The organism is Candidatus Clostridium helianthi, assembly GCF_045310795.1.
Lineage (GTDB): Bacteria > Bacillota > Clostridia > Clostridiales > Clostridiaceae > Clostridium > Clostridium helianthi.
This window is the reverse complement of record NZ_JBJIAB010000033.1, coordinates 1-57,671: the sequence shown is the minus strand read 5'-3', so window position 1 is coordinate 57,671 and position 57,671 is coordinate 1. Positions and strand designations below refer to the sequence as shown.

The following is a 57,671-nucleotide window of genomic DNA, read 5'->3' as shown; positions in this document are numbered from 1 at the left end:
TAATCGTTTTGTGGTTCCACCAATGGGAAACAATTTTGCAAATACAGATGGAACATTAAGCGACAGATCTTTAGCTTATTACCGTGAACGTGCTATTGGAGGCTTTGGGTTAATTACTTTTGAAGCTACTGTTGTAGATAAGACAGCTAAGGGTGGACCACGTAAGCCATGTTTATTTGAAGATAACACTGTAGAAAGTTTTAAACGTGTTATCGATGCTTGTCATGAAGCTGGTTCAAAAGTATCTATCCAACTTCAGCATGCTGGCCCAGAAGGAAATGCAAAAGTTGCTGGATATCCACTTAAAGCAGCTTCGGCTATACCATCAGCTTTAGGAAGAACTACACCTATTGCTATTTCTAGAGAAGAAATTTATGAACTTATTGAATCTTATGGTGATGCAGCAGTGCGTGCAAAGGAAGCAGGGGCAGATGCAGTAGAAGTTCACTGTGCGCATGGATATTTAGTTAATAGTTTCCTTTCTCCAAGAACTAATAAACGTGTAGATGAATTTGGCGGTTGCTTTGAAAACAGAATGCGTTTACCACGTTTAATAATTGAGAATATACGTAAAAAAGTTGGGCAATCTATGGCAATTCTTTGTCGTATTAATAGCTCTGATGAAGTAGATGGCGGATTAGATGTTCATGATAGTGCAACAATTGCTGCTTACTTAGAAGAATGTGGAGTAGATGGTCTTCATGTTTCACGTGCTGTACATATTAAAGATGAATACATGTGGGCTCCAACAGTTGTACATGGCGGATTTAATGCAGAGCTTGTTACAGAAATCAAACGTGCTGTAAATATTCCAGTTATAATAGTTGGTCGTTTTACTGAACCACATTATGCAGAATTACTAGTTCGTGAAGGACGCTGCGATTTAGTAGCATTTGGACGTCAAAGTTTAGCTGATCCTCATACACCAAATAAAGCTAAAGAAGGACGTTTAGATCAGTTGAATCCATGTATTGCCTGTTTACAAGGCTGCGTCTGCAATATGTATCAAGGAAATCCTGTTAAGTGTCTTGTTAATCCATTCCTTGGTTATGAAGGCGAATTGAAAGAAGCTGAAACTAAAAAGAAAGTATTTGTTGTAGGTGGCGGAGTTGGTGGTATGCTTGCAGGATGGGCAGCAGCTAAAAGAGGTCATGATGTAACATTATTTGAAGCAACAGATACACTTGGCGGACAAATGCGTTTAGCTGCTTATCCTCCTGGAAAGGGAGATCTTACAAATATGGTACGTAGTTATATTGCTAAATGTGAAGAATACGGAGTAAAAGTTCGTATGAATACAGAAGTAACTACTGAAGTTTTAGAAGCAGAAAAACCTGATGCAGTGGTTATTGCTACTGGTGCAAAACCATTAGTTCTTCCAATTCCGGGAATTAATGATTCTGGTATAATACATGCAGTTGATCTTCTTGATGGAAAAGAGTCTTGTGGTGAAAAAGTGCTTGTAGTAGGTGGAGGAATGGTTGGCTGCGAAACAGCTGATTTCTTAGGGGAACAAGGACATGATGTTACAGTAATTGAACTTCGTGATAAAGTAGGAGCAGACGTGATTTCTGAACACCGTAAATTCTTAATGAAAGACTTTGAAGAATATAAGATAAAGAGCGTTACTAATGCAAAGGTTGCAAAATTCTTTGAAGGTGGTGTTACTTACACATTACCAGATGGATCAGAACATGCTCTTGAAGGTTTTGATTCAGTAGTACTTGCCATGGGGGCACGTAATTATGACCCATTAAGTGAAAAAGTTAAAGAAATAGTAAAAGAAACTTACGTTGTAGGAGATGCAGTAAGAGCTCGTAGAGCATTAGATGCTACAGCTGAAGCAATGGAAGTAGCAATGAAATTATAATTAATATCTTAAAATAAGATATTAAAAATGTGGGGGATATTTATGGAAAAGAGAATTTCAGGAACAACAGCATTATATTGTTTAATTGGTACACCAATAGGTCATTCAGGATCTCCGGCCATGTACAATTATAGTTTTCAAAAGTTAGGAATAGATTCAGCATATGTAGCCTTTGATATTTCAATAGAAAAAGTGAAGGATACTATTGCAGCTTTTAGAACATTAAATATAAAAGGCGCTAACGTAACAATGCCATGCAAAAATGAAGTTGTTAAATATATGGATGAATTATCTCCAGCAGCGCGTCTAGTTGGGGCAGTTAATACTATCGTAAATGATGGGGGAAAATTAACTGGAAACATTACAGATGGTGTTGGATTCGTGCGTAACTTGAAAGAACATGGAGTAGATATAAAAAATAAGAAAATTACTATTTTAGGTGCTGGTGGTGCTGCAACAGCAATCCAGGTTCAATGTGCGTTAGATGGAGCTAAAGAAATAAATATCTTCAATATAAAAGATGATTTTTACAAGAAAGCTGAAAAAACTATTGAAAATGTTAGAAAAGAAGTCTCAGAATGTATTTTGAATTTATATGATTTAGAAGATACTCAAAAACTTAATGAGAAAATTGGAGAAAGTGATATTTTAGTTAATGCAACACATGTAGGAATGCATCCTGGTGAAGATCAATCTCCAATAAAAGATACAAGTGTTTTTAGAAAAGATTTAGTTGTAGCAGATGTAATCTACAATCCAAGAAAAACAAAACTCCTAGAAGATGCTGAAGCTGCTGGATGCAAAACTGTAGGCGGTATAGGTATGCTTTTATGGCAAGGTGTAGAAGCGTTTAAATTATATACTGGATTAGAGATGCCTGCAAAAGAAGTTAATGAATTATTTTTTAAATAATAATTGAATATAGTACCATTAATTAACATGTGTTAGTAATTGAATGCCTCTTCATAATGTATTTTTAATAATTAATAGGCTGGAGTTTTATATCCAGCCCATTAAAAAGATGGGTATTCGACTACCTTAACATATAGAAAAAAGTTAAAAAAATAACAAAAACTATAGTTTATTTCTATTTATAAAGTTATCATTTGAATTAATAATATATTATCAATTAAAAAACGAAGGGAGAAAAAATCAATGAATACAAAAAAATATTTTCCAACGGCCCTAGCACTATATTTTACATATTTCGTACATGGTATTGGGGTATCAATACTAGGACAATACAAACAAAACTTTGCAGGTGCATGGGGTGCAGACAAATTATCTAATGGTACTTTTGATGTTAGTATGGTACTTGCAGTTATTGCAGCATTAGGACTTGGACGTTTAATTACACTTCCATTTTCAGGACCTATTTCCGATAAGTTTGGAAGAAAAGTATCTGGATTAACTGGTGTAGTTTTATACGTAGCTTACTTTATAGGTATTGCAATATCTCCAAATATGTATGTTGCTTATGCATTTGCTTTACTAGGTGGTGCAGCTAACTCATTCTTAGATACATGTGTTACTCCATCATGCTTAGAGATTTTTGTAAATTCTGGTGATGTTGCTAATATGTTTACAAAATTCTCAATATCAATTGGACAATTTATACTTCCTTTTGTAATTGGTTTTATTGCAGCAAGTAATATGTCTTATACAACTATTTTCTTTGTAACAGGTATAGCATTAGCTATAGATGGTGTTTTAATTGCAATTGCGCCATTCCCACCAAGAAATGCTGATGTAGCAACAAAAAAAGAAGCACCAGCACAATCAGAAAAAATGAAGTTCACAGCAACAAGCATTGCAGTTATTCTTATTGGATTTACATGTACATCTACTTTCCAATTATGGTTAAACTGTAATCAGGAATTAGGTAAATTATATGGATTAGCTAATCCAAGCCAAATTCAAACTTATTATGCATTAGGATCAATGGTTGCTGTATTAGTAACAGCTGTACTTGTAAAAAGTTTTATTAAACCAGTTAGAGTACTTATCATATACCCATTAATTTCTGCAATTATGTTAATGATTATATACTTTGTACAAACACCAGGAATTTGCTTGATTGGTGGATTTGTAATTGGATATTCAGCAGCAGGTGGTGTACTTCAATTAGCTGTATCAACAGCAAATTCTATGTTCCCACTAAACAAAGGTAAGATTACATCTATAGTTATGATTGCATCTAGTGTAGCGAATTATGTAATATTAAATGCTGCTAGTTACATTTCAAAATCAGGTGGTGTAGATGGTCCTAAATATGTGGTATTATTCAATGCAGTAATTACTGTTATTGGTATTGTACTTGCAATATATGTTAATAAACAATATTCTAAAGAAGCTATAAATTAAATATATACTATACATAATTAATAAATATACTTTATATACAATGCCATCATATTTATGAAATACATTTTAAATGTAAGATAAGTATGATGGTTATTGTGAAGTATTTTTGTTAAATTTTAAACTATCTATTATAGAGGCTTATAGTAAGGGGTTTATGGAAAGTAAAAATATATTATAAAGGGGTTGTATTATATGGAAACTTTACAGAAAAAAGTACCTAGAGCAAGATGGTTTTATATTATGCCAATATGTTTTATTACAACATTTTTCTACTTTATAGATAGACAAATTATAAGTATAGCATTACCAGGTGGAGTTCAGTCAGCACTTGCTTTAAACTCTACTATGTCAGGTTTGGCAGCGGGAGTTTTCTCAATAGGTGTATTATTTCTTTCTATACCAGCTGGGCAGCTAGCACAAAAAGGAAAAGTTAAAAAATTTATTGGTTTATGTATTGCTGGATGGAGTATATTTACTATATTAACTGCTTTTGTACAAACCAGTTGGCAGTTAGTATTAGTTAGATTTTGCATTGGTTTTTGTGAAGGGGCTTTTTCTCCAGGACTTACTACATTATTTACATTTTGGTTTCCTGACAAAGACGGTGAGAGGAATAAAGCAAATTCAACTTATTTCACAGCTATTTCAGTGGCAGCAATCTCTATGGGACCTCTTGGAGGAACCCTCATACAATTTTTTGGGTGGAGAAATTTATTCATCATACTTGGTGCATTAAGTTTTGTTGGTTTTATTTTATGGCAATTGTTTATTTTTGATAGACCTAGTGAAGCAAAGTGGTTAAGCGAAGAAGAATTAGATTATATAGAAACAACTATACAAGAAGAAAGAGAAACAGCTAAAATTGTAGCAGGAGATGTTGAAGTAAAAAGTGAAAAATTACCTTTGAAACAGCTGCTTTCTAACAAATATGTATGGAGCTTATGTATTATAGGATTTACTGTAAACATAGGTCAGTTTGGGTATACTATTTGGATGCCTACAATGATTAAAGATATTACAAAAACTAATATTCTAAATGTAGGATTTATTTCTATAGTACCAAGTTTTTTCACATTAATGGGTCTTTGGATCTTTTCATATCTTGCAACAAAAATTAAAAATAGAAGACTGACTACAGGGTTACCACTTGTTCTGTTTGGAGTTTCACTGATAATAGCTAATATCTCAGGTGCAGCTATGGGACCGGTAGTAGATATTGGAATGTTGTGTATTGTTAGTCTATTTATACAAGGGCATATGCCAAGCTATTATTCAATACCATCTCTTGTACTTGTTAAAGAACTTGATGGACCAGCAAGGGGACTTATGGCTGTTGCTATGGGATTAGGATCATTTATAGGTCCATATGCAGTTGGTTACTTTAATACAGTAACTGGATCTTCAAAAGTTGGAATGTATTTTTTAACAGCTATGCTTATAATTGGAGGTTTGGCTACATTAATACTACCAAAGAACATGGTAAAAAGTTCTTTAGAAAATAAATAAGAAATGCATATTCATATAACGTTTACAAAAATTGTAATGTTCTGAAGAAGAGCGAAGTTTGTAGAATATTTGCTGCTTATTAATAAATTATAATTGTAAATGTTGATTATATATACCTGTGATATTTACTTATTATTATAGATATATATTAAAAATACTGCTATAGGAGGGAATTGTTATGATAGATAGAAATGATGCAATTGGTGTTGAAGTGTCAAATGAAGCATTATTAATGTTAGATGTAGAAAGGGTATTTAATAAAACTTACTTAGATGTTCCATATGCAAGTGAACATGAACATCAAAAAATGGATATAATTATTCCAAATGAAGGCGAGGGGCCATTTCCGGTAGTAATTAATATTCATGGAGGAGCATGGTTTTTTGGAGATAAAAGAAATATTCATACAAGATCAGGTATTCAATTGGTATTTGAAGGTTATGCAGTTGCAACTATAAATTATAGATTAAGTGGTGATGCAAAGTGGCCTGCTCAAATATACGATTGTAAGGCAGCAGTAAGATTTTTAAGAGCAAATGCTGAAAAATATAACATAAATACAGATAAAATTGGAGTTATAAGCAATTCATCAGGGGGCCATCTAGCTTCAATGTTAGCAGCTACAGAAGGACAATCTAAATTTGAAGATTTATCAATGGGTAATTCAGAGTACTCTAGTAGTGTACAAGCTGTAGCAACCTGGTATGGAGTTTTTGATTTGGTTAAAACAGAAGAACATAAAAGACAGCTTGTTAGAGTAGGAGAAACTTTTAAATATGAAGATGATGGAGTTACAGAACGTCTAATGGGATGTAAACTAAAAGGAAACGAAGACAAATATGCAGATGCATCCCCAGTTTCGCACATTAATAAAAATATGCCTCCAATGCTAATCCAACAAGGTACATCTGATACAGTAGTGCCATATCTTCAAGCAATAGATTTTTTTAATAAGTATGTAAGATTCTGTGGAGATAAAGATGTACATATTGATTTACTTGAAGCAGCAATTCATGGAGATGAAGCTTTTAGAACTGATGAAAATATGTGGAAAGTTCTTAAGTTTTTTGATAAACATATCATGGAAGTTAAGGATAGAAAATATAGATCTATTCCTGAAATTCCATTGGTTAAATAATTATTAAAATTTTCTTATAAAAGAGGCGTTGTTAAATGAAAGTAAAAAAGCTTCAACCTGGATATGAAATTCTAGGAAATCTTCCAACAGACATGAATGAAGTAAACAAAATAATTGAACCATTTAAACATTGTGACGTGCCAGATGATATTGAAATATATGATAAAAAAGTTCCAGCATTAGCAAGAGATTTATCAGACTTACCACCAACATTTGTTGTTACACTTGAGTATGATCCACTTCGTACTGAAGGTATGGAATATGCTAGAAGACTTATGGAATTTTCAGTACCTACAGAATTATATAGTTTACCACGTGTTTGCCATGGGTTTGATATGGTGCCAGCTCCTTTGACATTATGGATAAGAGAAGGGATGTACAATTCTCTTAGACGTGAATTTAACATTATTTAGTTTTACAAAATATCAAATATTATAATAAAATAAATCATATAACAAAAACTATAATAAATAAGGTTAGTATTGGAGGGAAAATAATGGGTCAAGAGAACATAGGTAAAATTAAAGAAAAACCAACTAAGAGAAGATGGTTTGTATTATTTTTAATTTGTATTATAACTTTCATCAATTACTTAGACAGGGCTAATATTTCTGTTGCTGCTCCATTTATTTCAAGTGATATGGGGTTTGATGCTGCCAAAATGGGATTAATATTTTCTGCTATGAGCTGGTCATATACATGCGTACAAATTCCATGTGGCTGGGTTCTTGAACGTCTAGGACCTAGAATAGTATATGGAATTGCACTTCTTGGATGGTCTACATTTACGGGAGCTATGTCTCTTACTTATAGTTTTGCTAGTATGATAGGCTGCCGTTTAGGACTTGGCTTCTTTGAAGCACCAGCTTTTCCAGCGAATGGACGTATTGTTACTACATGGTTTCCGTCTAAGGAACGTGGATTAGCAATTGGTGCATACACTGGAGCTGAATATGTAGGACTTGCATTATGTACTCCTATTTTAACATGGCTTTTAGTAACTTTTGGATGGAAAGCTATATTTATAGCTACCGGTGCAATAGGACTTATATTTGCAATTTTTTGGTTCACTCATTATAATGATCCATCAAAATCAAAAGGCGTTAATCAAGCTGAGATTGATCTTATTAAAGATGGGGGCGGCCTTTCAGATACTGTTGCAGAAAAGAATAAAGTTACATGGAAACAAATGAAATATCTTTTCACAAGCCGTCAGTTATGGGGAATGTATATAGGTGGTTTTTCTATTACAGCAATACTATTCTTTTTTATGACATGGTTTCCTTCTTATCTTGTAACTGAAAGACATATGGCTATATTAAAAATGGGTATTTATGGAGCATTGCCATACTTTGCAGCAATTGCTGGTGTTTTAATAGCTGGAAGATGGTCAGATTGGATGGTTTCTAAAGAATATGGAATAGGAATAGCACGTAAAATTCCTGTAATAGTTGGACTATTAATGTCAGCTGTTATTATGTGTGCTAATTATACTGATAATATTGCACTTGTTATTGTATTTATGTGTATAGCTTTCTTCGGACAAGGAATGGCATCAGCTATTTCCTGGGCATTGCTTTCTGAAATAATGCCTAGACAATTAGTAGGTTTGTGTGGTTCAGTTTATAATTTTGTAGCTAATATGGGAGGAGCTTTATCTCCAGCTATTGTTGGTTATTTGATTGCCAGAACGGGATCATATGCTTCTGCATTAGTTTTTGTTTCTTGTATGGGTGTTCTAGGAGCTTTTTCTTACATATTTATTATTGGAAAACCTAAACGAATTGAAATTTCTGAGTAATTGAATTTATTATTTTCAGATATTTTGATTCATAGAAAGTTTCTATTGATTATAATAGAAGAATTAATTGGTATATTCTTAAAAATAGACATATTATATAATTATAGTAACATTAATAAATTTTTAACAAATAAATAAAAATTATAAGATTTAGGAGAGATGAAATATGGAAAGACGTATTACAGGTTATACTACATTAATAGGGTTGATAGCAACTCCAATAAAACATACTAATTCACCTAAAATGCACAATGAAGCATTTCAATATTTAGGACTTGATTATGCATACCTTGCATTTGAAGTAGGAAATGATGAATTAGAAGCAGCAGTAAATGGGTTAAAAGCTTTAAAAGCTCGTGGATCTAATGTTTCAATGCCTAACAAGACAGTTATTCACAAATATTTAGATAAACTTTCTCCAGCAGCAGAACTTGCAGGAGCAGTTAACACTGTTGTAAACGATGATGGTGTGTTAACTGGACATATTACAGATGGAATTGGATTTATGACTGCATTAAAAGATAACGGATTTGACGTTATTGGAAAGAAGATGACCATAGCAGGAGCAGGCGGAGCTGCAACAGCAATTCAAGTACAAGCTGCTTTAGATGGTGTAGCAGAAATATCTATATTCAATATAAAAGATAAATTCTGGGCAAGAGCTGAAGAAACAGTTAAAAAACTTAATGAGAAAACAAATTGTAAAGTTAAATTATTTGATTTAGCTGATACTGATGCATTAAGACGTGAAATTGAATCAAGCTACATATTCACTAATGCTACAGGGGTTGGTATGAAACCATTAGAAGGTCAAATGGTAATTCCAGATGAAACTTATTTACGTCCTGATTTAATTGTAGCAGATACAGTTTATATGCCACATGTAACTAAATTACTAGAAACAGCAGAAAAAGTAGGATGCAAATACATGAACGGTGATGGCATGATGCTATACCAAGGAGCAGAAGCATTTAAACTTTTCACTGGAAAAGAAATGCCTATTGAACATATGAAAGAATATTTAAATATTAAATAATATTTAACACATACTTAAAAAATTAATATGGCTTCTAGTATAGCAAGTCTTAAGTTTGTTATATTAGAAGCTATTTCTAAAATTAATAAATTAATTCAGTTAAAAGTTTAAATCAGTTAAGAGTTAAGAGTTCAAAGTTAAGAGTTAAGGATGAAATAGCAAAGCTATTTCTAAAAATAAATAATTATTGAAAAGCCAGCGGCTTTTCTTCCTTAACTCTGAACTCATAATTCTTAACTCTTAACTGACTTAGGTATATTTATAAGTAACAGGAGGATTATCATGAAAAAAACAGTAAAAGTTAGAGACGTTATATTGGGTGAAGGAATTCCTAAAATCTGTGTTCCTATTGTTGGTAAAACAAAGGAAGAACTTGCTGATGAAATTGCAGCACTAAAAGATATTAGTTTAGATCTTGTTGAGTGGCGCGTTGATTATTATGAAAATGTAGAAGATATCGAAAAGGTTAAAGAATTGCTTGTAAGTTTAAGAAAACTTCTTTCAAATACACCTCTTTTATTTACATTCCGTAGTAAAAAAGAAGGTGGAGAAAAAGAAGTATCTACAGATTATTATGCAAAATTAAATAAAGAAATTGCAGAAACTAGATTAGTAGATTTAATTGATGTGGAACTTTTCACAGGTGATGAAATTGTTAAAGATATAGTTGCTTCAGCACATACTTGTGGTGTTAAAGTTGTAATGTCAAATCATGATTTCTTTAAGACACCTTCCCAAGAAGAAATAGTATCACGTTTAAGAAAAATGCAGGAATTAGACGCAGATTTACCTAAAATTGCAGTAATGCCACAAAATACAACTGATGTATTAGTTTTACTATCAGCTACAAATGAAATGGTTCAAAATTATGCTGAAGGTCCAATCATCACAATGTCTATGGCAGGTACTGGAGTTATAAGCCGTTTAGCAGGTGAAGTGTTTGGCTCAGCATTGACTTTTGGAGCAGCAAAGAAAGCTTCAGCACCAGGACAGATAGCAGTTGCTGATTTACGTACAGTACTTAATATTTTACATAACAGCGTTAAGTAATCAAAAGTTTTTTTAAAATTTATGAATATAATAATAAAAAGATAATGTTAATAGCACACTTATTGAAAGATAAGGCCGCAAAACTATGAGTCTACGGGAATTTAATTTTCTATGATTGTCAGGTTGCCAGAATGCATTTAATAATAAATTTTATTTTTTATTTTGGTGATCATTGTAATATGGTCACCATTTTAATATCTAGGAAAATATAAAATCAACCTGAGTGAAATCATGGATTTATTGGTTATGAGAGGTTTTAAATAGTCATGGAGGAAATATTATGAAGAGTATAAAAACAAAATTAATAGTGTTTTTGGGTTTACTTTTAGGAATTATATGTATTGGTTTAGGAGCAATTTCATTTGTTAATTCATCTAAAGCTTTAAGGTCAAATTTGGGTAAAACTTTGCCTAAAATTGCAGAACAGACGGCAAGCAGCGTGTCGGGAAGACTTGAAGGGCAATTAAAATCATTAGATGCTATTGCAGCAAGAACGGAAATAAGTGATCCTAATATTGCAACAGAAACAAAGATGCCAATTCTTGCAAATGAAGGCAAAAGAATGGGAAGTATCAGATTAGAATTTGTAGAAACTAATGGAGATATTTTAAAACCAGATGGAACAATTACTAATGTTAAAGATAGAGCATATTTACAAAATGCATTAGCAGGTAAAGATAATGTATCAGATCCAATAGTAACTAAAGATGCTAATAAACAGGTAGTAGTTGTATATGCAGTTCCTGTTAAATATAATGATAAAATTGTAGGCGTACTAATAGAAACAAGAGACGGTAATTATTTAAGCGAATTAACTAATCAGGTTAAGATTGGACAAACAGGTTATGCTTTTATGATTAGAAAAGATGGAACTGATATAGCTGTTCCCGATAAAGATAAGGTTACAAGCATGTATAATCCAGTTGAAGAAGCAAAAAAAGATCCTTCACTAAAAGCTATAGCAGACATTGAAACTAAGATGGGGGCAGGGGAAACAGGAATAGGTGAATATGCCTTTGGTGGAACGGAAAAGTATGTGGGTTATGCTCCAGTTAGTGGAACTGAATGGTCTGTAGGAGTTATAGTAACAGAAAATGAAATATTATCAGAATTAAATACTTTAAAGATTTCTGTTATTTTATCTTCTATAGTATTCATATTGATTGGTATTGCTATTATATATATAATTTCGAATAAAATAGCAAAAGGAATTAAATTAACGTCAAACCACCTAAAAGCATTGGCAAGTGGTAATTTAAGTGAAGAAATTCCTTTAAAATATTTAAATCAAAAAGATGAAATTGGAGAAATGACAAATTCAATGAAAACAATGCAGGAATCTTTAGGAAAGATGATAAAGCAGGTAAAAGATAATTCTTCAAATATTAATGCACAATCAGAAAACTTATCATCTGTTTCTGAAGAAATAGCAAATGTCTCACAAAGTGTTACAGAGGCAATATCTGAAATAGCTAAAGGAACAAGTAATCAATCAGAGGAATTAATACATATAACAGAAATTCTTAATGAATTTAGTAATAAGCTATCTGGAATGGTTAAAGAGATACAAAATGTAGATTCAAATTCCAGAGAAATAAGTGTAATGGCAAATAACAGCAGTAAGGAAATGAATGGATTAAATCAATCCGTATCTAATGTAAGTAAATCATTTAAAGTGTTTTCTAATAAAATTGCCATTCTTGGAAATAGTGTGAATAAAATAAACGAAATCACTAATTTAATAAATGATGTTGCAGATCAAACAAATTTATTAGCATTAAATGCTGCTATAGAGGCAGCAAGGGCAGGAGAATCTGGAAAAGGTTTTGCAGTAGTAGCAGACGAAATTAGGCTGCTTGCAGAACAATCAAAAGAGTCATCAGAAAGCATCAGTAAACTAATAAGCGGAATATTTAAAGAAACTGACGTTATAGTTGAAGATTCTGTTAACATGGATCAAGAGCTAATAAATCAGGTTAATGTAATAGAAAATTCAATAATATCCTTTAAAAAAATTATAGAAGCTGTTGATGAAGTGATTCCCAAAATTGAAATTGTTAAAAATTCAGCAGAGAAAATAGAAACTGATAAAAATTGTATTATTACCAAAGTAGAAGGCTTATCTTCTATTTCAGTTGAAGTTTCAGCATCCTCAGAGGAAATTTCAGCATCTTCAGAGGAAATGAATGCTTCAACTGAAGAAGTGGCTTCAGCAGCACAAATACTGAATAGTATGATGAATGAAATGATTGAAGAAGTTGATAAATTTAAAGTTTAATTTTTGGGGCAGTCAATTATCTAGATTTCCTGCAAAGGTAAAAGCTATATTTGCATATAATTACCAAGGGTAAAATTATTCATTAAGGCTGGGCACTATCCTTTATTTATTTTTGAGAAACTATAACTTGGAAAATGCTATGGTTTTGTTTGTACAAAACTTAGGTAATTAAGATAAACTAATATATGAAATTAATGGAAGAATAAAAACTACTACGAGCAAGAGTATTAATTTATAAAATTGATACTCTTTTCTTTTAAATATTAGTATTTAAAAGAAAATAAGAGGATTAAGTAGAATTTATGGAATAGCTATAGTATAAGATTGAAGTATTCAATACAGTGAATTTAGTAATAGATATATTATCTATCTTTTTCCTTTTAATAAAAACAGATAAATTAGATTCGATTTATAAAGCAAGAGTGAAAAATAATATTTTTATGTATTAAATGACATAACATATTATTGATAAGTGATATATAGTGTTATATAATTGAATACAGGAGAGTAATTTATATTAATAAAGTAAATACCAAAATGATTATTAATATAGTTAGGGGGAGATTACAATATCGTTTTTTATAGGAATAGATATAGGTGGTACAAATTTAAGGGCAGCAGTTATATCCAAGGAGGGAGATATAGTACAAATATTTAAAGTTGAAAACGAAGTGCAAAAGGGGGCAGCTTATAACTTAAATAAATTAGTTAATCAAATAAAGGGACAATGGAGCAGTTATGAAATAGAAAAAGTGGGAGTAGGTGCACCAGGACCATTAGATTTAAAATTAGGTAAATTATTAAATCCTGTTAACTTGAAAGGATGGGAAAACTTTAATATAAAAGAATATCTAAGTGAGAAATTGGGAGTGCCTGTTCAAGTTAATAATGACGCTAATGTAGCAGGGCTTGCAGAAAGTTTAGTTGGAAGTGCTAAAGAATGCGAATCAGTATTTTATATAACGGTTTCTACTGGAGTTGGGGGCGCATTAATTATTGATAAGAAGATTATAAATGGAGCACATAGTCAAACAGCAGAAATCTACAACATGATAATAAATGAGGACAAGTATAGTCACGCAGGTACAAATAAAGGCGGACTTGAAGGACAATGTAGTGGTGTAAATATAGCTAGAATAGCATCAGAAGCATATGGAAAAACATTAAGCACAAAGGAAGTGTTTGATCTGTATAAAAGCAATGATGAAAAGGCTGTCCAGGTAATAGAAAAATGGATTAACAATATTTCAATTGGTATAGCTAATGTGATAGCTGTAGTAGATCCAGAAACTGTAGTTATTGGTGGAGCAGTATTAATATATAATACTTACTTGCTACCTAAAATTATTGAGTGTACTAAGACTAAGGTTTCAGATCCATCTGTTGTTGATATAAGAATAGCGCAAATTGGTGATAATGCAGGCCTTATTGGTGCCGCAATGTTATAGAAGAAAATACTATTTTATAAATATTTAACGTATGGAGAAAATAACATAATTTAAATAAAGAAATCTAGGAGGCATAAGATGAGTATACAATTCAAGTTCCCAGAAAACTTTTGGTGGGGATCAGCAACATCAGGTCCACAAAGTGAAGGACGATTTAATAAAAAGCATGATAGTGTATTTGATCATTGGTTTGATATAGAACCAGAAGCATTTTTTAATGGAGTAGGCCCTAATGTAGCATCAAACTTTTATAACAGCTATAAAGAAGATTTAAAATTGATTAAAGAAATAGGTTTAAATAGTATTAGAACATCAATTCAATGGACAAGATTAATAAAAGATTTTGAAACTGGAGAAGTAGATGAAGATGGTTTAAGATTCTATAATGCTGTAATAGACGAATGTATTGCAAATGATATCCTTCCAGTTATGAATCTACACCATTTTGATTTACCAGTTGAATTATATGATAAATATGGCGGATGGGAATCAAAACATGTAGTAGATTTATTTGCATTGTTTGCAAAGAAGTGCTTTGAGTTATTTGGAGATAGAGTTAAACATTGGGCAACATTTAATGAACCTATGGTTGTAGTTGAAGGTGAATATTTATATCAATTCCATTATCCAAAGATAGTTGATGGGAAAAAAGCAGTGCAAGTTTTATATAATCTAAATTTGGCATCAGCAAAGGCTATAAAAGAGTTTAAAGAATCAGATTGTAGTAAGAATGGTGGGAAGATTGGTATTATTCTTAATTTAACGCCTTCATATCCAAGATCACAAAATGAAGAAGATGTAAAAGCTGCTAAATTTGCAGAAGATTTCTTTAACAATTCATTTTTGGATCCAGCTATAAAAGGTGAGTTTACAACGGATTTAGTTGAAATTTTAACCAAAGATAATGTAATATGGGAATCAACAGAAGAAGAATTAGAAATAATAAAGAACAACACAATTGACTTCTTAGGTGTTAACTATTACCAACCAAGAAGAGCAAAAGCTAAGGAAGAAAAATTCGACGAGTCAAAAGGTTGGATGCCTAATAAGTATTTTGACGATTATGAAATGCCTGGAAGAAGAATGAATCCATATAGAGGATGGGAGATATACCCACAATGTATGTATGATATAGCGATTAATATAAGAGATAATTATAACAACATTCCATGGTATATATCTGAAAATGGTATGGGAGTTGAAGGGGAAGAAAAATATATAAATGCAGATGGAGTTATAGAAGATGATTATAGAATAGAGTTCTATGAGGAACATTTATCATATCTTCATAAAGGGATAAGTGAAGGATCTAATTGTTTTGGTTATCATACATGGACTCCGATAGACTGTTGGTCATGGGCTAATGCATATAAAAATAGATATGGATTTATTTCTGTAGATTTAGCTACTCAAAAGAAGACAATTAAAAAATCAGGAAGATGGATTAAAGAAGTTGCAAAAAATAACGGATTTTAGATAGAAAATTATATTTAACAATCAAATGGCTGTCTCAAAACAATAATATTGAGACGGCTATTTGAATTATACTATAATTAGATTTTAAATATAGAGGTGATTTTTCAATGAGAAAATTTATGGTTTTTGATATAGGTGGAAGCTCAGTAAAATGGTCTGTAATTAACGAAAATGGAGAATTTATTGAAAATGGGAAGTTTAATGTTCCAAGTGATAAAGAAGAATTTTTTTCTAAGTTATCAAGAACAACCAATGAAATGAAGGAAAAATTTGATGTTAAAGGAATTGCAATAAGTGCTCCAGGAGCAGTTGATAGTGAAAGTGGATTAATAGGAGGAACAAGTGCTATTCCATATATACATGGGCCTAACTTTAAAGAGATTTTAAATGAAAAGACAAATTTAAACGTTGAACTTGAAAACGATGCTAATTGCGCAGCCCTTGGGGAATGTTGGCTTGGAGCTGGGAAGGACAATAAAGATTTAGCATTTGTTGTATGTGGATCAGGTATAGGTGGAGCAATAGTTAAGGATAAGAAGATTCACGGTGGAGTTCATAAGCATGGAGGAGAATTTGGTTACTGTTCAATAATCTGTGAATTAGAGGGAGAACTTAAATTTGCTAGTTGGAGCAAGGTTGGATCTACCACAGCATTAGTAAGAAAAGTTGAGAAATTAAAGGGATTGGATGAAGGAAGCCTTGATGGTGTTAAAGTTTTTGACTTGTGTAATAATGGAGATGAGATAGCAATTAATGAAGTTAATAAATATTATTTTATAATGGCAGCAGGAATATATAACATTCAATATACTTATGATCCAGAAGTTATTATTTTAGGTGGGGCGATAAGTGAAAGAACAGAATATGTTGAGGAAATAAATAAGAGAATCGACATACTTATGAGCAGTGATTTGGAAGGAAAAATAAAACCAGTTTTAAAAACATGCGTATTTGGAAATGATGCTAATAAACTAGGTGCATTATGTAATTATCTCCAAAGAGAAAAAATTCTATAAATTACAGTATTAAATTATTTATAATGACTGAGCTATTTCAAAGGAAAGTGATTCTTAGGTGCACCATTTAAAAATTGGTAATTAATCACTTTATTATTGATTTTGAAATAACTCAGTCTGCTCTTTTTTATGATAATTAGATTATCCTAAATATTCAGTAGATTGATCATACACCTGCTTATATAATTTTATTTCATGAGTTTTTAAAAATGGAAATACAGCTAAAAACTATAATAGTTATTCTGAATATACTTCCTTACCTAAAACTAATACCTTTTTTATATTTATATCATCATCAAAGAATATCAAATCTGCATCATAGCCTTCCTTGATTTGGCCTTTTCGATCCTCAACTTTACAATGTTTAGCACCATTATAAGATGCCATTTTTATTACTTCATAAAGTGGTAAATTAGAGTTTTTGTATACATTTTTTACCGCTTTATCAAGAGTGAGAACAGAACCAGCTAAAGCACCATTTTTTAAGCGTGCCTCACCATCATTAACAATAACATCTTGCCCTCCTAAGGAGTAGTTACCATTAGGCATGCAGCAAGCCATCATAGCATCAGAGATTAATAAAACATTATCAGTACCTTTTTGTTTGTAAGCAATTCTTAAAGCTGGGTATGAAATATGAATTCCATCTGAAATAGTTTCAGTTGTTATATCACTGTCAAATACAGCTCCTACTACTCCTGGATTTCTGTGAGTTAAAGGAGTCATAGCATTAAAAAGATGAGTTGCATGGCAAGCACCACATTCAATAGCTTCCATAGCCTCTTCATAAGTAGCACTACTATGTCCTAAGGAGCAGACTATTCCAATTGAGGATAAATACTTAATAAGTTCTTTAGCACCTTCAACCTCTGGAGCTAATGTTATAGATATAATAATATCCTCGTAATCCTTAACTATATCATTGTAAGCTGAAATAGAGGGCATCAAAATATAGTTGGGATTTTGAGCACCAATTGCTTTCGGACTTACAAACGGACCTTCTAAGTGCACTCCAAGGATATGAGCACCGTCTGAACCTTTTTCTTTTACCTTTTTAATTGCATCTAAAGATTTTCTTATATCGTCCACAGCAACAGTCATAGTTGTAGGAGTGAAAGAAGTTGTTCCGTGTTTAATTATAGTTTTAGAAATGGTATTGACTGATTCACTGGTACCATCCATTGTATCTGAGCCTCCTGCGCCGTGTATATGAACATCAATAAAACCAGGTGAAACATATAGACCATTCGCATCTAAAATGCTATCTGTATCTATATTAGACGGATTTATCTCTTTAATTTTCCCATCTTCAACTAGAATTGAGCCTTGTTCTATCTTGTCTAGGTAAATTATATTACAATTTCTTATTAACATATTTCTTCTCCTTTTAAGTCAAATTTCATATATTATAGTAAGTGGACATTATCAGTTTATATATTCAGTATATAGCATGTATAAAGAATTTTTCAAGTGTATGTTGACAGAATTAAAAGAATAAATTATAATTCTTGTAGTGGTAATTACCACTTGAAAAGTATTAATTATTTAAGGGATTATAGAATTGAAAGTACTTAAAAGAAGCATTTATAGGAAATTTTAAATTATTTGATTTATATTTTCTTTTGTGTACAAGAATAGTATAATTGTTGGGAAAACTACTAGAACTAAAAGAGGTGCACTTATGAGTACGATAAATAAAAATTCTAATATTCCTTTGTATGTTCAACTAATGAATATTCTCATTGAAAAAATAGAAAGCAGCATGGAAGAAAATGAAAAATTGGACTCCGAAAGAGAAATATGCAAAAAATATGCTGTTAGCAGAACTACAGTAAGAGAAGCATTAGATGAGTTGGAAAAAAATAATTATATTTATAAAGTTCAAGGAAAAGGAAATTTCATTTCGCCAAGAGTTGTAGAACAAGATTTAATAAAGGTATCATCTTTTACTGAGGAAATGAAAAAACGTGGAAAAAATCCGACTTCTAAATTATTAAATTTTGAAATAATGGAAGCCAACAGCAAAGTGTCTAAAAAATTAAATATAGAAAAGAACGAGCTTGTATATAAAATCTCGAGAATAAGGATTGCGGATAACATTCCCATGATATATGAAATGACTTATTTGCCGTATGAAAGATTTAAGCAGCTTACTAAGGATATGATAGAAAAAAATCCATTATATGAGATATTAAGAAATACTTTTAATATTAACATTACATCTGCTGAAGAAGTAATAGAAAGTGTTTTGATAAATAAATTAGAAAGTGTTTATTTAGAAATACCTCAAGGGCAGGCAGGATTAAAGTTTGAAAGAATAGCATATGAGCAAAATGAGATTGTTGAATATACCATAACAATAGCTAGAGGAGATAAATATAGATACAGGGTTTGTTTAAAAAATTAACATCAAAGGAGCGTAATAATAATGAAGTTACTAGTAGTTAAAGATTATGAAGAAATGAGTGAAGTTGCAGCTAAAATATTTAAGGAGGTAATTTCTGAGAAAACAAATGCTGTCCTAGGACTAGCTACAGGAAGTACTCCTGAAGGTTTATATAAAAAGCTTATAGAAATGAACAGAAATAAAGAAATAGATTTTTCTAATATAAAAACAGTAAACTTAGATGAATATGTTGGACTTGGAGGAGAAGATCCTCAAAGCTACAGATATTTTATGAATGAAAAGTTATTTAATCATGTTAATATAAATAAAGCAAATACATTTGTTCCAAATGGCTTAGCAGAAAATCTTGATGAAGAAGCTAAGAATTATGATAAAAAAGTGGATGAATTAGGTGGCATTGATATACAAATCCTTGGAATAGGTGCTAATGGCCATATTGCATTCAATGAACCAGATGATTTTTTAATAGCAGAAACTCATGTAACAGGTTTAACTAAAACTACAATAGAGGCAAATTCTAGATTTTTCAAATCTATAGATGAAGTACCTACAAAGGCGTTATCTATGGGTCTTGGTCAAATAATGAAAGCTAGAAAAATAGTATTGTTAGTAAGAGGTCAAGATAAAGCAGAAGCAATAAAAGGATTATTTAAAGGAAATATTACAACTCATAATCCAGCAACTGTATTACACATGCATAAAGATGTAACAGTAATAATAGATGAAGAAATGGCAAATGCAATTAAGTAATTGTAAAATAGGTGAAATTAAGATTTTAAACTATATTAAAATAACGGTGAGTTTTTTAATATAGTTTTTATTATTTTGAAGGAAATCAAGAATGATTTCTTTTTTTGTACAATTTATATCATATTTTAATATGAATTGTGTGTTAGAGTTATGATGTTCAGGGATTTTTTTACTAGATGTGCTTAACACAACTAGTAAAGTCATTATAAACAGTAGATTTTAATTGAATAAAGATACTAATAATTTATATATGTAAATATTATTTTATTGAACATATATAATTGCCTTATAATTTGTATAATTAAACTTAATTTAAGTGTTTAATAATGTATAGAAATGATATAATTAATATATAAATGATATGATAAACATGTATATAAGTTATACTGTAAGGAGAAAGGTGAATATAATGGCAAAATATGAGGAAATTGCTGAAGACATAAGAAATAGAATATTGAATGGTGAATATAATCCTAATGAACAGTTGCCTTTAGAAAAAGAAATGTGTGAATATTATGGGGTTAGTAGAATAACAATAAAAAAAGCTGTTGATGAGCTAGTAATTCAAGGGTTAGTAATAAAGCGGAGAGGTTCTGGAACATTTGTAAAAGCTCTTGATGAAGAGGGGGTTCAGGAATTAAGTCTAGCAAAACAATTTGAAGGATTTTCAGAAGCTCATAAGGATAGAAAAGTAACATCTAAAATTGTAAAATTCGAAGTAATTCACCCAACGGAAGAAATTGCAACTAAGCTAAAGATTACTACTGATGATTTTGTTTATTATGTAATAAGAACTAGATACGCGGATGATAGTCCATATGTAATTGAGTATACATATATGCCAATAGGCCTTATACCTGGCATAAAAAACGATATTTTAACGAGTTCAGTTTATGGTTACATTGAAAAAAATCTTAAACTTAAAATAAAAAGTGCTCATAGGATTATTCGAGCTATTTTACCAAATGAGTTGGAACAGGAATATCTAGAAATAGAAAATAACTTTCCAATATTGGAAGTGGAGCAGGTGGGTTTTTTAGACAATGGCCAGCCTTTTGAATTTTCAACAGCACATCATAGAAGTGATAGGATTGAATTCAGGACCGTAAGTATTAAATAAGATATAATTACTTTTATTACAATTATAATTGATGGAGTTAAAATAGAATTTCAAAAATTAAATAGAAAAAAATAAGCTTAATGAAAAGTGAATTACACTTTTCATTAAGCTTATTTTTTTCAACACTTTGCCCAAACACTTCAATTAATCTTTTTTTAACTGTTGATTTTATTTACTAATGTATATAGAAATGACTAATTTGGTATGTTTTTGAATACAAACTGTTTTTTGGCATGATTATTGCTGATAATAATTACATAGAATGGAGGTGAATCTTAATGATACAAATTATTTTAGCTAGTCATGGTGATCTGGCAAAGGGAATGAAGGATACTTTGGGTATGATAATTGGAGATGTATCTACGGTTGAAGCTTTTTCATCTTATAGAAACGAAGAAGTAAACGTTAGGGAAACAGTAGAAAAAATAGTAAGAGAAAAATACATTGAAGCAGATATATTTATTTTCACAGATATTCTTGGCGGAAGCGTTAATACAGAAATGATGTCTTTAATAAAAGAATATCCTAAAATACATGTTATTTCAGGAATGAATTTACCTATAATTATTTCAGTTGCTACTCAAGCAAATGAAATTTCTGAAAGTCTATTGCAGCAGATTATTGAAGAAAGCCAGCAGGGAATAGTTGACTGCAATAAATTGCTTAATGAATGTAAAAATATAAAGGAGGAAGATTTATGATTAAATTGGTAAGAATCGATCACCGTTTATTACATGGACAAGTAGTTTTTTCATGGACAAAAAGTTTAGGGATTTCAAGAATTATTGTTGTAGATGATGAAACTGCAAATGATGAAATGAAAAAAGTTTCGCTAAACTTATCAAAACCAGTTGGAGTAACTTTAAATATATTTTCGGTAAACGACATATTAGCGAGAATGTCTAAAGTTGAACAATTAAAAGATAATATTATGATTGTTTTTAGAGGTACTAAGGAAGCATTAGAGTTCTGCAAAAGCTGCTCTAGTATTAAAGAAATTAATTATGGGGGAATTGCAAATAAAGAAAATTCAAAGCAATATAGTAATGCTATTTTCCTAAATCCAGAAGAATTAGAAGATACCAAAAAGCTGAAAGCAATGGGGATTAACCTATATATGCAACAAGTTCCTACTTCAAAGAGAGAAGATTTAACTTCTAAAATATAAAAAGGAGGATCAAGAATGTTAATTAAATCAATATTATTAGGTTTCATTGGTGTTATTTGTATTTTAGACTCTAGACTTTTAGGCAGAATGAATTTAGAAAGACCGTTAATAGTTAGTACGCTTGTAGGGCTTGTTTTAGGAGATATTCAAAAAGGATTAATGGTTGGAGCTGCTCTTGAATTAATTTCTTTAGGATTAGTAAACATAGGAGCGGCAGCACCACCAGATATGAATATGGCATCCATTATTGCTACATCGTTTGCTATTTTATCAAATGCGGATTCAGAGGCAGCACTAACTATTGCGATTCCAATTGCGGTGCTTGGACAAATGCTTGGAGTTTTAATGAGAACTATTCTTGCAAACTTAACTCATAAAGCCGACTCGTTAATTGAAAATGGGGAATATAAAAAAGCCTGTAATATTCATATTGTTTGGGGAACATTTTTGTATTCACTAATGTATTTTGTACCAATATTTTTAGCAATTTATTTTGGAACAGATTTAGTAAAAAATATTGTAGAAGTCATTCCGTCATGGATTACAAATGGTCTAAATTTATCAAGTAAAATTCTAACAGCTTATGGATTTGCTTTATTGCTTAGCACTATGCTGTCAACAAAAATGCTTCCATTTTTATTAGGAGGATTTTTCATTACAGCATATTCTAATTTAAGTGTGACTGGTGTTGCTATTTCGGCTTGTATTGTAGCATTTGTTTTGGCTGAATTTAAATTTAAAAATGAGAAGATAGTTGATGAATTAGATATTTTAGATTGATGGGAGGTATAAAAATGCAAAATATACAAAAACAAAATGATCCAAATAAATGGAAGTATATGAAATTTCTATGGCGTTCTTGGGCGATTCAAGCTTCATGGAACTATGAAAGACAAATGAATATGGGCTTTTTATATGGAATTGCTCCTATTTTAGACAACATATATAAAGATCCTAAGGATGATGAATTAAAAAAAGAAGCTTATAAACGCCATATGAATTTTTATAATTGTACACCTCAAACAAATGCTTTTGTTTTAGGATTAAGTGCTTCAATGGAAGAACAATACTATGAAGACAAAGAAAATTTTAATCCTGAATCGATTAATGCTATGAAAACTTCATTAATGGGACCATTATCTGGAGTAGGAGACTCTTTCTTTCAAGGAACTGTACGTATATTGGCTTTTGGATTAGGTATTAATTTAGCGCAACAAGGTAGTATTTTAGGACCAATATTAGCAATAATTATTTCATTTATTCCATCATTTCTTGTTACGTATTATGGTGGGAAAATTGGTTATTCAATGGGAAATAAATATTTAACAAAGCTCTATAATGAAGGGCTCATGGATAAAGTAATGTACATTTGTTCTATTGTTGGACTTATGGTTATTGGATCTATGATGGCCAGTATGATTGGAATTACAACTCCAGTGCAGTTTGGTGAAAAATTTGTTTTACAAGATGTATTAAATGGGATAATACCACAGAGTATACCACTTGGAGTAACATTCTTTATGTATTGGTTATTAAGAAAGAAAGTATCAACAGGATGGATGCTTGCGATTTGTATTCTAGGTGGAATATTATTGAGTATTTTAGGTATTTTTAAATAAATTGAAAACATTCCGTAAAAGGATGTAAATATATATAAAATAAAAATATAGGAGGGATTTATTATGAATCCAAAACAAATTATAAAAGAAATAAAAGAAAAACAAGAAGAAATTAGAAGTGTTATATTTGTAGGATGTGGAGCTTCAAAAGCAGAATTATATCCAGCAAAATATTTTTTAGAAAATAATTCGAAAAATCTACGTGTTAGTCACTATACTGCTAACGAATTCAATTATGGTACAATAGCTTCATTAGATAAAACTGCAATTGTTATATCCGCTTCACTTGGCGGTAGTACTCCTGAAACAGTACAAGCTAATGCTAAGGCTAAAGAATATGGTGCACATGTAATCTCATTAACTCGTGCAGAGAATTCGGCTCTTACAAAAGATGCTGATTATGTTATCTGTCATAGATTTGCTGAAAGCTATGGTGCAAAATTAGAAAAGATGGGTTATGCGCTTGAACTTGCAGTGGAAATATTAGAGCAATATGAAGGATATAAAGATTATGAAGATGCACAGGTTGCTTTCAGCAAGATATATGATTTAGCAGATTCAGCGGCAAAATCAGCGATAGCAGATGCAAAGAGATTTGCTGAAGCTTATAAAAATGATTCAATGATTTACTTAATGAGTAGTGGTGCAACAGCTGAAGTTGCTTATTCAACATCAATTTGTTTAATGATGGAAATGCAATGGATTAATTCAGGAAGTTTCCATTCGGGAGAGTTTTTCCATGGACCATTTGAAATAGTAGATAAAGATGTACCATTTATTTTGTTAATGAATGAGGGAAGCACTCGTCCAATCGATGCCCGTGCATTAACATTCTTAAAGCGTTTTGAAGCGAAAACAACAGTTGTTGATGCTTTGGATTATGGATTATCTTCAGTTATCCCAAAAACAGTTATTGATTATTTTAATCCAATGTTAATTACAGCAGTATTCCGTGTATATGCTGAAGAACTTTCTTATGCACGTCAGCATCCACTAACTAAAAGAAGATATATGTGGAAATTAGAATATTAAAATAAAGTTTACGTTAAACGTATGTTATCAGGTTCTACTTATAATCCTAAATACAAAAAAATGACTCGGGTAAGGAAATCGAATATTTTTCGATTTCTTTGCTTTAGGCAAATTTAAAAATAATAAATATATTTTATTCCATTTTTAGCTATCCTGTGTAGGGAATCATCTTAAGAGGCCTACTACTATAGGGAGTAGTACATTTTTATCAAAAGTATGCATAATATTTTGGAATTATTATTTTTTCATATGCCTTATTCTAAATGTATGTTATAAAATAATAAGGTTAACTTTTATTAACTAAGGGGGCATTCAGAATGGCAATAGATATATCTAATTATTTAAAAGAGGCTACCAAGGAATTTTCTAAAGATAATATAAAAGAATTTTCAGCCAATTCAATTGCTGAAAAAGTAGAGCTTAGTAGAAGTACAGTAAGTAGTTATCTTAACAAAGAAGTAAAACAAGGCAGGATTATAAAAATTAAAGAATATCCAGTAATCTTTTTATATAAAGAAACTTTCTCGAAATTATATTTTACCCCAGCACAGGATGAATATAATACTTTAGATGAATTATGGAAAGAAAATTCAAACGTTAAAAAAACAGATATATGGAGTAGTGTAATTGGGGCAAAAGGAAGCTTAAAAGAACAGATTGAACAAATAAAGACAGCAGTGCTTTATCCTGAAAATGGTCTTCCTATAATGCTTTTAGGTTCAAGTGGTTCGGGAAAAACATATCTGGCAAAATGTATTTATGATTATTGCTTGGAAGAAAAATTAATAAATCCCAAGTCTTCATTTATTTCTTTAAATTGTGCTCAATATTATCATAATCCAGAATTGTTATCAAGTTTATTATTTGGTTATACAAAAGGGGCATTTACAGGAGCAGATAAAGATAAAAAGGGACTTCTTGAAAGTGCTGATGGTGGGGTTTTATTTCTTGATGAAGTGCATAGACTAACAGAAGAAGGTCAAGAAAAGCTTTTTACATTTATGGATTCAAATGAGTATTCTCCTATTGGTGATAATAGCATAAAAAAGGAAGCAAAGGTACGGTTAATTTTTGCAACTACAGAATCTATCCAATCTACTTTCTTACCTACTTTCATTAGAAGACTTCCCGTTATTGTTAATATTCCAAGTTTTGCAGAAAGACCTCAACAAGAAAAAATTCACCTAATAGATAGTTTCTTTTTAAAAGAAAGTGAAATCTTGAAACGCACTATTAAGGTTACAAAGCAGGTAATTTCCTTTTTGCTTTTTAGTAATTATGAAGGAAATGTAGGGAAAATTAAAAATATTGTAAAATACAGTTGTGGAAGCAGCTATGCTAAGAGGAAAGATCAAGAGATTATTAAAGTTCGCATTGGAGATTTACCGATTGGAAATGAAAATCAACTAAAGGAGAGTTTATATCATCAAATATCAAGTAGATATCAGGATAGGGTTTATGATTACCTGCACCCAGAACTATTGAATAATAATAGTGATGAACAAAAAAACATTAAAAAAACATATTTTGAATTTGTTGAAGGATTTAAACAGGTTGAGTCCGGAGAAATTATGTTTGATCATTATACTAAAGAGATGGTCAAAAATGTGAATTTATTACTTGATGAATTAACATTTAATACAGAAGTTACTAACAATCAATCTTTTTTTTCTGTATTAACGTTTAATATAAAATCTACTTTTAAATATATGGAAGAAAATTATGGCTTTGAACAGGATGGAAATAAAATTCTTTCAATAGCATATTTGCTTTATTTTAAGGAAGAACAAGAAATTTTAATTAATCACCCTGATTGGAATAGTATCCGCCCCAAAATTATAAACTTTATTGAAAGTTATATGAAGAATATTTTATGGCTTTCCAGGCGTATGCTTACACATTTGAGTGAACGCTTAGACTTTCAGGTTCTTGACGAAGATTTAATTTTTATTTCATTCTATCTAAAAAGCATGAATATACAGAGCCTGAAAAATGAAATTAAAAGTATTGTCTTAGCTCATGGCTACTCTACAGCAAGTAGTATGGCGAATGTAGCTAATAGGATGTTAAGGAAAAACTTTTTCCAAGCTATTGATATGCCTATTGATACTACAATTGATCATATAGAAGAGAAAATATTAGATTTTATTGATAATAACAGTACCGAAAATGGGCTTATTTTGCTAGTTGATATGGGATCACTTTTTGATCTTAGAAATCGTTTGGAAAAGAAGATTAAAGGTCCGTTATTATTAATTGATTTTGTCTCAACACCATTGGTATTAGAAATTGGAAGTATGCTTTTACAAGATAAAAATATTATCGAAATTAATGAACAGATTTTAAAGAATGTACAAATTAATAAACAATTAGTTTATCCAGTTGAAAAAAAGAAAAAAGCTATTTTAACCTGCTGTTATACAGGTATGGGAAGTGCGATTCAAATCCAAGATATATTACAAAAGAGCCTAAAGCATGAGGATCCTTCTTTTGTAATTATGTCATATGATTATCATAAGCTGTATCAAAATAAACAAAAGGAATTGCCGTTTCAAATGTATGATGTACTAGCTATCGTAGGAACTGTAGATCCAAAAGTTGAAGGAATTCCATATATAGGACTGGATCATTTGATTGGTGGGGAAGATATTGATTCATTCATTAATATATTGAGGTGTAATTTTAATATAGATGAAGAGCAGTTGAAAAAAGATTTAGTATTTAATTTTTCTATAAAGAAAATAATTGAGAAGCTGACAATTTTAGATGTAAATAAAGTACTTAATTTTGTACAAGATGCAGTTGATAAAATGGAAGAAAAACTAGGGCTTAAGATGTCTAATAATAAAAGGTTCTTACTTTATCTTCATGCATCCTGTATGGTAGAGAGAATTTTAAGAAAAGAAGATGTTGACATGCAGGAGGACATTAAGGAATTTGTACAAAGAGAAAAAAGAAAGATAGATATTATAAGGTATGCATTCAGTGAAATTGAAAAGGAATATACAATAAAGATATCAGATTTAGAAATTAGATTAATTTTTGATATTGTATTGAGCGATTGATTTGGGAGATTTGGGAGGAAAGAAATTGAAACAAGCAGTAATTTTTGATATGGATGGAGTTTTAGTGAATACTGAAAGTTTTTATTTTAAAAGAAGGATGAAATTCTTTGATGAATTAAAAATAGAACCAGATACAAGAAAAATTGAAGATTTCATTGGGTCAACAAACGGGATGATATGGGAAATGTTAGTGCCTGATGATGATGAAAAACGTAATATTTTAAAAGAAGAATATTCAAAGTATTGTAAGAAACATGAAGTTTGCTTTCAAGAAATATTGAATCCTTCAGTTAAAGAAGTGATTAGGAAATTAAAAGATAGAAATATAAAAATAGCTATTGCATCATCTTCAGAAAGAAAAGAAATTTTAAGGATGGCAGAAGAATGCGGAATTGCAAGTTGTATTGATTTTGTAATTAGTGGTGAAGAGTGCACGCAAAGTAAACCAGATCCAGAGATCTACATTAGAGCTATAGAAGCATTAGAAGTATTGGAAACAGAAGTTCTAGTAGTAGAAGATTCAGCATTAGGAATTAGAGCAGCAAAAGCAGCAGGTTTAACAGTTGTAGCTTTGGTACCAAAAGATTACTACATAGATCAGTCAGAAGCCAATTATAAAGTAAATGATTTGATTGAAATAATTTCTAAAATTTAAATGGAAAGATTCTTGCAGATTACGATTACAAAGTATATAAGTGATAATTATTTTGAAATGGAGTATTACTATAAATGCTTTTGTGGAAAGATATATAATGCTTTAATGAAAAGAGGGCATTTAAACAGCATTTATATGAATTGAAGATATATCTGAAATAAGTAATAAAGGTTTTGTAAATGTATAATGAGAATAGTTATGAAAGAGATAGCAGAGTAAAAACTGCTATCTCTATTTTTCGTTAGTTACTATAAGTTCAATATTATAATTATGAAAATAGTCTGTATACTTTTCGGGAGGAGAATCATTTGTTATAACATAATCAAGATCTTTTATATCACAAAATGTCATCAAAGATACAACATCAAATTTTGAGGTATCAGCTAATAAAAAACATTTAGAACTTTTAGATACTGCTGCTTTTTTTATTTTATACTCGTCTGGAGAGGTATTAGTGACACCGTTTTCGAGTGAAATTCCAGTACAAGCCATGAAACATTTATTTAAGTTATAAGCTGATAAAATATCAGGAGCAGTTAATCCAGTAAAGGAAGATGTTTTTCTAGTTAGTTTTCCAGAAAGACAAATTATTTCAATATTTTCATATGGAATTGCTTGGACTATAACATTTAAGTTATTTGTAAAAACAGTAATGTTTTTCTTGTCTTTTAAATATTCAATCATATTAAAAGTTGTTGTACCTGAATCTATAAAAATAGAATCACCATCTTCAACAAATTGTGCTGCTTTTTCGGCGATAGATGATTTGGCAAAATTATTTTTTATAGTTCTTTCTTCGAAGGACAAAAGTTCCTTATTATTATTGTTTATTGTTACTCCACCATAAACCTTTTTTATTATCCCTTTATTAACTAAAGTGTCTATATCTCTACGAATTGTATTTTTTGACATCTTAAATTCTTCGCATAGTTTATCAATAGAGATAGTTTTATGCTTATATATATACTTTTCTATTAAATCAATTCTCTTAGAACGCATTAAAATTCACTCCTATAAGTCAAAATAGAATTACTATTATTAATTTAATATTATAAACCAAAGAATTTAAAAGTGAAAGCAATTACAGAATTTAATTTTAGATTTAGAAAAAAGTTACAAAATCAATATGTAATTATTGACAAGTGATAAAAACATATTTATAATTAAATCATAAAGTAACAATAAGTTAATCAGAAAGTAATCAATAGTTAATCAAAAGTTAGTGGGGTGACTAAAGTGTCAAATGAGTTCATGATGCCGAAGAAAATATTAACAGGAGGGAAAGCGCTCATCGATAGTAAAGAATATCTAAAATTATTGGGGAAGAAAGCGTTAATCGTTACTGATAGCGTTATGGTAAGTTTAGGAAACGTAAAAATGTTAACTAACATATTAGAGGAGGAGAAAATTCACTACAAAATATATAGTGATATAAATGGTGAGCCAACTGATTTAATGGTAGAAAAGGGGGGAGAAATATTTAAAAAAGAAAATTGCGATTTTCTTATAGCTATTGGAGGAGGAAGCCCAATAGATTCGGCGAAAGCCATTGCAATGATGACTAGTAATGGCGGAAAGATATCAGACTATATGGGAAAGCAGATAACAAATCAATTACCTAAAGTGGTTGCAATACCAACTACAGCAGGAACTGGATCAGAAGCAACTCAATTTACGATAATCTCAGATACAGAAAATGATGTAAAGATGCTTATAAAGGGAAGTTCATTACTTCCGACGTTAGCGATAATAGATCCTATATTTACAATGACAGCTCCAGCAAAAACTACAGCAGCAACAGGAATAGATGCTTTAACACATGCAATTGAAGCATATACATCAAAAAAATCTCAACCACTTTCCGATGTATTTGCAATTTCTGCTGTAAAAAGAATATTTAAATATTTACCTATAGCATTTAAAGATCCTAAAAATGAACAAGCACGTACTCAAATGTCTATTGCAGCATTAGAAGGAGGAATTGCTTTTAACAATTCATCTGTAACAATAGTGCATGGAATGAGCAGACCAATAGGTGCATTATTTCATGTGGCACATGGAATATCTAATGCAATGTTGTTGAAGGAATGTCTTACATTTGTACTAGACGGTGCTTACTCTAGATTTGCTGAACTTGCTAGAAATATAAAAATTGTTAATGAGGAAACATCAGATGAAATTGCTTCAAAAAAATTTGTTGATGCTGTAAACGGTTTGTGTAAGGAGCTTCAAATACCTTCATTAGAAGAGTATGGAATAGACCGGAACAAGTTTTTCGATAATTTAGATAAAATGGCTGATGATGCAATTGAAAGCGGTAGTCCAAGCAATACAATTAAAAATATTACACATGAAGATATTGTTTCTATATATAAAGCGCTCTGGAGGTAAATGAAATGCCATTAGTAGATATGAGGGGACTTTTAAAAAGTGCTTTAAAAGAAAATTATGCAGTTGGAAGTTTTAGCGTTGCTAATATGGAAATGGTTATGGGAGCTATAAAAGCAGCAGAAGAATTAAAATCTCCAATTATACTTCAAATAGCTGAAGTAAGATTAAAATATTCACCTTTAGAACTTATTGGTCCAATGATGGTAAAAGCTGCTGAAAATTCAAAAGTGCCAGTAGCAGTACATTTTGATCATGGAGCTACAATTGAGAATGTAAAGAAGGCTTTAGATTTAGGATTTACATCAGTAATGATCGATGGATCACATTTAGAGATTGAAGAAAATATAAAAATAACTAATAAAATATCAAGCATAGCAAAATTATATAATGCATCAGTTGAAGCTGAAATTGGACATGTTGGTGGCAGTGAAGATGGAAGTAAAGAAATAGAGATTCAAGTCACTAAGTTAGAAAGTGCTAAAAAGTTTTTTGAAAATACAGAAATAGATGCTTTGGCTGTAGCAATAGGCAACGCTCATGGAGTATATAGTGGAGAGCCTAATTTGAGGTTTGACGTACTTAAAAATTTACAAAATAACATACCAATACCGTTGGTTTTACATGGAGGATCTGGAATATCAGCGGAGGATTTTAAAAAGTGTGCGACAATGGGAATAAAAAAAATAAATATTGCAACAGCTACATTTAATTCAGTTAAGGAAAGCGTAAAAGAATTAAACAAGAAATTAGAAGATTATGATTATTTTAAATTACATGAAACAGAGATTAAGGCTGCCTACGAAAATGTTAAAAAGCATATAGAAATATTTGGCAGTTCAAATAAAGCATAAGGAGGAACTATAAATGGAATATATTAAATTTGATAAAGCAAGAAAAATGGATATAGTACCTATAGGAAGAGTCGCAATTGATTTTAATCCTATAGATATTAACAAGCCTTTATCTGAAAGTAGCACTTTTAAAAAATATTTAGGAGGATCACCAGCTAATATTGCAGTTGGACTTGCAAGATTAGGTAAAAAGATTGGATTCATTGGCAAAGTATCAAAGGATCAGTTTGGAGAATTTGTTGTTAATTATTTCGATAATGAAGGTATAGATACATCTCAAATAAAGTATTCAAAGAATGGAGAAAAGTTAGGATTAACTTTTACTGAAATAGCAAGCCCAACAGAGAGTAGTATATTAATGTATAGACAGGGAATTGCGGATTTAGAATTGAATGTTGATGAAATAGACGAGGAATATATAAAAAATACTAAGGCAATAGTGATATCAGGGACAGCTCTTGCCAAAAGTCCATCAAGAGAAGCAGCATTGAAAGCGCTGGAATTAGCTAAAAGGAATAATACAGTTGTAATATTTGATGTGGATTATAGAGCTTATAATTGGAAAAATAGTGATGAAATAGCTATATACTATTCGATTGCTGGAAAACAAAGCGATATTATAATGGGCTCACGAGAAGAATTTGATTTAATGGAAAAATTAATTACTAGAGAGAAAAATTCAGATGAAGAAACAGCGAAAAGATGGTTAGATTACGGAAACAAAATAGTAGTAATTAAGCATGGTAAAGAAGGATCTACTGCTTATACTAGTGATGGAAAGTCATACAATATAAAGCCATTTCCGGTTAAGCTACTTAAATCATTTGGTGGTGGAGATGCTTATGCATCAGCATTCCTATATGGTTTATTAGAAGGATGGAGCATTATAGATTCATTAGAATTTGGAAGTGCATCAGCAGCAATGTTAGTGGCTAGTCATAGTTGCTCGCAAGATATGCCTACAGTGGAAGCAATAAGAAATTTTATAAAAGAAGAAAAAGAAGAATATGGTGATATGGTAGCTAGAGCTTAAGAGGAGGAGTTAATATGGTTTATAATTTGGATAGATTGGAAAATGGCGAAAATATATTATGTCAAATTAATGGTAAAAATGAAGAAATGTTAATGGATGTAACGGTAGAAAAATTAGAAAAAAATCAAAGAAGAGAATATCTAAAAAGTGATAAGGAAATAGCTGTTTTACTTCTGACAGGACAAGTGAAAATAAATTGGCTTGAAAATTCTAAGTCTATTGAAAGAAAATCAGTATTTGATGATGATCCATGGTGCTTACATGTACCTAAGAATGTTGGAGTTACTGTTGAAGCCAGTGAAGATAGTGAGATATTAATTCAAAGCACTGAAAATTTGGGATTTTTTGAACCAAAGTTATATTCACCAAGTGAATGTAAGAGTGAAATCTTTGGAGAAGGGACTTGGAATGGTACAGCTAGAAGAGTGGTAAGAACAATATTTGATTATAAAAATGCACCGTATTCCAATATGGTTATTGGAGAAGTTATAACATATCCAGGAAAGTGGTCAAGCTATCCTCCTCATTACCATCCTCAACCAGAAGTTTACTTTTATAAGTTCGATAAACCACAAGGATTTGGATTGTGCTTAAATGGAGATAAAGCATACAAGATTCTAGATAATAGTTTCGCAACTATAATTGGAGGGGATGTTCATCCACAAACATCTGCTCCAGGATATGCAATGTATTATTGTTGGATGATTAGGCATCTAGAAAATAATCCTTGGACAGATAGAATAGATGTAGATGAACATAAATGGCTTTGGAATAAGAATGCTAAAATATGGCCTGAGGAGTAAAGGGAGGTAAAGAGATGAATTCTATTAAAATGACAACAGCTCAAGCACTAGTAAGATTTTTAAATAATCAATACATTTTATTTGATGGGAAAGAGGAACGATTTATTGATGGAATCTTTACTATATTTGGGCATGGAATAGTTTTAGGACTTGGACAAGCACTTGATGAAGATCCAGGAAACTTAAAAGTTTATCAAGGAAGAAACGAACAAGGAATGGCACATGTTGCGTCAGCTTTTGCTAAACAAAATAATAGAAGAAAGATAATAGCATGCTCAACATCAATAGGACCAGGAGCAGCTAATATGGTTACAGCAGCAGCTACTGCAACAGTTAATAATATTCCATTACTTATGTTTCCAGGAGATTCATTTGCTAGCAGACAGCCAGATCCTGTACTTCAACAAATTGAACAATCTTATAATATGGGAATTACAACTAATGATGCATTTAAGCCAGTATGTAAGTATTGGGATAGAGTTTCTAGACCAGAGCAATTAATGTCTGCAATGATTAATGCAATGCGAGTTCTTACAGATCCATCAGATACTGGAGCTGTGTGCATAGCATTACCGCAAGATGTTCAAGGTGAAAGTTTTGACTTCCCAGAATATTTCTTTAAAAAACGTATTCATAAAATAACAAGACCGATAGCTGTGGATGAAGAGTTTAAAGAATGTGTTGAATTAATAACTAAGAGAAAGAAACCAATAATAATTTGTGGTGGTGGTGTTAGATATTCAGAAGCTGGAGAAGTACTTGAAAGATTTGCAGAAAAGTTTAATATTCCAATAGGAGAAACGCAAGCAGGAAAAAGTGCTGTAAGAGGAAGTCACCATATGAATTTAGGTGGAATAGGAGTAACAGGAAATTTGGCTGCTAATACAATTGCTAGAGATGCAGATTTAGTAATAGGAATAGGAACAAGATTTTCAGATTTTACGACATCATCTAAATCTTTATTTAAAAATCCAGAAGTAGATTTTATAACAATAAATTTATCAAAATTTCATGCAAGTAAATTGGATTCCAATAAGATAGTTGGTGATGCTAAAGCTTGTATTGAGAAACTTAGTAATTTATTAGAAAAAGAAAATTATGTTTCATCATATGAAGATGAGATTAAAAATGCAAAACAAGCATGGAGAGAGGAGATGGATAGGTTAATTAATATAAAATATGGAAAAGATTTCACTCCAATTATAAAATCAAGAAATGAAAGAAGTCTGGAAGAATTTAAAGAATTAACTAGTGGAATTATTACCCAGACATCAGCTCTAGGATTGATTAGAGAATGCATTGATGATAATGCGATTGTAGTCGGTGCATCAGGAAGCTTGCCAGGGGATCTTCAAAGAATGTGGGAAACTGATTCTAGAAATTCATATCATATGGAATATGGGTATTCCTGCATGGGATATGAAATAGCTGCAAGTCTAGGGTGTAAAATTGCGGAACCTAGCAAAGAAGTTTACTCACTAGTTGGTGATGGAAGTTACTTAATGTTACATTCAGAACTTATTACTTCATTGCAAGAAGGTAAGAAGATAAATGTATTATTATTTGATAATTGTGGATTTGGATGTATTAATAATCTACAAATGTCTAATGGAATAGGGAATCTTGCTACAGAGTTTAGATACAGAAATAACGACACAGAAGAACTTAATGGAGGTTTAATTCCTATAGATTTTGCTAAGGCAGCAAGTGGATACGGAGTGAAAACATATACAGCTAAGACTTTAGAGGAATTAAAAGTTGCATTGAGTGATGCAAAAAAACAAAAAATTTCTACTTTAATTGATATTAAAGTTTTACCAAAAACCATGACTGATGGATATGAATCATGGTGGCATGTAGGATTAGCTGAAGTATCAGAAAAAAAATCTGTTAATGAAGCTTTTGAATATGGTCAAAATCAACTTAAAAATGCAAGAAAATATTAAAGGAGAGATAATTTATGTTAAAGGTTGGAATTATTGGTGCAGGAAGAATTGGAAAAGTTCATGGAGAAAGTATTTCAAAGTATGTTAAAAATGCAGAGGTAAAAGCTATAGCAGATGTATTTTTAAATGAAGCTACAATAAATTGGGCAAGAGAAATTGGGATTCAAGGTGTATATAAAGATTATAAAAAGATACTAGAAGATCCAGAAATAGATGCTATTCTTATATGTTCATCTACAGATACTCATTCAAAAATCTCTATAGAAGCAATAAGAGCAGGTAAGCATGTATTTTGCGAAAAACCAATTGATCATGATTTGGCAAGAATTAAAGAAGTGATAGATGAACTTAATAAATCAAATGTTAAATATCAAGTGGGTTTCAATAGAAGATATGATCATAATTTTAAAGCCATAAGAAATGCGGTTGTGGAAGGGAAGATTGGAGAACCACATGTTCTTAAAATAACTTCAAGAGATCCTGAACCACCTTCAATTGATTATGTAAAGGTATCAGGAGGAATATTTTTAGATATGACAATTCATGATTTTGATATGGCAAGATATCTTTTAGGTAGTGATGTGGTAGAAGTTTATGCGGCTGGTAATGTTCTAGTTGATAACGCAATAGGGGAGGCAGGTGACATTGATACAGCCATTATAACTCTAAAAATGGCTAATGGAGCAATGGCGGTTATAGATAATTCAAGGCAGTCGTCTTATGGATATGATCAAAGAGCTGAAGTATTTGGATCTCTTGGTCAAGTGTCTGTGGGAAATGATAGTATTTCAAAGGCTGTGATATCAACTAAGGATGGAGTTACAGCTGAAAAGCCATTATTTTTCTTCTTAGAAAGATATATGCAGGCGTATGCAGATGAAATTACAGAATTCATAGACGCAATTGTTAACAATAGAGATATTTCAGTAAGTGCAGATGACGGATTAAAAGCTGTGTTAATAGGAGAGGCTGCAACTAAATCATTAAAAGAGAATAGACCAGTTAGGATATCAGAAATAATATATTAGAATTTTGGAGGAGATTGTTATGCTTAATACTGAAAAAGTAAAATTAGGAATTTGCCCAATAGGATGGACAAATGATGATATGCCTGATTTAGGAAAAGAAAATACATTTGAACAAGCCGTAAGTGAAATGGCTCTTGCAGGATTCAAAGGCACTGAAGTAGGAAATAAATATCCCAAGGATGTAAATGTTTTAAAAAAAGCATTAGACATAAGAAATCTTCAAATAGCAAGTGCTTGGTTTAGTTCATTTTTAACTACTAAGCCTTATGAAGAAACTGAAAAAGAATTTATAGATCATAGGGACTTCTTACATGAAATGGGTGCAAAAGTTATAGTAGTATCAGAGCAAGGGCACAGTATTCAAGGGGAAATGGATACCCCAATATTTGATGGAAAATATTATTTTAATGAAGAAGAGTGGAAACTATTAGCTGATGGTCTTAATAAGCTTGGAAGGTTAGCAGAAGATAAAGGAATGAAAATTGTTTATCATCATCATATGGGGACTGGAGTACAAACCACTGATGAAATTGATAAATTGATGAGTATGACTGATGAAAATTTAGTATATTTGTTATTTGATACAGGTCATTTGGTTTATTCAGGAGAGAATCCAATTGCAATATTAAATAAATATGCTAATAGAATTAAGCATGTACATTTAAAAGATATAAGAGCAGATGTTTTAGAAAAAGTCAAAAAAGAAAAAATGAGTTTTTTAATGGGAGTAAGAGAGGGTTCATTCACTGTTCCAGGAGATGGATGTATAGATTTTGAGCCAATATTTAAGATATTGGATGAAAACAATTATGAAGGCTGGATATTAGTTGAAGCAGAACAGGATCCAGCAATTGCAAACCCATTTGAATATGCAATAAAAGCTAGAAAATACATTAAAGAAAAAACAAAATTTTAAAATTAAAATTCATAAAAGATTTCAAATGAACAAAATCTATTAAGTTTGGTAACTAGTATTTCTTAAAAAAGAGTGTGCAATATATCTAGTTACCATACTAATGATAGGTATAAGTTACTAATATATTGAAATCAGAATAAAGCATTTATAAATATATTAAGAAAAACAGTATTAATATGAAAAAATAAATTATAAAAGTATTTGTGTAATTCTGAATGATTCTAATTATTTAAAGTAGATAAGGAGGAATTAGAATGGAGCAAGGTTCTTATAACATTAAGAAAAAAAGTAATTTAAGGAAAATACAAATTATATCAACATTTGGGGGGTTACTATTTGGATATGATACAGGTGTGTTTAATGGAGCATTAAGTTTCATGAAACGACCAGATCAATTAAATTTGACACCTATGAATGAAGGGCTTGTTACAAGTATATTAACATTAGGTGCAGCATTTGGTGCAATAATTGGCGGACGTCTATCTGATAAATATGGTAGAAAAAAGATAATAAGAATGTTAGCTATTATATTCTTTTTTGCAACTATAACTTGTTCAATTGCACCTAATGCAAATATTATGATTGTTTCTAGATTCGTTTTAGGGTTAGCTGTAGGAGGGGCATCAGTTATTGTGCCAACATTTTTAGCAGAATTGGCACCTATGCACCTAAGAGGAAGTATAGTATCTAAAAATGAAATGATGATTGTAACTGGACAATTAGTAGCTTATGTTATAAATGCTGTATTAGGAAACCTTTTTGCAGATAATTCTGGTGTATGGCGTTATATGATAGTACTTGCTACTATTCCAGCAATTGTATTGTGGTTTGGAATGATGGTACTTCCTGAAACACCAAGATGGTTAGCATCTAATGGAAAAACAGCAAAAGCATTAGAAGTTCTAAAACAGATTCGTGATAAAGCAGAGGCAGAAGCGGAATTAGAAGAAATAAATAAGAATATTGAAGCGGAAAAGCATTTAGACAAGGCATCATTTGCTGATTTATCTATTCCTTGGATCCGTCGTATTGTTTTAATTGGAGTTGGAATAGGTATTACACAACAAATTGCTGGAATTAATATAATGATGTATTATGGAACATCAATTTTGGAACAAGCTGGATTTGGTACAAAGGTGGCATTAATTGCTAACATAGGAAATGGGTTGATGTCTGTTATAGCAGCTATATTTTTTGTAAAATGTGTTGGTGATAAATATCCTCGTAGAAAGTTATATTTACTTGGAATAACTGGAACTACTATAGCTATGACAGCGTTATCTGTTGTTACAAACGTTTTACAAGGTTCATCTATGCTTCCTTTTGTTGTAATAATGTGTACTATTGTTTATATAGCTTTCTTCCAAGCCTTTCTTGGACCATTAACTTGGCTATTAATATCAGAAATTTTCCCATTAAGATTAAGAGGTTTTGGAATGGGAATATCAGCATTTGCTTTATGGGTAGCTAACTTTATAGTAGGTTTTGTATTCCCTATATTATTAGCAAGGTTTGGTTTATCAGGAGCATTCATAGTGTTTATAGGATCGTCAATTATAGGAGGTATATTTATCTATAAATGTGCACCGGAGACATATGGTAAATCATTGGAGGAAATAGAGCAGTCATTTAGAAAATATAAGAATGATGATTTTGTTGAAGAAAATATAGAAGCTAGGTTGTAGCAATATACTTTGGGAATCATTGATGCAAAAACAATTAATGATGTATGCATTTGAAATAATAAACAAACGTAGTTAAAGTCTGTTTCTATGAAAACCTTTAACTATAAAGTGATGAGTGATAAATATATATTGCGATATTAAATTTATAGTTAAGAATCTAGTAAGCTAAAGTTTAATTAAGATTAAAGTTTAAAAATTTAATTTCACCATATAAATTATATCGAAAACAAAAAATATTAATTATAAAAGATATTAATATAAATACAATATATCTTGAAGGGGGAATATTAAATGGAAAATATTAAGGTAAAGGAAGAAAATGGGATATCAGTGATTTGTATTGATAGACCTAAGTCACTTAATGCATTAAATACACAAACACTTAAAGAACTAGGACGAGTGATAACTGATATATCAGAAAGAAAAGATATATACACTGTTATCATAACAGGATCAGGAGAAAAAGCTTTTGTAGCTGGAGCAGATATAACAGAAATGAAAAGTAAAAGTGCAATAGAGGGAAGAGAGATGGCTAAGCTAGCTCAAAAGATATTTTCTAATATTGAAAATATGCCACAAGTTGTTATAGCCGCTGTAAACGGTTATGCATTAGGAGGAGGTTGCGAATTATCAATGGCGTGTGATATAAGATTAGCTTCTACCAATGCTAAATTTGGACAACCAGAAGTGGGATTAGGAATAATTCCAGGCTTTGCAGGAACTCAAAGACTTCCAAGATTAGTTGGAAAAGGAATAGCTAAAGAACTTATATTTACTACAGATATGATAGATGCAAAAGAGGCCTATAGAATTGGTCTTGTTAATAAAGTTTATGAACAAGAAGAATTAATCCAAAAAGCAATTGAATTAGCTCAGAAGATAATGAAGAAAGGATTATTTGCAGTAAGCTTAGCTAAATCAGCAATAAATAATGGCTTAAATATGGATACTGAATCAGCTTACGCATTTGAAGCAGACCTATTTGGATTATGTTTTTCAACTGATGATCAAACCGAAGGAATGAGTGCATTTGTCGAGAAAAGAAAGGCTCTATTTAAAGGATGTTAAAAGATTAAGACACTGGGATAGTTAATTAATCTTGAAAGGACTGAATATAGGTGAGAAAAGTAAAAGTTTTAACAAGTCACGAAGCAGTACAAATGGTGAAAGATGGAGATGTGTTAGTAACTGGCGGATTTGTTGGTAGTTGTGCACCTGAAACTCTTAGTTGTGCTTTAGAAAAACGTTTCATTGAAACAAATCATCCGCAAAATATAACTTTATTTCACGCTGCAGGACAAGGCGATAGTAAGGGAAAGGGTTCAGATCATTATGCTCACGAAGGCTTGCTTAAGAGGGTGATTGCAGGGCATTATAATTTAGCACCGAGGATTGGGAAGTTAATTAATGAAAATAAAATAGAAGCTTACAATCTACCACAAGGAACCATTTCTCAATTATTTAGAGATATTGCGGGAAAAAGAATTGGTACAATAACTCACGTTGGATTGAATACATTTGTGGATCCAAGAATTAGTGGTGGAAAATTAAATGAAAAAACAAAAGAAGATCTAGTAAAGCTGATAAATATAGAAGGTGAAGAGAAATTATTATATAAATCAATTCCAGTTAATGTCTGCTTCTTAAGAGGATCTTTTGCAGATGAATACGGTAATGTATCATTGGAAAAAGAAATAGCTACACTTGAGGATACGTCAATAGCCCAAGCTTGTAAGAATAATGGCGGAAAAGTAATAGTTCAAGTAGAAAAAGTAGTCGAAGCAGGATCTTTAGACCCACGTCTTATAAAAATTCCAGGTATATATGTAGATGCTGTTGTAATCTCAACTCCCGAAGAGCATGAACAATCCTTCGAATGCCCATTTAATCCAGCAGTAACAGGTGAAATGAGAATTCCTTTAAATAGTGTAGAAAAAGCTCCATTAAATGAGAGAAAGATAATTGCGAGAAGAGCAGCTATGGAATTAAAGAAAGATACGGTAGTAAATTTAGGTATAGGGATACCAGAAGTTATTTCTTTAGTTGCGAATGAAGAAGGAATTGGTGAATATATGACATTAACTGTAGAAGCCGGTCCAATAGGAGGTATACCACAAGGATGCACAGCTTTTGGAGCGAGTATAAATCCAGAAGCTATTATAGATCAACCATATCAATTTGATTTTTATGATGGTGGAGGCGTCGATATAGCATTTTTAGGACTAGCTCAGGTTGATGAACATGGAAATTTGAATGTAAGTAAGTTTGGGCCTAGAATTGCTGGATGTGGTGGATTCATAAATATAACTCAAAATGCTAAGAAAGTGTTATTTTGTGGAACATTCACTGCAGGAGGCTTAAAAGTAGTAACAGAAGATGGCAAATTAGAAATTAAACAAGAAGGAAAAGCTAAAAAATTCATTAAGGATGTAGAGCAAATTACATTTAGTGGAGATTATGCAAGAAGGATGGATCAACAAGTTATGTATATAACTGAGAGAGCAGTATTTGAGTTAAGGAAAGATGGATTATACCTTACAGAAATAGCGCCTGGGATAGATCTAAAAAAGGATGTATTGGATTTAATGGATTTCAAACCTAAAATGGATGGAGTACCTAGACTAATGAATGGAAGAATATTTTATGATAAGTTGATGGGATTAAGGGAGTAAATATATTTTATATAAAATTAAGGGTTCTAAGCGTTAAGATAGGGTACCTATTAAAAATTCAAATTATATTTCAATTAAAAAGATATACATTACAAGGGGGATTTAAAAGATGGATTTTAATTTAACAGAGCAACAAGAAAAAATAGTGAACATGGTAAGAGAATTTGCAGAAAACGAAATTAAACCTAAAGTAGTTGCATATGACGAAAGTGGAGAATTTCCAATAGACACTTATAAGAAAATGGGGGAATTAGGATTGATAGGGCTTCCATATCCAAAGGAATATGGTGGAACTGGTGGAGATTATTTATCTTATGTTTTAGCAGTTGAAGAAATATCAAAAGTGAGTGGTTCATTAGGAATTTCATATTCAGTAAGTACTTCTCTTTGTTCAGGAGGAATAATTAATGCAGCATCTGATGAACAAAAGAAAAGATATCTTCCAGACATTTTGTCAGGAAAAAGATTTGGATCATTTGGATTAACTGAACCAAATGCAGGATCAGATGCAGGTGGATGCATAACAACCGCTGATAAAAGTGGTGAGTATTATATATTAAATGGTGCAAAATGTTTCATTACAAATGGACCTTTATCAGAAACATTCTTAGTGTTTGCATTAACTGATAAGAGCAAAGGAGCAAAAGGGTTATCAGCATTTATAGTTGAAAAAGGATTTGAAGGATTTTCAATTGGTAAAATTGAAAATAAATGCGGTATAAGATCAGCACAAGTTTCAGAACTTGTATTTGAAAATTGTAAGGTTCCAGTTGAAAACTTAGTAGGAGCTGAGGGCAAAGGCTTTGGAATAGCAATGAAGACTCTTGATGGAGGAAGAATTGGAGTTGCGGCTCAAGGTCTAGGAATAGCAGAAGGAGCATTTGAAGTAGCTAGACAGTATATGAAAGAAAGAGAGCAATTTGGAAAGCCGCTATGGAAAAACCAATATTTAGGATTTAAAATGGCAGAGTTAGAACTTGAAATAGAGCAGGCTAAATATATGGTATATAAGGCTGCCATGGATAAACAAGAAGGAAAGTCTTACTCAGTTTCTGCAGCTAAGGCAAAACTTGCTTGTACAGATGCAGCAATGCACGTAACAACTGAGGCTGTTCAAATGTTAGGCGGAAATGGTTATATGAGAGAATATAATGTTGAAAGAATGATGAGGGATGCTAAGATAACTCAAATATATGAAGGCACAAATGAGATACAAAAGCTCATTATAAGCGGAAATATATTTAGATAGGATATAGGCTATTGACGAAAACAATTATACCTAAATAATGAAAATCGTTGACATGCAATAGTTGGTAATCTTACTAAAGCAGTACAAGAATTAATAGCTCAATTTGAAGAAATAAGGCGCGCTGAATAATTAGCATTAAATAAAGTGAAGTAAAAGTGCAATAAAAAATAATCAGATCAATAGGTTATAATCAAGTGGTCTTTAATGAAGATTTTGAATATAACTTATTGATCTAATTTTAGTTAGAGACTAGTAGAAAATAAATTTCTTCTACATATTTAGATTTTAGGTAAGATAATGGCTGCTATCTTACTTCGTTTATTAATCCTTTTCTATAAGCTTTAAGTAATAATTTCAAATCTTTAATTTGATTTTTAAGCTCCTTTCCTATGTCTGTATCACCAACTTTTTTTCTGTCTAGTTTTTCTACTATTTGTGTTGAAGATAATATATCCGTTTCTTTACTAAATGCATCTTCAATTGATTTGAAAGGTTGATGAGATATTAGTTGAAGTCCATAGGAATTATAAGTTAATGTGTACCCTGCAAGGCCAGTTTGACTTCTGTAAGCTTTAGCAAAGCCACCATCTATAACTATCAATTTTCCATTGCACTTTATTGGGTTTTCACCAAATTTATTTTTAACTGGAACATGTCCATTTATTATTCGTGATTCAGCTGGATCTAATCCGAATTCTTCAAAAATCATATTACACATTTCTTCAGAATCCCTAAAATTGTAGTAGGGATTTTTCTTTTCTTTATGTGTGCTTTTATCTTTGATAAAGTATCTTTCAAAAGTCGTCATATCTTCTTTTCCAAAAAGAGAAGAACAGGCTCCCGTCCATAAATACCACATTATATCAGTACCATATAATTTTTCAGCACTGCCTCTAGTACTAAAATAACCCTCCCTAGCTAAAGAATCAAATTTATCTAGAAGTTTTTTTCCTTTATGCTCTTCACCATGAATAATCATACTTTTAAAAGTTTTATCTTTATTTAAAGGAATACAACCGTGAAATAAAAGATTAGAATTATAAGTTAAGTATATTCTTCCTTTGTTAAATAAAAATAAAACGTGCTTTTGCAATTTATCACTATTTATAAATGAACTTTGAAGCTTAGAAACCAATTTCTTTTCATCACTCGTAAGTTCAAAAGGATTATTAATATTGATTGTAGGGAAACTTTTGTCGCAAAGCTCATAAGTTATATTGTTTAAAGTTATGGTGCCATCGCTATAATTTATCTTATCTAAAAGCAATCTATGATCCATCTTAAATTCAGGTCTTCTTTTTATAATTTCATATTCAAGTTTAAATTGAATAATTGTTATGGCTTTATGCATTTTGGAAATAAGCTCAATTTCAGAAGCTCCATATAATGTTTCATCGGTGTTTTTGGGAACGAAAGCTGTGCAATTATCATTTTTATAGTGCTTAAGTGCAAAAGTTGCAAGAGGTAATAAATTTATACCGTAAATGTCTTCGATAACGTCTAGATTGGAATATCTAGCTGCTATTCTTAAAACATTTGCTATACATGTAGTATTACCTGAGGCAGCACCCATCCACAATATATCATGGTTTCCCCATTGTATATCAACAGAATGATAATCTATAAGGGTATCTAGGATTATATCTGGTCTAGGACCTCTATCAAATATATCTCCGATTATGTGTAATCTATCTATTACTAGTCGTTGTATTAATTTAGATAGTGCTACTATGAACTCTTGGGCTCGTTCAATTTCTATAATAGTATTTATTATGCCATCATAATAACCCTGTTTATCATTATTATCAGATTCTTCATGTAATAATTCTTCTATAATGTAGCTAAAATCTGGAGGTAGCGCTTTTCTTACTTTAGATCTTGTATATTTAGAAGATACATGTCTGCATAATTGAATCAATCTATACAGGTTAATTTTATACCAATCATTTATATCTTTTTCTTCTCTTAGAACAATCTCTAATTTTTGTTCAGGATAGTATACAAGTGTGGCTAAACTTCTTTTTTCACAGTCCATTAAAGAATTTTCAAATACCTCTTGAATTTTTCTCTTTATAGCCCCCGAACCATTTTTTAATACATGAACAAAAGGCTCATATTCACCATGAAGGTCAGCTAAAAAATGTTCTGTACCTTTAGGTAAATTTAAAATAGCTTCTAAATTAATTATTTCAGTTGATGCCGCTGCAATAGTAGGATATTGCTTAGCAAGCAGACTTAAATATTTTATGTCATCATATTTTTCCATGACATCCTCCTTTTATAAGAAAAAAAGTTTAGTTTAAAAGTAAACTAAACAAATTTCATTTTAAAAGTATACCTATCTCTATGTATATTTTACATTATATAAATTTATAATTCTATAGTAAGTTTACAGTTAATGGAATAAAAATTTAATTATATTCCTTTAGGGGCATTATTAAGCAATCCTCTTTCAGATAATATATCGTATATTGTTTGAGAGGTTGTATCTTCTAATGTATATCCAAGTAACTTTACTACTGTTTCCAATTTTTCTTCCGATGTAGTTTCAATTTCTAAATATGGGAAGGGACAAAAACTCTTGTCATTAATATCAATTTCAATTAAGCAATCAAGTAATTTATAGCTTTCTCTATATTTTTTATTAGATTCTTTCAGAACTAATCCAAGAGATTTAAATATACCTTCTCCCATAGTTTTGTTATCAATTATAACTTCATTTTCTTCCATGACTTTAAATCTGCCCTGGGATAGCATTTTTTTGGTAGTCATAAAATATACGATTTTATTATTAATCATATCATTTATAGTTCTTATTCTAGCATATCCTTTCTTACCTAAAAGACGTCCATCTTCAAAATCATATATATCATTTACTTGATCTTCCATTTTAACTTTTTCAGCACCATTTGATAATAAAATTTTCCTTATATTTTCAACATCAATATCAACGATCCTAGTTTCTAACTCTTGCATAGAATAGCCTCCTTAGTTAAAGTTAATAAATAATACTTAAAAAAGAGTAGATATTTATTTTTATATAATAATATAATATAGCAATTTTAAAAGTTGTGCTAGTAAAATTGATTTATATGGCATATTTATAGTAGAGGCAGAATTGTATAAACAGTTATAATAATATGAAAAATTTGGTTGCAAGAAATAAAAATATTATTATATAATGAATTCAAAACTGGTAGTATCCAGTTATATTTTCATAAAGATTTATGTAGAAGAATTTAAAGGAAAATTTCAAATGTATCCTAGAAAGTGAAAAACATAAGACAATATATATATTTGCATTTATATAATAGGTTAAAAGTTATAAGGATAAATTCTATGTTTTTAATGTGAACTACTTATGAGTGGGGGATAATATTAGATGAAAGGGTTACCTAGAAAGGAAGAAGTAATAAAGAGTCTAATTGAGCTTGAAAAGAGCAAAGGGAGAGGAATAACAGCAGATGAACTGGGATTTTATATAGGAATAGACCGAACAAATATAAGTAGGTATTTAAACCAATTATATAAGGAAAAAAGGATAAATAAAAAAGAAGGACGACCAGTTATATATAGTAGTATCAAAAGTTACAAGAATGAAATGAATTCAATTAAAAATAAATCGGACATAATCATGAAAAATAGAGATAGCCTTGAAATGCTCATAGGTTCAAATCAGTCACTTAAATTACCTGTACAGCAAGCGAAAGCTGCAATATTATATCCTCCTAGAGGCTTACATACTCTTATTTTGGGTGAAACTGGTGTAGGAAAATCGCTATTTGCAGAAGCAATGTACAATTTTGCTAAAGACTCTAAAATAATAGCTGCTGAAGCTCCTTTCATTAGATTTAATTGTGCCGATTACTCAGATAATCCTCAGTTGGTTGTGGCACAAATATTTGGAGTAAGAAGAGGTGCATTTACAGGAGCAGATACTGATAGAGAAGGTTTGTTAAAAAAAGCTGATGGAGGAATATTCTTTTTGGATGAAGTACACAGATTATCACCGCAGGGGCAAGAAATGTTATTTACTTTTATAGATAAGGGATATTTTAGGCAGCTTGGAGATACTGAGAAAAAGGTGAAATCTGAAGTGCAGATTATAGCAGCTACTACGGAGAATCCACAGTCATATCTTCTGAAAACATTTACTAGAAGGATTCCAATGGTGATAGTATTACCGACATTAAGAGAAAGAAAATTAGAGGAAAGATATCTTCTTTTAAACGAGTTCATAACAGAAGAATCTATAAGAATCGGAAAGAGCATATATATTAGTAAAAATGCGATTATTTCATTTTTACTATATGATTGTCCTAATAATATAGGGCAATTAAAAAGTGATATACAATTAGCTTGTGCTAAAGCATTTTTAAATTATAAGATTAAGAAAAATAATTATATTTTGGTAGATAAAAGTGATCTGCAACCTAGAATTCAAAAAGGAATCATGAGAATTAGAGAATATAGAAAAGAAATAGATAATTTATCTCAAGATATGGCTGATATTTTAAGATTTTCAAGTGAAGATAGTATGCTAAAAAATATTGAATTTCATGAAAATCAAATAGAAGGCTCGGAAAATAAAAGTTTTTATTCGATAATAGAAAATAAGATGGAAAACTTAAAGGAACGAGGAATTAATGAGACAGAAATAAATGATATTCTAAATATTGATTTGGAAAAATATTTTAGAAGATATATTAGTAATATCACAACAAATGTTAAAAAAGATGAGATTGCCAAAATTGTAAACATTAAAGTAGCTACAGTTGCAGAAAAAATGTTGAGTATAGCATCTGAAAAGTTAAATAGGGATTTTGACCAGAAAGTTTATTTTGGGTTAGCACTTCATTTACAGGGAAGCATCGAAAGGATTAATTCAGGAAAAAAGATATATCATCCTAAGCTTAATATTATAAGGGTAGAAAATAGAGAAGAATTTGCTGTGGCCATGGATATTATAAAAATTGCAGAAAAAGAATTTCATATAGATATCCCATTAGATGAAATAGGCTATATAACTATGTTTTTGGCTGCATGTAATGATGAAAATAGTGAACAATTAGAGAAAAAGGTGCGAGTTCTAGTAATGATGCATGGAACAAGTACAGCTAGCAGCATGGCTGAGGTAGCTAATTCTTTAATAGGAGAAGAATATGTGCAAGCTCTAGATATGCCACTAACTATGAAGGCTGAGGATATGCTAGAGAAAGCTAAGAAAAAAGTTAAAGAAATATATAATGAAAAAGGGATATTGTTACTTGTTGATATGGGGTCATTGGTTAATTTTGGAGATATAATTAGTAACGAATTAGAAATAAAAATTAAAACCATAGATATGGTCACAACATTAACTGTTATAGAGGCAGGAAGTAAAGCTTTTAATGGGAGAAGTTTGGATTCAATATATAATTTATGCAGAGATATTGGAAAGTCCTCTATGCAAGTTTCTAAGGAAGACAATAAATACGATAAAGAACTAGTTATAATAACTACATGCTTTACAGGCGAAGGAGCAGCAGAAAGAATAAAAATAAGAATAAGTAATAACTTGAAGAATATAGAAAAAGTAAAAATTATACCGCTTAATATTTCTGATAGGGAAGAGTTTTTTAGAAAAGTAAATAGGTTAAAAGAGAAGTTTATAATATTAGCAGTTGTAGGAACTATAAAGATAGTTATTGAAGATGTTCCCTTTATATCAGCACAAGATGTTTTTTTGAGTGAGGGAATAAATTATTTGGAGAATTTAATTGACATTGAGTATGATTTTTTAAAAGTCAGAAAAGCATTGAGTGGTCAATTAAATGAATTAAATTCAATAAAGGTATTTTCAGATATTAGAGATGTAATAAGAAAAATAGAAGAAAATTTGAATGTGAGAATTCAACATGATGCACAGATAGGAATTTTAATTCATATCACTTTTCTTATAGATAAATTAAAGCATGGTGGTCAAGAATTGAAATTCAAAGATTTAGAAAATTATCGTCATATGTATAATAGTGAATTTTCATTGATTAAGAAAATTTTAAAAGACTTGGAGCGTGCATATAATATAAATATAGGAGATAATGAGATAGCTTATATAGTGAGAATTGTTAAGGAAAATATAATTACTGTGTAATATCCAAAGCAGTGTGTAAGTTAAATTACACACTATTTTTTTTAGTTGCACACTTTGATTCATGAATTGTGTGATTATGAGATGATTTATATTTATTTGTGTATAAATATAATATTGGTATAAAACTTGCTTTATATAATAGTGTAATAGATGAGTGCTAGTAAATAAGAATATCTAAGGAGAGGTTAAAAATGAAGAATATATTATTAGTTTGTTCAGCTGGAATGTCCACAAGTTTATTAGTTTCAAAAATGGAAAAGTCAGCTGAAGAAAAAGGGATTGAATGTAATATAAAAGCTGTAGGAGAGGCAGATGTTAAAGAATATATAGGTAAGATAGATGTTTTGTTACTGGGGCCTCAGGTTAGATTTTTATTATCAAAATTTAAAGCTAATTTATCGGATAAGAATATATCCGTAGAAGTAATTAATACAGTTGATTATGGAACAATGAATGGAGAAAAAGTCTTAGAAAGAGCTCTAGATCTTATAAAAAAATAAATAATTGAAAAGGAGAGAAACATTGTGGAAGAAACAATAATGAATCTTATAGTGCATAGCGGAGAAGTTAGAAGTTATTCAATGGAAGCTATTCAATGCGCTAAAAGTGGGAATATAGATGGAGCAAGAAAATTAATTGAACAAGCAGAAGTAGAATTATTAAAAGCACATAATGTTCAAACATATTTAATACAAAAGGAAGCACGAGGAGAAAAAACAGAAGTTTCTTTACTTATGATTCATGCTCAGGATCACTTTATGACTAGTATGACATTAAAGTCTATGGCAGTTGAAATTATAGAAATACATGAAAAATTTAATAACAATATATGTTAGTCTAATTATATATTTACTTAAAGTTAAGGAAAAGGTAGTGATAGTATGAAATACATCATAGGTGTCGATGGTGGAGGAACAAAAACGGAAGCAGTAGCTTATGACTTTCAAGGAAATATTATAGTTACTTCTGTAAAAGGATTCGCAAATTTGCTAAATAATAGAGAAAAAGCACTAAATAATATAGTAGATTCAATAAGAGAAATAATAGATGTTCTTAAAGAAGACGAACTTGTAGATTTATATCTTGGCATTGCAGGATCGGAAGTCGGAGATAATGCAAAAATTATAAAAGATATAATAAAAAATGAACTTAAGACTGACTGTGTACTTATGAACGATGCTGAAATAGCCCTAAAAGCTATGTTAAGGGGGAATGATGGAATATTGACAATAGCAGGGACTGGATCGATAGCATTTGGAGTTAAAAATAATTCAAGTGTAAGATGTGGGGGATGGGGCAACTTATTAGGAGATGAAGGGAGTGGATATAAAATAGCAATTGATGCTATAAAAAGAATGATATTTGAAGAGGAAAATTCCTTGCTAAAATCAGAATTAACTACGAGAATTATGAAAAGGTTAGGTGCTAAATCAATAGGCGAAGTAGTAAATTTTGTATATTCGTCTACTAAAGACGAGATAGCATCTTTGGCAGAAATAGTTTCAATATTGGGAGAGGAAGGAAATAAGATAGCTGAAGAAATATTGGTTAATGAAGGAGCAGATTTGGCTAAGACTGTTATAAATGTGTATAGAAAATTAAAATTTGAAAGCTGCTCTATTGCCTTGGTCGGTGGAGTTATAAGAAAAGCAAAGATATTAAGAAAATCTTTTGAAAAGTACCTAAGAGAAAATATAGTTATTGAGGATATAGTAGATGATGAAATTTCACCTACAATGGGTGCTTATTATATTAATAAAGCGAAGAGAGAAAGTAATGTTTAGGTAAATATTATACTAGACTATATAGAGCCATGGATGAGTTTTGACTTTATTTCAAATAAATCTTAGATATGGGGGAGGAAATAATTATGAATAAATTTTTTGAATGGATGGAGGAGCACTTTGTTCCAATTGCATTTAAGATTGGTTCACAAAGGCATTTAGTTGCTATACGTGACGGATTTGCTACAATAACACCGATTATAATGGCTGGTGCATTTGCAGTATTGTTCAATAATATAGGATTTAAATGGTATCAAAATTTTATGGATTGGCTATTACCAGCAGGTTGGAAAAGCTGGGGAGGATCTATATGGAATGGTTCTTATGCAATTATGTCAATATTAGTTGTATTTACGATATCATATCATTTAGCAAGATCGTATGATAAGGATGGCTTAGGAGCTGGAATAGTATCAGTTGCGGCATCGATGATTCTATATGCAACAACACCAGATGGAGGAGCATTTCCATTAACTTTTTTAGGGGCACAAGGTTTATTTATTTCATTGATAGTATCATTAGTATCTACAGAGATTTTCGTAAAGTTAATAGGCAATCCTAAATTAGTAATAAAAATGCCTAGTGGAGTACCACCAGCAGTTTCAAGATCATTTGCAGCATTGTTACCAACAATAATAATTTTAGCATTAGCAGCGGGAATTAAGGAATTATTTATAGTTATGAGTGTACCAGATATACATCAGGCATTATTCTTTACTCTACAGAAACCATTACAATTAATTGCAGGAAGCTTTTTGGGAGTATTTGTAATAGTATTATTGGTGCATGTATTATGGTTTTTTGGTCTACATGGTTCAAATATATTAGCACCAGTAATAAATGCATTATTACTTCCATTGCTTTTAGCTAATACAGAAGCAATAACAAATGGATTACAGCCAGAAAATATATTGAATAGTCAATTTTTAGATTCGTATGTAAATATGGGTGGAGCAGGAACTTCAATAGCATTATTAATTGCAATATATGTATTAGGGCGAAAAGCAGGTGCACAACAAAGGGCAATTGCAAATTTAGGTATAGCACCAGGAATATTTAATATAAATGAACCAGTAATATATGGTGCACCAATAGTTTTAAATCCAATCTATTTTATTCCGTTTATATTATCTCCTATAGTTTCATTAACTATAGCATATATATTAACAGTCATTGGTTTTGTACCAAAGGTAGCAATAATGGCAACATGGACAACACCGCCAATTTTGGGTGCAATTATATCTACAAACTCAATCATGGGTGGAGTTACAGCTCTTATTTGTCTAATTGTAAGTATATTAATATATCTTCCATTTGTATATGTTGCTGGAAGGCAAGAATTAAGAAAAGAAAATGTAAAATAGGAATTTTAATAAAGGATTTTAGGATAGTTATTTATAATGTTTCTTAGTAGAATATTCTTAATACTCTATATTGAATATTGAGTAATAAATGGAATTTTAATTAATATATTTATATTAGTCCATTTATTACATTTGTGAGTTATGAAATGTAGCAGATTCTTAGGAATCTGCTTTCTATTTATATCTTAAGATTTCTTAAATCTGTGCTTTACAATAAATAATATATTAAGCTATTATTAATATATTAGATTTATATGGTTTAAAAGAATCATAATAGATACTAACGGCTAAGGATAAGTAAAGTATTTAAATAATAAGGTTAATGATAGAATCGTTTTATAAGATTAATAAGGTCATTTATATTTTCTAAATAATGTATTAGTTTAGATGATAAGTGATTTGCTAAAGATTAGAAAATTCTATAAATAATAAAAAGGGTGGTCATATGAGTAAAATTATTGATCCAGCAACTATAATAAAATCTTATAACAACAATATAGTTTCCGTAAACATGAATGGAAAGGAAAGAATACTTTTTGCAAAGGGAATTGGATTCGGTAGAAAGTCTGGAGATGCCATTGAAAAGGGTACTGAGGTTGAAAAGATATTTGTTATTGAAGATGAGGATAACTTAAGAAACTTTAAACAAGTAATTGAAAACGTTGATGAAGAATTTTTTGTGCTATGCGAAAAGATGATATCATATGTAGCAAATGAATTGAAAGAAAATTTAGATGAGAGAATACACGTCGCATTAGTAGATCATTTGAATTTTGCAGTGAAAAGGCTTTCGGACAAAGAAGAAATAGAAAATCCATTTCTTATGGAAATTAGAGCATTATATCCACAAGAATATTCGTTAGCAGAAAAAGTTGCGGAAGTTTTACAAAATGAAAAAAAGGTAAAAATTCCAGAAGGAGAAATTGGATTCATAGCATTACATATCCATTCTGCTAGAAATTCAGGTAAGCTATCCAATACTATAAAAAATACACATTTGATAAATTCAATAATTGAATATGTAGAAGAAAAAACTGAAATAAAAATAGACAAAACATCGTTAGACTATGCCAGATTTCTCACACATTTGAGATTTGCAATTAAAAGAATTTTAGATGATATATCTATTGAAAATGATTTTATAAAAGAAATAAAATCAAAATATAAATTATCATATAAAGTATCTAAAGGTGTAGCAAAAATATTAGTTTTAAAGCTAGAAAAGAAAGTTTCAGATGATGAAATAGCATATCTAGCAATGCATATAGAGAGGTTTAGAAAAGCTACAATAAAATTTTAATTAAAATGGCTAACATATTAATAAAAACATGTTAGCCATTTTTTTTATGAACTAAAAGTAATTACTTCATCTTCTCCAGCAACAACATCTTTATTGACATGTGAATTTAAGTCTTTGACTATATCCATGTTTGTAACAAGAACTGGAGTTATTAAAGAATAACCTTTCCCTAAAATAAAATCTCTATCTATTTTTATAATTGGAGTTCCAGCTTTAACTTTAGTCCCCGCTTCAGCTAATTGCTCAAAACCTTCACCATTTAAGGAAACAGTATCGATACCTATATGAACCAATAACTCAGCTCCATTATCAAGAGTAATTGCAAATGCATGTTTTGTATTAAATACTAATGTTAAGGTTCCGTCAGCAGGTGCAACTACTATATCTCCAGTAGTATCTATTGCAAGCCCGTCTCCAGCCATTTTTTCTGCAAAAACCTTATCTGGTACTTTTGATAAATCTATTGTTTTACCAGTTATAGGTGCAACTAATTTTGCTTCTTTGTTTGAGTCTTTTGAATTCTTCTTAAAAAAATTAAACATACTTAATATTCCCGATTAAACAGGAACAGTCACTTCCTTTCATTCTGTTATTTATTGGTAATAAAAAAGCATAAGTTTCCGAATTACGCAAACTTATGCCTGATTAAACAGTAACACATTTATGTACTAATTATATTATTTCATATAATTAGTGTCAACAATAAAAAAATAAAAAAGGGTATTGACTAGAGAATAAAAATAGAATAATATGAGTGTATAAGAATACGATCTTTGGCGTGTAACCGATTAAATCAGGGCATTAGCTGAAAGGGATAATATAATTTATCCTTTTCAGCTTTTTTATTTGCTGAAAAGGATACATGTCCATAAGAATTATAATGCATTTAGGGATTAGCAATCCTTAAAATAAATTTTATTAATTATTATGGAAGGGGAATTATATTATTATGATGAAGTATTTACAAAAATTAGGAAAATCCTTAATGCTTCCAGTAGCTTGTTTACCCGTTGCAAGTATTTTAATGGGTCTTGGTTATTGGCTTGACCCTACAGGCTGGGGAGCAAATAACATTGCTTCAGCTTTTATGCTAAAAGCAGGTAGTGCTTTAATTGACAATATGGGAATTTTGTTTGCAATTGGTGTAGGTGTAGGAATGTCAGATGATAATGACGGTACAGCAGGACTTGCAGGACTTGTTTCATGGCTTATGATTACAACATTATTATCTACAGGAGCTGTAGCAATGTTTAAGGGAATTGATGTTAAAGAGGTAGCGCCAGCATTCGCTAAAACTCAAACACAATTTATTGGTATTTTATCAGGTTTAATCGGTGCAGCTTGTTATAACAGATTTAAAAGTGTTAAATTACCAGATGCATTGGGATTCTTTAGTGGAAAAAGATGTGTCGCAATTGTAACTGCAGCATATTCAATAGTTGCATCTATAGTATTATTCTTTGCATGGCCTCTTATTTATGGTGCATTAGTAGCATTTGGTGAAGCTATTGTATCAACAGGTGCAGTTGGATCTGGTATTTATGCATTCTTCAATAGATTATTAATACCATTTGGTCTTCACCATGCACTAAACTCAGTATTCTGGTTTGATGTAGCTGGAATTAATGACCTTGGTAACTTCTGGTCAGGTAAAGGAACACAAGGAGTAACTGGGATGTATATGACTGGATTCTTCCCAGTAATGATGTTTGGATTACCAGCGGGAGCATTAGCTATGTACCATACAGCTAAAGATAAGAAGAAGAAAGCGGTATATGGTTTATTATTAGCAGCAGCAATATCTTCATTCTTCACAGGTGTTACAGAACCATTAGAATTTGCATTTATGTTCTTAGCTCCAGGTTTATATGTTCTTCATGCTGGATTAACAGGAATTTCAGCATTTGTATGTACATTATTACCAGTAAGAGCTGGATTTAACTTTAGTGCTGGATTTGTAGATTGGTTCTTAAGTTTTAAAGCGCCTATGGCAGAAAATCCAATAATGTTAATCCCAATAGGTTTAGTATTTGCAGTAATCTATTATGTAACATTCCGTTTTGCAATTACAAAATTTAATTTAAAGACACCTGGTAGGGAAGATGATGACACTGAAGAACTAAATGTAAAACTTGCGAATAATGATTATACTCAAGTGGCAGCTGTAATATTAAAGGGTGTTGGAGGAAAAGAAAACGTAGTATCTATAGATAATTGTGTAACTAGATTACGTTTAGAAATTAAAGATCAAGCTGCTGTAGATGAAAAAGTTATTAAATCAGCAGGTGTATCTGGAATAATAAGACCAGGAAAAACAAGCGTACAAGTTGTTGTAGGAACACAGGTGCAATTTGTAGCAGATGAATTTAAAAAATTATGTAAGTAAATTTGAAGATCAATAATTAGATTAGGAAAATTATCTGATTAATAAATTAAGAATATTTAAAAAATGTGGAAAAGAGATTGATGATATAAGAAATTAAGTTTTATATCAGACTCTTTTCCATTTTTTTTGTATACTTTAAGGCTTTTTTTTAATTTACTTAAAGTTTATAATATCTAATGTATAAATTTATTTGGTGGTGAAAGTATGGAATACATAAATGAGATTAATATAAATGAAGCAGTTATTCATATATTAGATAGTAATGGTGAAGAACCTATTCTGAACGAATATAGTTTGGAATTAGACGAAGATATATATTTTTTCTTACATAAGCATCTAGAAAAATGCTTTAAGGATGATGAACTTAAATATGGAAAGTTTAATCCAGAAAGAAACATAGTTAAAGAAGTAGCGCAGGATTATCTGACTGGAGTAGACAATAACTTAGTTAATCTATCTAAAGAATTAGCTAGGCAGTTATTCATAATAATGAAAGGAAATGTGAATATCCCGTCAGGAGATTTAATAATAGTGTCTTTAACTACGGATCAAGGTCCAATGGTAGGAATACTTAAGATGGATTACGTTAAAAATTTTACTCATGAAGTTCAATTTATAGATCAAAAAATAGGTATAGGGATAGTACCTCAAGCAGCAGGGCTTCCAGGAAGTGGGCAAAGAATTCAAAAAGCTGCATTTATTAAACCGATTATAGAAGAGGATAAATATAACCTAATGATTTTAGATAAGCAAAAAGGTAGTAAAGAAGATGAGTATGGGGCAAATTATTTTATAAACACATTCTTAGGTGCAAGCATTGTTACAAATGAAAGAGATATGACCAAAACTTTTGTAAAGGCAGCAGAGAACTGGACTAGAGAAAATGTTACAAATGATGCAGGAAGAGCTGAAGAGATTAGAACTGCAATAAAAACTAAATTAAAAGAAGAAGATTCTATTAATATAGATGAGTTTTCGGCTGAATTATTTAATGAGCACCCTCAAGCGAAAGAAGAGTTTTCAACTTATATAAAACAACAAGGACTTCAGGAAGAAGTAGCTGTGGATAAAACTTGGGTTGAGAAGAAATTAAAAAGAGTTAGACTTAATATTGATAAACAAATTGATTTATATATAAATGAAGAGACATATCACGACCCTAGCAAGTTTGAGATACAAAGAAACGGCGATGGAACTATTAATTTAATAGTAAAAAATGTGATTAATTATATAGAAAAGTAGATAACTAGGCTCTAAAATGTACCCTTTGTCAAGGACAATTTAAAAAAAGATAGACTAATTTAAAAGATGATTTCTGTATTTAACGGGAG

47 protein-coding genes and 1 riboswitch (1 of these 48 running past the window's edge) are annotated in these 57,671 nt (G+C 30.7%); of the genes, 42 read left to right on the top strand and 5 right to left on the bottom strand.

The features are described from left to right. The 13 genes from ACJDTP_RS20355 to ACJDTP_RS20295 form a co-directional block, all read left to right on the top strand. Positions 1-1,870, top strand: partial view of an oxidoreductase gene (locus ACJDTP_RS20355; RefSeq protein WP_406762251.1) — the 3' portion only. The gene continues 53 nt to the left of window position 1, outside the view; only the last 1,870 of its 1,923 coding nucleotides appear in the window; its start codon lies beyond the left edge, outside the window; it ends in the stop codon at positions 1,868-1,870. Positions 1,871-1,912: 42 nt separating this feature from the next. Further along, positions 1,913-2,782, top strand: a complete 870-nt coding sequence (locus tag ACJDTP_RS20350) for a shikimate dehydrogenase (protein WP_406762250.1) — start codon at positions 1,913-1,915, stop codon at positions 2,780-2,782. Between the two features lie 243 nt (positions 2,783-3,025). Further along, positions 3,026-4,234 carry an MFS transporter gene (locus tag ACJDTP_RS20345; RefSeq protein WP_406762249.1) on the top strand — a complete coding sequence of 403 codons (1,209 nt, stop codon included), beginning with the start codon at positions 3,026-3,028 and terminating at the stop codon, positions 4,232-4,234. A 192-nt stretch (positions 4,235-4,426) separates the two neighbouring features. Further along, positions 4,427-5,740, top strand: a complete 1,314-nt coding sequence (locus ACJDTP_RS20340; RefSeq protein WP_406762248.1) for an MFS transporter — start codon at positions 4,427-4,429, stop codon at positions 5,738-5,740. Positions 5,741-5,918: 178 nt separating this feature from the next. Next, entirely contained in the window at positions 5,919-6,878 is a 960-nt protein-coding gene (locus tag ACJDTP_RS20335) for an alpha/beta hydrolase fold domain-containing protein (protein WP_406762247.1), read from the top strand. Positions 6,879-6,913: 35 nt separating this feature from the next. Beyond that, positions 6,914-7,291: an alpha/beta hydrolase fold domain-containing protein gene (locus ACJDTP_RS20330; protein WP_406762246.1), complete on the top strand. Its 378-nt coding sequence runs from the start codon at positions 6,914-6,916 to the stop codon at positions 7,289-7,291. A gap of 83 nt (positions 7,292-7,374) precedes the next feature. Beyond that, positions 7,375-8,679 (top strand): MFS transporter, encoded by a 1,305-nt coding sequence (locus tag ACJDTP_RS20325; RefSeq protein ID WP_406762245.1) that lies wholly within the window; start codon positions 7,375-7,377, stop codon positions 8,677-8,679. A 166-nt stretch (positions 8,680-8,845) separates the two neighbouring features. Beyond that, on the top strand, positions 8,846-9,715 hold the full coding sequence (locus ACJDTP_RS20320) for a shikimate dehydrogenase (protein ID WP_406762244.1): 870 nt from the start codon (positions 8,846-8,848) through the stop codon (positions 9,713-9,715). A gap of 282 nt (positions 9,716-9,997) precedes the next feature. Further along, on the top strand, positions 9,998-10,765 hold the full coding sequence (gene aroD / locus ACJDTP_RS20315; protein WP_406762243.1) for a type I 3-dehydroquinate dehydratase: 768 nt from the start codon (positions 9,998-10,000) through the stop codon (positions 10,763-10,765). A 42-nt stretch (positions 10,766-10,807) separates the two neighbouring features. Next, positions 10,808-10,896: riboswitch (cyclic di-GMP riboswitch) on the top strand. A gap of 149 nt (positions 10,897-11,045) precedes the next feature. Then, positions 11,046-13,043: a methyl-accepting chemotaxis protein gene (locus ACJDTP_RS20310; RefSeq protein WP_406762242.1), complete on the top strand. Its 1,998-nt coding sequence runs from the start codon at positions 11,046-11,048 to the stop codon at positions 13,041-13,043. Between the two features lie 569 nt (positions 13,044-13,612). Next, on the top strand, positions 13,613-14,491 hold the full coding sequence (locus ACJDTP_RS20305) for an ROK family protein (protein WP_406762257.1): 879 nt from the start codon (positions 13,613-13,615) through the stop codon (positions 14,489-14,491). Between the two features lie 78 nt (positions 14,492-14,569). Next, positions 14,570-15,967 (top strand): glycoside hydrolase family 1 protein, encoded by a 1,398-nt coding sequence (locus tag ACJDTP_RS20300; protein WP_406762241.1) that lies wholly within the window; start codon positions 14,570-14,572, stop codon positions 15,965-15,967. Positions 15,968-16,074: 107 nt separating this feature from the next. Continuing rightward, on the top strand, positions 16,075-16,983 hold the full coding sequence (locus ACJDTP_RS20295; protein WP_406762240.1) for an ROK family protein: 909 nt from the start codon (positions 16,075-16,077) through the stop codon (positions 16,981-16,983). Positions 16,984-17,220: 237 nt separating this feature from the next. Here the strand turns inward: ACJDTP_RS20295 and nagA are convergent, their stop codons facing one another. Continuing rightward, the gene (gene nagA / locus ACJDTP_RS20290) at positions 17,221-18,357 is read right to left on the bottom strand and encodes an N-acetylglucosamine-6-phosphate deacetylase (protein WP_406762239.1); all 1,137 of its coding nucleotides are present in this window, start codon (positions 18,355-18,357) and stop codon (positions 17,221-17,223) included. A gap of 307 nt (positions 18,358-18,664) precedes the next feature. Between nagA and ACJDTP_RS20285 the strand changes: the two genes are divergently transcribed. The 10 genes from ACJDTP_RS20285 to ACJDTP_RS20240 all read left to right on the top strand — a co-directional run bounded on the left by ACJDTP_RS20285 (position 18,665) and on the right by ACJDTP_RS20240 (position 28,799). Then, on the top strand, positions 18,665-19,390 hold the full coding sequence (locus ACJDTP_RS20285; protein ID WP_078114428.1) for a GntR family transcriptional regulator: 726 nt from the start codon (positions 18,665-18,667) through the stop codon (positions 19,388-19,390). Positions 19,391-19,411: 21 nt separating this feature from the next. Continuing rightward, positions 19,412-20,140 (top strand): glucosamine-6-phosphate deaminase, encoded by a 729-nt coding sequence (gene nagB, locus ACJDTP_RS20280; RefSeq protein ID WP_406762238.1) that lies wholly within the window; start codon positions 19,412-19,414, stop codon positions 20,138-20,140. Between the two features lie 409 nt (positions 20,141-20,549). Continuing rightward, on the top strand, positions 20,550-21,260 hold the full coding sequence (locus ACJDTP_RS20275) for a GntR family transcriptional regulator (protein ID WP_077843848.1): 711 nt from the start codon (positions 20,550-20,552) through the stop codon (positions 21,258-21,260). Between the two features lie 278 nt (positions 21,261-21,538). Continuing rightward, the gene (locus ACJDTP_RS20270; protein ID WP_406762237.1) at positions 21,539-21,961 is read left to right on the top strand and encodes a PTS sugar transporter subunit IIA; all 423 of its coding nucleotides are present in this window, start codon (positions 21,539-21,541) and stop codon (positions 21,959-21,961) included. Continuing rightward, positions 21,958-22,428 (top strand): PTS sugar transporter subunit IIB, encoded by a 471-nt coding sequence (locus ACJDTP_RS20265; RefSeq protein WP_012060715.1) that lies wholly within the window; start codon positions 21,958-21,960, stop codon positions 22,426-22,428. The genes ACJDTP_RS20270 and ACJDTP_RS20265 overlap by 4 nt, the downstream gene beginning before the upstream one ends. Before the next feature lie 15 nt (positions 22,429-22,443). Further along, entirely contained in the window at positions 22,444-23,208 is a 765-nt protein-coding gene (locus ACJDTP_RS20260) for a PTS mannose/fructose/sorbose/N-acetylgalactosamine transporter subunit IIC (RefSeq protein WP_012060714.1), read from the top strand. Between the two features lie 14 nt (positions 23,209-23,222). Next, positions 23,223-24,047 carry a PTS system mannose/fructose/sorbose family transporter subunit IID gene (locus ACJDTP_RS20255; protein WP_035790017.1) on the top strand — a complete coding sequence of 275 codons (825 nt, stop codon included), beginning with the start codon at positions 23,223-23,225 and terminating at the stop codon, positions 24,045-24,047. 63 nt (positions 24,048-24,110) lie between these two features. Next, complete coding sequence (locus ACJDTP_RS20250) at positions 24,111-25,079, top strand: SIS domain-containing protein (protein ID WP_078114430.1); 969 nt, start codon at positions 24,111-24,113, stop codon at positions 25,077-25,079. 317 nt (positions 25,080-25,396) lie between these two features. Further along, positions 25,397-28,144 carry a sigma 54-interacting transcriptional regulator gene (locus tag ACJDTP_RS20245; protein WP_279269065.1) on the top strand — a complete coding sequence of 916 codons (2,748 nt, stop codon included), beginning with the start codon at positions 25,397-25,399 and terminating at the stop codon, positions 28,142-28,144. A 25-nt stretch (positions 28,145-28,169) separates the two neighbouring features. Next, entirely contained in the window at positions 28,170-28,799 is a 630-nt protein-coding gene (locus ACJDTP_RS20240) for an HAD family hydrolase (protein WP_406762236.1), read from the top strand. A 231-nt stretch (positions 28,800-29,030) separates the two neighbouring features. Here the strand turns inward: ACJDTP_RS20240 and ACJDTP_RS20235 are convergent, their stop codons facing one another. Beyond that, entirely contained in the window at positions 29,031-29,798 is a 768-nt protein-coding gene (locus ACJDTP_RS20235) for a DeoR/GlpR family DNA-binding transcription regulator (protein WP_406762235.1), read from the bottom strand. Positions 29,799-30,035: 237 nt separating this feature from the next. Between ACJDTP_RS20235 and ACJDTP_RS20230 the strand changes: the two genes are divergently transcribed. From ACJDTP_RS20230 to ACJDTP_RS20180, 11 genes are all read left to right on the top strand, one after another. After that, positions 30,036-31,190, top strand: coding sequence for an iron-containing alcohol dehydrogenase (locus tag ACJDTP_RS20230; protein ID WP_406762234.1), 1,155 nt, complete (start codon positions 30,036-30,038; stop codon positions 31,188-31,190). A 5-nt stretch (positions 31,191-31,195) separates the two neighbouring features. After that, a complete protein-coding gene (locus ACJDTP_RS20225; protein ID WP_171772696.1) occupies positions 31,196-32,041 on the top strand; it encodes a class II fructose-bisphosphate aldolase in 846 nt (281 codons plus the stop codon). A 13-nt stretch (positions 32,042-32,054) separates the two neighbouring features. Continuing rightward, complete coding sequence (gene iolC, locus ACJDTP_RS20220; protein ID WP_171772695.1) at positions 32,055-33,074, top strand: 5-dehydro-2-deoxygluconokinase; 1,020 nt, start codon at positions 32,055-32,057, stop codon at positions 33,072-33,074. Between the two features lie 14 nt (positions 33,075-33,088). Continuing rightward, positions 33,089-33,877 carry a 5-deoxy-glucuronate isomerase gene (locus ACJDTP_RS20215; protein ID WP_406762233.1) on the top strand — a complete coding sequence of 263 codons (789 nt, stop codon included), beginning with the start codon at positions 33,089-33,091 and terminating at the stop codon, positions 33,875-33,877. A gap of 14 nt (positions 33,878-33,891) precedes the next feature. After that, positions 33,892-35,823: a 3D-(3,5/4)-trihydroxycyclohexane-1,2-dione acylhydrolase (decyclizing) gene (iolD, locus tag ACJDTP_RS20210; protein ID WP_406762232.1), complete on the top strand. Its 1,932-nt coding sequence runs from the start codon at positions 33,892-33,894 to the stop codon at positions 35,821-35,823. A 14-nt stretch (positions 35,824-35,837) separates the two neighbouring features. Beyond that, positions 35,838-36,851: an inositol 2-dehydrogenase gene (gene iolG, locus ACJDTP_RS20205; protein WP_406762231.1), complete on the top strand. Its 1,014-nt coding sequence runs from the start codon at positions 35,838-35,840 to the stop codon at positions 36,849-36,851. A 19-nt stretch (positions 36,852-36,870) separates the two neighbouring features. Further along, positions 36,871-37,767, top strand: coding sequence for a myo-inosose-2 dehydratase (gene iolE / locus ACJDTP_RS20200; protein ID WP_077867886.1), 897 nt, complete (start codon positions 36,871-36,873; stop codon positions 37,765-37,767). Positions 37,768-38,021: 254 nt separating this feature from the next. Next, entirely contained in the window at positions 38,022-39,452 is a 1,431-nt protein-coding gene (locus ACJDTP_RS20195; RefSeq protein WP_077867885.1) for a sugar porter family MFS transporter, read from the top strand. Positions 39,453-39,743: 291 nt separating this feature from the next. Further along, the gene (locus ACJDTP_RS20190; protein WP_171772692.1) at positions 39,744-40,520 is read left to right on the top strand and encodes an enoyl-CoA hydratase-related protein; all 777 of its coding nucleotides are present in this window, start codon (positions 39,744-39,746) and stop codon (positions 40,518-40,520) included. Positions 40,521-40,570: 50 nt separating this feature from the next. Continuing rightward, positions 40,571-42,124: an acyl CoA:acetate/3-ketoacid CoA transferase gene (locus tag ACJDTP_RS20185; protein WP_406762230.1), complete on the top strand. Its 1,554-nt coding sequence runs from the start codon at positions 40,571-40,573 to the stop codon at positions 42,122-42,124. Positions 42,125-42,233: 109 nt separating this feature from the next. Beyond that, positions 42,234-43,373 carry an acyl-CoA dehydrogenase family protein gene (locus tag ACJDTP_RS20180; RefSeq protein WP_171772690.1) on the top strand — a complete coding sequence of 380 codons (1,140 nt, stop codon included), beginning with the start codon at positions 42,234-42,236 and terminating at the stop codon, positions 43,371-43,373. A gap of 304 nt (positions 43,374-43,677) precedes the next feature. Here ACJDTP_RS20180 and ACJDTP_RS20175 read toward each other — a convergent pair whose 3' ends face one another. Then, positions 43,678-45,639 (bottom strand): fructose-1,6-bisphosphatase, encoded by a 1,962-nt coding sequence (locus ACJDTP_RS20175; protein WP_173711805.1) that lies wholly within the window; start codon positions 45,637-45,639, stop codon positions 43,678-43,680. A gap of 149 nt (positions 45,640-45,788) precedes the next feature. Beyond that, a complete protein-coding gene (locus ACJDTP_RS20170; protein WP_406762229.1) occupies positions 45,789-46,349 on the bottom strand; it encodes a class IV adenylate cyclase in 561 nt (186 codons plus the stop codon). A gap of 406 nt (positions 46,350-46,755) precedes the next feature. On the opposite strand from ACJDTP_RS20170, the gene ACJDTP_RS20165 reads away from it, so the two are divergent. The 6 genes from ACJDTP_RS20165 to glcT all read left to right on the top strand — a co-directional run bounded on the left by ACJDTP_RS20165 (position 46,756) and on the right by glcT (position 53,954). After that, positions 46,756-49,506: a sigma-54-dependent transcriptional regulator gene (locus ACJDTP_RS20165; protein WP_406762228.1), complete on the top strand. Its 2,751-nt coding sequence runs from the start codon at positions 46,756-46,758 to the stop codon at positions 49,504-49,506. Between the two features lie 191 nt (positions 49,507-49,697). Then, on the top strand, positions 49,698-50,006 hold the full coding sequence (locus tag ACJDTP_RS20160) for a PTS sugar transporter subunit IIB (RefSeq protein ID WP_039769942.1): 309 nt from the start codon (positions 49,698-49,700) through the stop codon (positions 50,004-50,006). 24 nt (positions 50,007-50,030) lie between these two features. Next, positions 50,031-50,342, top strand: coding sequence for a PTS lactose/cellobiose transporter subunit IIA (locus tag ACJDTP_RS20155; protein ID WP_039769944.1), 312 nt, complete (start codon positions 50,031-50,033; stop codon positions 50,340-50,342). A gap of 45 nt (positions 50,343-50,387) precedes the next feature. After that, positions 50,388-51,290 carry an N-acetylglucosamine kinase gene (locus tag ACJDTP_RS20150; RefSeq protein WP_039769946.1) on the top strand — a complete coding sequence of 301 codons (903 nt, stop codon included), beginning with the start codon at positions 50,388-50,390 and terminating at the stop codon, positions 51,288-51,290. Between the two features lie 86 nt (positions 51,291-51,376). Next, positions 51,377-52,654: a PTS sugar transporter subunit IIC gene (locus ACJDTP_RS20145; RefSeq protein WP_039769948.1), complete on the top strand. Its 1,278-nt coding sequence runs from the start codon at positions 51,377-51,379 to the stop codon at positions 52,652-52,654. Between the two features lie 445 nt (positions 52,655-53,099). Then, on the top strand, positions 53,100-53,954 hold the full coding sequence (gene glcT, locus ACJDTP_RS20140) for a glucose PTS transporter transcription antiterminator GlcT (RefSeq protein WP_406762227.1): 855 nt from the start codon (positions 53,100-53,102) through the stop codon (positions 53,952-53,954). 44 nt (positions 53,955-53,998) lie between these two features. On the opposite strand, the gene ACJDTP_RS20135 is transcribed toward glcT, so the two are convergent. Next, positions 53,999-54,496 carry a PTS sugar transporter subunit IIA gene (locus tag ACJDTP_RS20135; protein ID WP_077843827.1) on the bottom strand — a complete coding sequence of 166 codons (498 nt, stop codon included), beginning with the start codon at positions 54,494-54,496 and terminating at the stop codon, positions 53,999-54,001. A 407-nt stretch (positions 54,497-54,903) separates the two neighbouring features. Here ACJDTP_RS20135 and nagE point away from each other — a divergent pair, with 407 nt between their 5' ends. Beyond that, positions 54,904-56,340, top strand: a complete 1,437-nt coding sequence (nagE, locus tag ACJDTP_RS20130; RefSeq protein WP_039769954.1) for an N-acetylglucosamine-specific PTS transporter subunit IIBC — start codon at positions 54,904-54,906, stop codon at positions 56,338-56,340. 204 nt (positions 56,341-56,544) lie between these two features. Then, positions 56,545-57,582 (top strand): nucleoid-associated protein, encoded by a 1,038-nt coding sequence (locus ACJDTP_RS20125; RefSeq protein WP_171772684.1) that lies wholly within the window; start codon positions 56,545-56,547, stop codon positions 57,580-57,582. The last annotated feature ends 89 nt before the right edge of the window (positions 57,583-57,671 follow it).

Bases quoted from the DNA above. Each gene is read 5' to 3' on its own strand.
- ACJDTP_RS20330 (WP_406762246.1), top strand. From the start codon at position 6,914: ATGAAAGTAAAAAAGCTTCAACCTGGATATGAAATTCTAGGAAATCTT.
- ACJDTP_RS20285 (WP_078114428.1), top strand. From the start codon at position 18,665: ATGAGTACGATAAATAAAAATTCTAATATTCCTTTGTATGTTCAACTA.
- ACJDTP_RS20215 (WP_406762233.1), top strand. From the start codon at position 33,089: ATGGTTTATAATTTGGATAGATTGGAAAATGGCGAAAATATATTATGT.
- ACJDTP_RS20135 (WP_077843827.1), bottom strand. From the start codon at position 54,496: ATGTTTAATTTTTTTAAGAAGAATTCAAAAGACTCAAACAAAGAAGCA.
- ACJDTP_RS20170 (WP_406762229.1), bottom strand. From the start codon at position 46,349: ATGCAAGAGTTAGAAACTAGGATCGTTGATATTGATGTTGAAAATATA.
- ACJDTP_RS20250 (WP_078114430.1), top strand. From the start codon at position 24,111: ATGAATCCAAAACAAATTATAAAAGAAATAAAAGAAAAACAAGAAGAA.
- ACJDTP_RS20350 (WP_406762250.1), top strand. From the start codon at position 1,913: ATGGAAAAGAGAATTTCAGGAACAACAGCATTATATTGTTTAATTGGT.
- nagB (WP_406762238.1), top strand. From the start codon at position 19,412: ATGAAGTTACTAGTAGTTAAAGATTATGAAGAAATGAGTGAAGTTGCA.
- ACJDTP_RS20195 (WP_077867885.1), top strand. From the start codon at position 38,022: ATGGAGCAAGGTTCTTATAACATTAAGAAAAAAAGTAATTTAAGGAAA.
- ACJDTP_RS20245 (WP_279269065.1), top strand. From the start codon at position 25,397: ATGGCAATAGATATATCTAATTATTTAAAAGAGGCTACCAAGGAATTT.
- ACJDTP_RS20235 (WP_406762235.1), bottom strand. From the start codon at position 29,798: ATGCGTTCTAAGAGAATTGATTTAATAGAAAAGTATATATATAAGCAT.
- ACJDTP_RS20270 (WP_406762237.1), top strand. From the start codon at position 21,539: ATGATACAAATTATTTTAGCTAGTCATGGTGATCTGGCAAAGGGAATG.
- ACJDTP_RS20150 (WP_039769946.1), top strand. From the start codon at position 50,388: ATGAAATACATCATAGGTGTCGATGGTGGAGGAACAAAAACGGAAGCA.
- iolC (WP_171772695.1), top strand. From the start codon at position 32,055: ATGGAATATATTAAATTTGATAAAGCAAGAAAAATGGATATAGTACCT.
- ACJDTP_RS20325 (WP_406762245.1), top strand. From the start codon at position 7,375: ATGGGTCAAGAGAACATAGGTAAAATTAAAGAAAAACCAACTAAGAGA.
- glcT (WP_406762227.1), top strand. From the start codon at position 53,100: ATGAGTAAAATTATTGATCCAGCAACTATAATAAAATCTTATAACAAC.
- aroD (WP_406762243.1), top strand. From the start codon at position 9,998: ATGAAAAAAACAGTAAAAGTTAGAGACGTTATATTGGGTGAAGGAATT.
- ACJDTP_RS20175 (WP_173711805.1), bottom strand. From the start codon at position 45,639: ATGGAAAAATATGATGACATAAAATATTTAAGTCTGCTTGCTAAGCAA.
- nagA (WP_406762239.1), bottom strand. From the start codon at position 18,357: ATGTTAATAAGAAATTGTAATATAATTTACCTAGACAAGATAGAACAA.
- ACJDTP_RS20300 (WP_406762241.1), top strand. From the start codon at position 14,570: ATGAGTATACAATTCAAGTTCCCAGAAAACTTTTGGTGGGGATCAGCA.
- ACJDTP_RS20225 (WP_171772696.1), top strand. From the start codon at position 31,196: ATGCCATTAGTAGATATGAGGGGACTTTTAAAAAGTGCTTTAAAAGAA.
- ACJDTP_RS20335 (WP_406762247.1), top strand. From the start codon at position 5,919: ATGATAGATAGAAATGATGCAATTGGTGTTGAAGTGTCAAATGAAGCA.
- iolG (WP_406762231.1), top strand. From the start codon at position 35,838: ATGTTAAAGGTTGGAATTATTGGTGCAGGAAGAATTGGAAAAGTTCAT.
- ACJDTP_RS20310 (WP_406762242.1), top strand. From the start codon at position 11,046: ATGAAGAGTATAAAAACAAAATTAATAGTGTTTTTGGGTTTACTTTTA.
- ACJDTP_RS20275 (WP_077843848.1), top strand. From the start codon at position 20,550: ATGGCAAAATATGAGGAAATTGCTGAAGACATAAGAAATAGAATATTG.
- ACJDTP_RS20145 (WP_039769948.1), top strand. From the start codon at position 51,377: ATGAATAAATTTTTTGAATGGATGGAGGAGCACTTTGTTCCAATTGCA.
- ACJDTP_RS20260 (WP_012060714.1), top strand. From the start codon at position 22,444: ATGTTAATTAAATCAATATTATTAGGTTTCATTGGTGTTATTTGTATT.
- ACJDTP_RS20125 (WP_171772684.1), top strand. From the start codon at position 56,545: ATGGAATACATAAATGAGATTAATATAAATGAAGCAGTTATTCATATA.
- ACJDTP_RS20345 (WP_406762249.1), top strand. From the start codon at position 3,026: ATGAATACAAAAAAATATTTTCCAACGGCCCTAGCACTATATTTTACA.
- ACJDTP_RS20190 (WP_171772692.1), top strand. From the start codon at position 39,744: ATGGAAAATATTAAGGTAAAGGAAGAAAATGGGATATCAGTGATTTGT.
- ACJDTP_RS20340 (WP_406762248.1), top strand. From the start codon at position 4,427: ATGGAAACTTTACAGAAAAAAGTACCTAGAGCAAGATGGTTTTATATT.
- nagE (WP_039769954.1), top strand. From the start codon at position 54,904: ATGATGAAGTATTTACAAAAATTAGGAAAATCCTTAATGCTTCCAGTA.
- ACJDTP_RS20160 (WP_039769942.1), top strand. From the start codon at position 49,698: ATGAAGAATATATTATTAGTTTGTTCAGCTGGAATGTCCACAAGTTTA.
- ACJDTP_RS20265 (WP_012060715.1), top strand. From the start codon at position 21,958: ATGATTAAATTGGTAAGAATCGATCACCGTTTATTACATGGACAAGTA.
- ACJDTP_RS20165 (WP_406762228.1), top strand. From the start codon at position 46,756: ATGAAAGGGTTACCTAGAAAGGAAGAAGTAATAAAGAGTCTAATTGAG.
- ACJDTP_RS20255 (WP_035790017.1), top strand. From the start codon at position 23,223: ATGCAAAATATACAAAAACAAAATGATCCAAATAAATGGAAGTATATG.
- ACJDTP_RS20180 (WP_171772690.1), top strand. From the start codon at position 42,234: ATGGATTTTAATTTAACAGAGCAACAAGAAAAAATAGTGAACATGGTA.
- ACJDTP_RS20295 (WP_406762240.1), top strand. From the start codon at position 16,075: ATGAGAAAATTTATGGTTTTTGATATAGGTGGAAGCTCAGTAAAATGG.
- ACJDTP_RS20320 (WP_406762244.1), top strand. From the start codon at position 8,846: ATGGAAAGACGTATTACAGGTTATACTACATTAATAGGGTTGATAGCA.
- iolD (WP_406762232.1), top strand. From the start codon at position 33,892: ATGAATTCTATTAAAATGACAACAGCTCAAGCACTAGTAAGATTTTTA.
- iolE (WP_077867886.1), top strand. From the start codon at position 36,871: ATGCTTAATACTGAAAAAGTAAAATTAGGAATTTGCCCAATAGGATGG.